Consider the following 55,175-nt stretch of genomic DNA (forward strand, 5'->3'; position numbering starts at 1 on the left):
TGCCGCGGTCCCGGTTCCGGAACGAGCCGCGCGACCCGGGCCCGCGAAAGAAGGTTCCCCGATGTTCGGCTACGCCCTGTCCGCCGCGCCCGCGCCACCAGGCCGCGCACCGAGTGGTCGCTCGGCTCCGGCAGGCGGTCGTAGTCGAACCAGCGCAGGTCCAGCGACTCCTCGCTGATCAGCTCCTGCGCGCCGGCCGGGGCCAGTGCGACGTACTGGACGTCCAGGTGGGTGTTCTCCGGCCGGTCCTTGCCGGCGCAGCGGACCTGGTGGCGGTCGAGCCTGACCGGCACCGGGGCGCCGTCGACCCGCAGCAGCACCAGGTCGGGGATGCCGGACTCCTCGACGGCCTCGCGCAGCGCGGCCGACGCGAGGTCGCCGTCGCCCGGCTCGCAGTGCCCGCCCATCTGCAGCCACCGGCCGACCTTGGGGTGCAGGGTCAGCAGCACCCGCCCGGCCGTCGGGTCGACGACGGCCGCGCTGGCCGTGACGTGCGCGGGCAGGCAGGAGCGGTAGAGGCCCTCGGGCTGCGCGGCGAGGTGCGCCAGGTAGTCCAGCCGCAGCTGCTCCTGGTCCGCGTCGGCGGGCCGCCAGCCGTTCAGGGTGCGGACGGCGTCCGCGTGCAGCGAGGCCGTCCCCGGTTCGGTGACCGTCACGCGGTGGGCCCGCCCTTCCCGTCGGTGCCGCCCTCGTCCTGCGTCGGCTCGTCGCCCTTGGTCAGGTCCGGCCTGGCGGCGGAGCCGCCCGCGGCGGCCTCGCCCAGCAGCTTGTCGATGGCGTCGAAGTCCAGGCCGCCCTCCAGCCCGGCGTCCCGGTGCACGAAGGCGTCCGGGTCGTCGAGGTCGGCGGCGGTGGGGAGCATGTCCGGGTGCTGCCACAGGGCGTCGCGGCCCTCGACGCCGCGCGCATCGGCGAGCAGCGCCCAGAGCCGGGCGGCGTCGCGCAGCCGGCGCGGGCGCAGCTCCAGGCCGACCAGGGTGGCGAAGGTCTGCTCGGCGGGGCCGCCGGCCGCACGGCGGCGGCGGACGGTCTCGCGCAGGGCGCCGGCCTGCGGCAGGTGCGGTTCGGCGGCGGCGTGGACGACGGCGTCGACCCAGCCCTCGAGCAGCGCGAGCGCGGTCTCCAGGCGGGCGAGCGCGGCCTTCTGCTCGGGGGTGTCCTCGGGCTGGAGCAGACCGCCGGCCAGTGCCTCCTGGAGTGCCTCCGGGTTGCTCGGGTCGAGCTGACCGACCAGCTCCTCCATGCGGGAGGTGTCGACCTTGATGCCGCGGGCGTAGGCCTCGACGGCGCCGAGCAGGTGGGCCCGCAGCCACGGCACGTGGGCGAAGAGCCGCTGGTGGGCGGCCTCGCGCAGGGCCAGGTAGAGCCGGACCTCGTCGGCGGGGACGTTGAGGCCCTCGCCGAACTCGGCGACGTTCTGCGGCAGCAGCGCGGCCTTGCCGGCCGGGGCCAGCGGCAGTCCGACGTCGGTGGAGCCGACCACCTCGGCGGCGAGGGCGCCGAGCGCCTGGCCGATCTGGGTGCCGAACATGGCGCCGCCCATGGAGCGCATCATGCCCATCAGCGGGCCGGCCATGGCCTGCATCTCCTCGGGCAGCACGCCGCCCATGGCGTTGCCGACCCGCTCGGCGACCGGGTCGACGAGGTCCTTCCAGACCGGGAGGGTGGCCTCGATCCACTCGGCGCGGCTCCAGGCGACGGCGGTGCCGGCGCCGGAGGGGAACTCGGTGACGCCGTCGAGCCAGAGGTCGGCCAGCCGGACGGCCTCGGCGACGGCCGAGCGCTCCGCGGCGCTGACCGAGCGGTCCTTGCTCTTGCCCTCGGCGGGCTCCGCGACGACGGTCTGCCGGGCGATGTTCTTGGCGAGGTCCCAGTTCACCGGGCCGCCCTCGAACGAGAGCATCTGCCCGAGCTGCTGGAACGCGGCGCCGAGGTCGTTGGGGTCGAGCCCGCCGAACATCGCGGCGAACGGGTTGTCGGCGCCGCCCGGTGCACCCGGCGCGCCGGGTGCACCGCCGGGCATGCCGAAGAGCGCGCCGAACGGGTTGCCGGCGCCGAAGCCGAAGGACTGCGGGCCGCTCTGGCCGGAGCCGCCGGCGCCCTGCTCCTTCTTCTTCTGCTCGTCGTCGGGCTTGGCCTTGCCGTCCTCGGGCTCCTCGGGCGGAACGCCGAATCCGAAGGGAAGGTCGCTCACGGGGTCCTCGATCCGGTCGGCCGTCATACGGGTGGGGCGGGATGTGCTGCCCGCCCGGGGCACCGGCGCAGTGGGGGTCGCGCGGGCGGCTCCGGGCGGTAGGCCCGCGCCGGGTGCACCGCGGGGCCTTCGCCTCGGGCAGGATGGACGTACGTGACACACGTCCGTACGCACATAAGCTAACCGTGGAGGATGGCCGGTGAGTTCCCCGCCTTCGGACGTTCGCTCTGGGCTGACCGGAGGAGAGGACGCCCCGGACACCACGGCGTCGCCGCCTCCAGCCTACGGCGGACGGCCGCTCACCGTGGCCGTCACGGGCGCCGCGGGCGTGCTCGGCGAGCGGGTCGCGGCCCGGCTGGTCGCCTCGCCGCACGTGCGCAGGGTCCTCGCGGTGGACGACCGCAGGGGCGAGGTCGCGGGCGTGCAGTGGCGGGTGCTGGACGTGCGGGACCCGGCGGTGGCCGAACGGCTGGCCGGGGTCGACGTCGTGGTGCACCTGGCGATGGACTTCGGCATGGAGTCGGACCCGCGCGCCCGCAGCGCCTACAACGTGCGCGGCGCGCAGACCGTGCTGACCGCCGCCGCGGCCGCCGGGGTGCACCGGGTGGTGCTCTGCACCTCCGCGATGGTCTACGGAGCGCTGGCCGACAACGAGGTGCCGCTGGCCGAGGACTCCGAGCTGCGGGCGACCGAGGAGGCCTCGCTGGTCGGGGACCTGCTGGAGATCGAGCGCCTGGCCCGCCGCGCGCCGCGGGCCCACCCGGGCCTGCAGGTGACGGTGCTGCGGCCGGCCGTGGTGGTGGGCCCCGGGGTGGACACCGTGCTGACCCGGCACTTCGAGGCGCCGCGGCTGCTGGTGGTGGCCGGTTCCCGCCCGTGCTGGCAGTTCTGCCACGTGGACGACCTGGCGGCGGCGCTGGAGTACGCGGCGCTGGGCCTGGTCGAGGGCGAGGTGACGGTCGGCTGCGACGGCTGGCTGGAGCAGGAGGACGTGGAGCAGCTGTCGGGGATCCGGCGGATGGAGCTGCCGGCCGCGCTGGCGCTCGGCACCGCGGCCCGGCTGCACCGGCTCGGCCTGACCCCGGCGCCGGCGGGCGACCTGGCCTACACGATGTACCCGTGGGTGGTGTCGGGCAGCCGGCTGCACGAGGCGGGCTGGCGCCCGCGGCACACCAACGAGCAGGTGCTGGCGGAGCTGCTGGAGCAGGTGTCGGGCAAGCACGCGGTGGCCGGCCGGCGGCTGGGCGGCAAGGAGGCGGCGACCAGTCTGGGCGCGGCCGGGGCGACGGTGGCGCTGGTCGGTACGGCGGCGCTGGTGCGCCGGGCCCGCAAGCGGCGCCGGTTCTGAGGCCGCCCGCGGGCCGACCGCGCCGGGCCGGGAGGGCCGGCCCGGCGGTGTGACGGCCGGCGGGCGAGGCAGTGGCGGGGCCCGAACTTCTCACGATGCGAAATCTCGGAATCGTGATGCGGAAGCCACTTGCCCAGGACCACCCGGAATGGGGAATCATGGGGTCATGTCCGAGAACCACGACCCCATCCGCCTGCTCGCCGTCCGCGACACCCCGCTCTCGCTCGACGAGGTGTACGAGGCGGTCGGCGACGACGCTGCCGGCGGCACGACCGTCTTCGTCGGGACGGTCCGTGACCACGACGGCGGCAAGTCCGTCACCGCGCTGGACTACAGCTGCCACCCCACCGCCGAGCAGGAGATGCGCCGCATCGCCGAGAAGGTCGTCGCCGACTTCCCGGTCAAGGCGCTCGTCGCGGTGCACCGGATCGGCCGGCTGGAGATCACCGACAAGGCGGTGATCGTCGCGGTGTCCTGCGCCCACCGGGGCGAGGCCTTCGCGGCGGCCCGCCGACTGATCGACGACCTGAAGCACGAGGTGCCGATCTGGAAGCACCAGGTCTTCGCCGACGGCGAGGAGGAGTGGGTGGGCGCGGGCGGCTGCTGACCCGGTCGTCGGCGGTGCGGCCGGAACCGGCCGCACACGCAGGACGTCCTCGGTGTCAGGCGCGCCGGGTCCTCACTCGAACGGGTCCGCGACGGCGTGTCGAATACTCCCTGGCAGTGAGCCGATCGGCCCTCCCGTAACCCGGACGGCGGTGATCGCGTTGTCCGCCGGAGTGGTTAATCTGCTCATAGACACGACGAGCTGGGAGTACTGACATGGGTGCGCTCGCCTGGCTGATCATTCCTGTTGTCGCCGTCCTGCTCGCCGCGGTCTGGGCGGGCTGGGCCCAGCGGGCCCCGCGGGCCACCGGGGACCCCGCCTCACTCGCCGAACACCGGCGCTTCATGGCCGCGATGGAACGCACCACCGCGGGCAGCGGCGCCCCCGGGGACGGCTCGGGCCGGTAGCCCGGGGGGCGCCCGCTCGCGCGCGTCCCGTACTGTCGAGGCATGCCACGCCGCTCCGCGACGATGCTCGCTGCCACCCTGCTGCTCATAGCGCTGCTCTGCGTCTCGGTGCTGATGAAGGTGCCGTACACGGAGATGAGCCCGGGGCCGACGTACAACACGCTCGGCAACCAGGGCGGCAAGCCGGTGATCACCATCACCGGGCGCGACTCGTACCCGACGACCGGGCACCTGAACATGACGACCGTTCAGGTCACCGGGGCCAAGTACGAGCCCAGCCTGGTCAACGCGGTGGTCGGCTGGCTGCGGGGCGACGTGATGGTGGTGCCGCACGACAACGTCTACCCGAAGGGGCAGACGGACGCCGACGCCAAGAAGCAGAACGCGGAGGAGTTCGCCTCCTCCGAGGACAGCGCCCGCACCGCGGCGCTCAACCAGCTGGGCATCCCGGTCGGCAACGAGCTGATCGTCAAGTCGGTCACCGCCGGCGCCCCGGCCGAGGGCAAGCTGCACGCGGGCGACCAGATCGTGTCCGTCGACGGTGCGCCGGTGACGGCCGTCGACCAGGTGGTGGCGGCGGTCACCAAGCACAAGCCCGGCGAGTCGGTGGTCTTCACCGTCGTGCCGCGGGTCAAGGACGCCGCGGGGGCCGGCGCCGCCGCCAGGGCGGACGTCGCCGTCCCCACCGTGAAGGCCAAGGACCTCGACCCGAAGGCGCCGGCCGAGCGGGCCGAGCTCGCGGTGGTCGGCATCGGCACCGGGATCCGGCACACCTACCCGTTCCAGATCGACATCGGCCTGCAGGACGTCGGCGGTCCCAGCGCCGGGCTGATGTTCTCGCTCGGCATCATCGACAAGCTCACCCCGGGCGGCGACCTCACCGGCGGCAAGTTCGTGGCCGGCACCGGCACCATCGACGACGACGGCAAGGTCGGCCCGATCGGCGGCATATCGATGAAGCTGATCGCCGCCCGGGAGGCCGGCGCCGAGTACTTCTTCACCCCGTCCTCGAACTGCGCCGAGGCGACCAAGGACATCCCGTCCGGGCTGACCCTGATCAAGACGGACACGCTGGACGGCGCGCTGAAGTCGCTGGAGCAGATCCGCTCCGGGCAGACCTCCGCGCTGCCGTCCTGCGCCGCCGGGTAACGGGCCGCCGGGCGGCCGGGGGCCGGGGCCTCAGGCGAAGGTCGCCAGCAGCGCCTTGGTCAGACCGGGCACCAGGTCCGGGCCGGTGAGCACCTCGCGCGCGCTGTCCTTGGAGCGCAGCCGCAGCGCGATCTCCTTCTTGCCGTCGCGCAGGACGGCGGCGGTGATCCGGACCTCCTCGCGCTTGGGGTGGTTGGCCACCCACTCGGCGAGCTGGGCGTCGCTGGCGTTGCGCGGGCGGGACTGCTCGGCGCCGGGCGGCAGCATCATCCGCTCGACGACCAGGGCGCAGCCGGCCACCGCGTCGGGCCAGGCGATGGTGCCGAGGAACTTGTCCAGCTCCATGCCGGCCGGCAGTTCGTCCTGCTCGACCGGGGTGAGGCCGGCCGCGTCGTCGTCGCCGAGGCCGAGCTGGGCGGCGATCTTCGGGTCGGCCCTGCGCAGGGCGGTGCTGTCCACCAGGGCGAACAGCCGGGCCGGGAGGTCCCAGCCGAGGGTGGCGGCGTACTCGTCGATCTCCAGCGCGGCCCGGGTGAGCGGGGTCGCGGCGGGGAGCTTGGAGACGTCGTCGGGGGAGTTGAGTGCATCGGGCGCGTCGGACATGCCCCAATCCTCACACGTCGGGGGCGCCGGCGGTGCCGGGAGCGGCCGGGCCGGGGGAGGCCGGAGTAACCGTCTGCTAACGGTGGGAACTCGACCAAAGCCTGGTTAAGTTTCCCTGAAGACCGATCGACTCCAGACCACACAGCCGAGGTGCCACCGTGGTATTCCAGATGCCGGAACGCTCAGGGCCGGGATTCCGGCGCAGGGTAGGCCCTCCCTCGCGGCGCGCGCGGGTCGCCCTGCTGACGCTGGGCGTGCTCGCGGTGCTGTTCCTGCTGTTCGTCATGTTCGCCGGCTTCTGGACGGACTGGCTCTGGTTCAAGTCGGTCGGCTACTCCTCGGTGTTCACCACCCAGCTGTGGACGAAGGCCGGCCTGTTCGCGGTGTTCGGCCTGCTGATGGCGGTGATCGTCGGCTTCAACGTCTGGCTGGCGCACCGGCTGCGGCCGCCGCTGTCGGCGATGTCGGTCGAGCAGCAGAGCCTGGACCGCTACCGCTCCGGCCTGGCGCCGTTCAAGCGCTGGGCGCTGATCGGCGTCTCGCTGGTGATCGGCCTGGTGGCGGGCGCCGCGGCGTCCGGCCAGTGGCGGACCTGGCTGATGTGGACGAACGCGACGTCCTTCGGCGAGAAGGACGCGCAGTTCGGCATGGACGTCTCGTTCTACGCCTTCTCCCTGCCGTTCTACGAGTTCCTGCTGGGCTTCGCGTTCAGCGCCGTGATCGTCTCGCTGCTGACCTCGGCGCTGGTGCACTACCTCTACGGCGGGCTGCGGCTGCAGGGCCCGGGCCGGCGCGCGAGCGCGGGCGCGCAGGGGCACCTGGCGGTGCTGCTCGGCGTGTTCGTGCTGCTGAAGGCGGCGGCGTACTGGCTGGACCGGTACGCGCTGGCGGTGAAGACCGGCTCCTACAAGGGGGTCTCCGGCTGGACCGGCCTGCGCTACGTGGACGCCAACGCCTTCCTGCCGGCCAAGACCATCCTCTTCTTCGTCGCGATCATCTGCGCGGTGCTGTTCTTCCTGACCCCGGTGCGCCGCACCTGGGCGCCGGCCCTGATCGGGCTCGGGCTCATGGTGCTGTCGGCGGTGCTGATCGGCGGGCTGTACCCGGCGATCGTGCAGCAGTTCCAGGTCAAGCCGAACGAGCAGGCCAAGGAGACGCCGTACATCCAGAAGAACATCGACGCCACGCGGCAGGCGTACGGGATCGCGGACGCGCAGACCTCCCAGTACAGCCCGCAGGGGTCGACCACCGCGGAGGCGCTCAAGCCGGACGCGCAGACCATCGCGGACATCCGCCTGCTGGACCCGAACATCGTCTCGCCGACCTTCCAGTCGATCGAGCAGCAGCGCAGCTACTACGCGTTCCCGAACACCCTGGACGTGGACCGCTACGGCGCCGGCACCGGCAAGCAGGACACCGTGATCGGCCTGCGCGAGCTCGACCTCAACGGCGTGCAGCGCAACTGGATCAACGACCACTTCAAGTACACCCACGGCTACGGCGCGGTCGTCGCCAAGGGCAACCAGGTCAACGACAAGGGCCAGCCGGTGTTCACCGAGTCCGGCCTGCCGGCCACCGGTGCGCTGGGCGACTACCAGCAGCGGATCTACTACGGCGAGAAGACCACCTCGTACTCGATCGTCGGCGGCTCGAACCAGGAGATCGACTACACCACCGAGACCGGCGAGAACAAGCAGTACCAGTACACCGGTGACAGCGGGGTCTCGCTGGACAACCCGATCACCCGGGCCGCGTACGCGGTGCGCTTCGCCGAGCCGCAGATCCTCTACGCGGGGGCGATCACCGACGGCGCGAAGGTGATCTACAACCGGACGCCGAAGGAGCGGGTCGAGAAGGTCGCCCCGTGGCTGTCGATCGACGCCGACCCGTACCCGGTGGTGCAGGACGGCAAGGTGGTCTGGGTGCTGGACGGCTACACCACCTCGGACGGCTACCCGTTCTCCTCGAAGACGACGCTGGGCACCGCCACCAAGGACTCGCTGACCAACCAGCGCGGTGAGCTGCTGACCGTCGCCAACCAGGTCAACTACATCCGCAACTCGGTCAAGGCCACGGTGGACGCCTACACCGGCGAGGTGAAGCTCTACCAGTGGGACGAGCAGGACCCGGTGCTGAGGACCTGGATGAAGGCCTTCCCGGGCAGCGTCGAGCCGAAGGCCGACATCCCGGCGGACCTGCTGCCGCACCTGCGCTACCCGCAGGACATGTTCAAGGTCCAGCGCGACCTGCTCGGCCAGTACCACGTGACCGACTCCAACTCCTTCTTCAACGGCAGCGACATCTGGCAGGTCCCGGTGGACCCGACCAGCGACACCAAGCAGGTCCAGCCGCCGTACTACCTGACGGTGCGGATGCCCGACCCGGCGGTCACCTCGGCGAGCTTCTCGCTGACCTCCACCTTCGTGCCCAACGGCCGGGACAACCTGGCGGCCTTCATGGCGGTCAACGCAGACCCGGGCCCGGACTACGGGAAGATCCGGATCCTCAAGATCCCCGGCGACAGCAAGACGCTCGGCCCCAACCTGGTGCAGTCGCAGTTCAACTCCCGGCAGGAGGTGGCGCAGCAGATCACCCTGCTGAAGAGCGGCGGGGACTCCGACCTGGAGTACGGCAACCTGCTCACCCTCCCGGTCGGCGGCGGACTGCTCAACGTCGAGCCGGTCTACGTGCGCGGACGCGGCGCCAAGTACCCGACGCTGCAGAAGGTCCTGGCGGTGTACGGGAACGACAACGTGGCGTTCGAGAACACCCTGGAGGACGCCCTCAAGAAGGTGTTCGCCGGATCGGCCCCGCCGACCACCCCGACCGCGCCGTCCACCCCGGGCACCCCGACCGGCCCGTCGACGCCGACGCCCACCGCCCCGGCCACCCCGGCCCCGGGCGGGACGATCTCGCCCGAGCTGCAGAAGGCGCTCTCGGACGCGGAGAAGGCGTACAACGACAGCCAGACCGCGTTCAAGAACGGCGACTGGGTGGCGTACGGCAACGCCCAGAAGGCGCTCGGCGACGCCCTGAAGGCGGCCGAGGCCGCCCGCGGCACCGGCTCGCCGGCGGCCCCGTCCGCGGCGGCGACCCCCGGCGGATCGGCGAGCCCGCACCCGTAGCCCGCTGAGCTGCGACAACCGATTCCGACTCCACCCCGTGCCCGTGCTATGGTTTAACCACCGACGCGGGGTGGAGCAGCTCGGTAGCTCGCTGGGCTCATAACCCAGAGGTCGCAGGTTCAAATCCTGTCCCCGCTACTCAGTGCCAGAGGCCCGGAGGATCCTTCCTCCGGGCCTCTGGTGTTTCCGCTCCCAAGCGGTGGGAACCGCTCCGGTACTATCGACCGTCGCCAACGAGGACGGCTCAGGGGTTTGTGGGGTTGAAGTGTCGGGAAATCGACAAAGCGCCGAAGCAATTTCGTCGGCTTCGAGTCGACCCCGCCCGAATTCGGCCGGGGCAGGTGTACGCGGTTAGCGGGTGATGCGACGATGGGACACACGGGGGACGGTACGCGGCTGCTGATCAGCCGTCGGGTCCGGCGCCTCCCCTGGGGGTCCCCCCGGCCGCGGGCCGGGGCACGATGCCGCGACACTCTGGGGGAGCGGGAGTCGGCATGAGGCTGATCGGCAAGAACGGGTCAGGCACCAAGTCCGCCGCGGCCACCGAGGCGGACACCGACGCCTGGGCGGAGAGCCCCGAGAGCCGCCCCGGAGCCCTCCCCGCCCAGCGCACCAGCGGTCTGACCGAACGTCCGCCGGTCGGCGGCTCCGGCCCCGACAGCCTCGTCCACGTGTCCGCCCGTCAGTTCGCCGCCGCCGTCGGTCCCTACGGCCCGGACGCCGACACCGACGGCTCCGGCGCCGCCGCGCTCGACCCGGCCGGCCTGGACACCACCAGCTTCGAGTCCGCCCTGGCCGCCCGAGAGAGCGCCGCGCTGGAGGCCCGGCACCGCCAGGCCGCCGACGACGGCGACCCGGACGCCGCCTGCCGGCTCGGGACCCTGCTGCTGCGCCGCGGCGACCTCGAGGACGCCGAGTCCTACCTGCGCGCCGCCGCGGCCGCCGGCCTGCGCGCCGCCGCCAACAACCTCGGCGTGCTGCTCCACCAGCAGGGCCACCGGGCCGAGGCCGCCCAGTGGTGGCGCCAGGCCGCGGTGGCCGGCAGCGCGCCCGCCGCGCACGCGCTCGGGCTCCAGCTGCGCGACCAGGGCGAGGAGGAGGCCGCCGAGTACTGGCTGCACTTCGCCGCCGACCACGGCCACCCGCTCGGCGCCTACGCCCTGGGCGACCTGATGGAGCACCGGCGCGACGTGCGCGCCGAACGCTGGTTCAAGGTCTCCGCGGACGCCGGGCACCGCGAGGCCGCCTACCGGCTCGCCCGGATGCGCGAGGCGGCCGGGGACAAGGAGACCGCCGAGACCTGGTACCGCACCGCGGCCGCCCGCAGCCACGCCCGGGCCGCACTGCGCCTGGGCGTGCTGCTGGAGGAGCGCTCCGGCGACGACCAGGCCCTGCTGGAGGAGGCCGCCCGCTGGTACCGGCAGTCCGCGCAGAACGGCGAGCCGCGGGCGGCCTGCGCCCTGGGCTTCCTGCTGCGCGACTCCGGGGACACCGGCGCGGCCGCCGAGTGGTGGCAGGAGGCCGCCGAGGCCGGCGACGGCAACGCCGCCAACGCGCTCGGCGCCCTGCACGCGGGGCGCGGCGAGGCCAAGAAGGCCGAGCACTGGTACCGCACCGCCCTGGACGCGGGCGACCAGAACGGCGCGTTCAACCTCGGCCTGCTCTGCGCCGGCACCGGCCGCGACCAGCAGGCCGAGCAGTGGTACCGCCGGGCCGCGTACGCCGGTCACCGGGAGGCCTGCAACGCGCTGGCCGTCGTGCTGCTGCAGCGCGGTGACGAGTCGGGCGCCGAACCGTGGTTCTCCAAGGCCGCCGAGGCCGGCAGCGTGGACGGCGCCTTCAACCTCGGCGTGCTGCACGCCGGGCGCGGCGAGCAGCGGCAGGCCCAGGAGTGGTACGCGCGCGCCGCCGCGGAGGGGCACGGCGAGGCCGCGCTCCAGCTGGCCGTCGTCCAGGAGCAGCGCGGCAACCTGGCCGGCGCCCTGGAGCGCTACCGGCAGGCCGCGGCCGGGGGATCGGCGGAGGGTGCCTTCCGGCTGGCCTCGGTGCTGGACCGCCGCGGCGACGCCGACACCGAGGCCGAGCACTGGTACGCCGTCGCGGCGGACGCCGGGCACCGGCGGGCGCAGGTGCGGATGGGCGTGCGGGCGGCCGAGCGCGGCGCGCTGGAGATCGCCGAGAGCTGGTACCGGCGGGCCGCCGAGGCCGGCAGCCGCAGTGCGGCGTTCAACCTGGGGCTGCTGCTGGCCCGGCAGGACCGCGAGGCGCAGGCGATGCTCTGGTACACCCGGGCCGCCGACGCCGGGCACGGCCGGGCGGCGCTGCGGCTGGCCCTGCTGGCGCTGCGCCGGGGCGAGCCGGTGCAGGCGGAGAACTGGTGCCGCCGGGCGGCCGACTACGGGCCGGCCGAGGTGGCCGAGCGGGCCGGGCGCCTGCTGGGCGCGCTGCACGCGGAGCTGAGCGCGTAGGGCGGGTCGGGCGTGCCCCGGGGTCACCGGGGTCTCACCGGGGTGGGTCCGTCCGGGATTCTTCGTCGAGGTCTCGCCTTGCCCGCGGGGGTCGCCGGGCCGTGTTACGGGCCGGCGGTGCAGTCAGGGCAGAGGCCGCGGTAGGTGATCTCGGCGGCCGTGACGGTGAAGCCGAAGCGCTCCCCGGCGGGCAGCGCCTCCAGCGGGTCGCCGTGCGGGTGGACGTCGCGGATCGCGCCGCAGCCGGAGCAGAGCAGGTGCTGGTGGGCGCGGTGGGCGTTGGGGTCGTAGCGCTTGGCGCGGCCGTCGGTGGCGACCTCCAGGACCTCGCCGAGGCAGACCAGTTCACCGAGGGTGTTGTAGACGGTCGCGCGGCTGATCTCGGGCAGCCGGGCCACCGCGCGCGCGTGCACCTCGTCCGCGGTGAGGTGCACGTGGTCGCCGTCGAGGACCTCGGCCACGACCCGGCGCTGTGAGGTCAGCCGCCAGCCGCGTCCGCGAAGTCGTTCCAGCAGGTCGCTCATGGGCCCAGAGTAAGTCACGATCCGAGATTGGTTCCAGTGTTGACTTGGACAAAGTCCAAGTTAGGATCGAGTCGTCACGACCGGACACCGCGGAGGCACCCCCATGACGACCCAGGACGAGCTGCGCCCCACCCTCACCACGGAGGCGGGTGCCCCCGTCGCCGACAACCAGAACACCGAGACCGCCGGCATCGGCGGCCCGGCACTCATCCAGGACCAGCTGCTCTTCGAGAAGCTCGCGCACTTCAACCGCGAGCGGATCCCGGAGCGCGTCGTGCACGCCCGCGGTGCGGCGGCCTACGGCACCTTCACCGTCACCGCCGACGTGACGGCCCACACCCGGGCCGCGTTCCTCTCCGAGATCGGCAAGCAGACCGAGGTCTTCCTGCGCTTCTCCACCGTCGCCGGCAACCTCGGCTCCGCCGACGCCGTCCGCGACCCGCGCGGCTTCGCGCTGAAGTTCTACACCGAGGAGGGCAACTACGACCTCGTCGGCAACAACACCCCGGTGTTCTTCATCAAGGACGCCGTGAAGTTCCCGGACTTCATCCACACCCAGAAGCGCGACCCGTACACCGGCTCCCAGGAGGCGGACAACGTCTGGGACTTCTGGGGCCTGTCGCCCGAGTCCACCCACCAGGTGACCTGGCTGTTCGGCGACCGCGGCATCCCCGCCACCTACCGCCACCTCAACGGCTACGGCTCGCACACCTACCAGTGGCAGAACGAGGCCGGCGAGCACTTCTGGGTCAAGTACCACTTCAAGACCGACCAGGGCATCCGCAACCTCACCCAGGACGAGGCCAACCGCCTCGCCGGCGAGGACCCGGACAGCCACCAGCGCGACCTGCGCGAGTCCATCGAGCGCGGCGAGTACCCGACCTGGACCGTCCAGGTGCAGATCATGCCGGCGGCCGACGCGGCGAACTACCGCTTCAACCCCTTCGACCTCACCAAGGTCTGGCCGCACGCCGACTACCCGCCGATCGAGATCGGCAAGCTGGAGCTCAACCGCAACCCCGAGAACGTCTTCGCCGAGGTCGAGCAGTCGATCTTCTCCCCGGCGCACTTCGTGCCCGGCATCGGCCCGTCCCCGGACAAGATGCTCCAGGGCCGCCTGTTCGCCTACGCGGACGCCCACCGCTACCGCGTCGGCATCAACGCCGACCACCTGCCGGTGAACCGCCCGCACGCCACCGAGGCGCGCACCAACGGCCGCGACGGCCACCTCTACGACGGCCGCCACGGCCGGCAGAAGAACTACGAGCCGAACAGCTTCGGCGGCCCGGTCCAGACCGGCCGCCCGCTGTGGGCCGCCACCGCCGTCACCGGCGCCACCGGCAACCACGTCGCGCCCTCGCACGCCGAGGACGACGACTTCGTGCAGGCCGGGAACCTGTACCGGCTGTTCTCGGAGGACGAGAAGCAGCGGCTGATCGCCAACCTGGCCGGCTTCATCGCCAAGGTCTCCGCCGACCGCGAGGACATCGTCGAGCGGGCGGTCGACAACTTCCGCAAGGCCGACGCCGACTACGGGCAGCGGCTGGAGGCGGCCGTCCGGGAGCTGCGCAAGCAGTAGCCCGGCGCGCGCCCCGATGAGCAGCGGGCCCCGTGACCAGATGACTGGTCACGGGGCCCGCACCAGTTCCGGGGCCGCCCGCTCGCCGGAGAACGGGGCCCGGGGCGGCCGGGGTCAGACGCTCAGGCGGCGCAGGGTCTCGTCGTGGAGGATGCCGTTGCTGGCGACGGCGTCCGCGCCGCCGGGGCCGGGGACGCCGTCCAGACCGGTGAAGCGGCCGCCGGCCTCCTCGACGATGATGCAGTTGGCGGCCATGTCCCAGAGCGAGAGCTCGGGCTCGGCGGCGATGTCGACCGCCCCCTCGGCCACCATCATGTAGGACCAGAAGTCGCCGTAGGCGCGGGTGCGCCAGCAGGCGCGGGTGAGGTCCAGGAAGGGGTCGAGGCGTCCGCGCTCCTCCCAGCCGGTGAGCGAGGAGTAGGAGAAGGAGGCGTCCTCGATCCGGGAGACGCCGGAGACGTGGATCCGGGAGGCCTTGGTCAGGCTGCGGCCGGCGAAGGCGCCGAGGTCCTTGGCCGCCCACCAGCGGCGCTGCAGCGCGGGGGCGGACACGATGCCGACGACCGGGCGCTCGACGCCGTCCGGGCCGTCCTCCAGCAGGGCGATCAGGGTGGCCCAGACCGGGACGCCGCGGATGTAGTTCTTGGTGCCGTCGATCGGGTCGATCACCCAGCGGCGGGGGCCGGAGCCCTGCAGGCCGAACTCCTCGCCGAGCACCGCGTCGCGCGGGCGGGCGCGCTGCAGCACGCCGCGGACGAGTTCCTCGGCGGCCTTGTCGGCGTCGCTGACGGGGGTGAGGTCCGGCTTGGTCTCGACGGTGAGGTCGAGGGCGCGGAAGCGCTCCAGGGTGACCGAGTCGGCCGAGTCGGCGAGGACGTGGGCGAGTCGGAGATCGTCGTGGTAGTCGGCCATGTCCGAAACCCTAGCGAGCCCGCCGGGATCGGCACAGCCGGGCTCGCGGAGCGGGACGGGGCGGTCCACGGGCCCGTCGGGGCGTGCCCCGCGGACCTCAGTGCGCGGTGCCGCTGAGCTGGAGGCCGATGACGCCGGCGATCACCAGGGAGATCGAGACCAGCTTCAGCACCGAGGTGGTCTCGTCCAGGAAGACCATGCCGTAGACGGCGGTGCCGGCCGCGCCGATGCCGGTCCACACGGCGTAGGCGGGTCCGACCGGCAGGCTCTTCAGGGAGAGGGTGAGCAGGCCGAAGCTGCTCAGGGCGAACACGCAGAAGCTGATGGTGGGCCAGAGCTTGGTGAATCCCTCGCTGAGCTTGAGGTTGATCGCGAAGCCGGTCTCCAGCAGGCCGGCCAGGATCACCAGGGCCCATGCCATCGCGTGCCCTCCCTGTCGATCGACGGGTCGGACCGCACTGTGGCCCGACTTTCCTATGATCACCAGGCTGGCGCGGTCCGACACCTCGAACGGTGGGGAAACCCGGGGGCGGCGGGGCCGCCGGCCGGGTCAGTCGCCCTCGCGGGCCTCCTTGCTGGAGAGCAGCCGGCGCAGCGAGTAGAGCCGGGCGCCCTCGGCGTGGCCGTCGGCGACCCAGGCGTCGAGCGCGCAGTCCGGCTCGTCGTGGCTGCAGGCACGGGGGCACTCGACGGTGCCGGGCTCCAGGTCGGGGAACGCGTGGATGACCCGGGACGGGGCGATGTGCGAGAGGCCGAAGGACCGGAACCCCGGGGTGTCGATCACCCAGCCCGGGTCCAGCGCCTTCCGGGACCCGGGCTTGGCGCCGGGCGGCGGGGGCAGCCGCAGGGCCAGGGCCGAGGTGGTGGTGTGCCGGCCGCGGCCGGTGACGGCGTTGACGTGGCCGGTCTGCCGCTGGCGGTCCGGGACGAGGGCGTTGACCAGGGTGGTCTTGCCGACGCCGGAGTGCCCGATGAACACCGTGGAACGCCCGCGCAGGTGCTCGCGGACGGCCTCGGCGCCGGTGGTCCCCAGCTCGTCCCGGCGGGTGACCACGTAGTCGATGCCGAGCGGCGCGTAGGCCTCCAGCAGCGGCTCGGCCGGGGCCAGGTCGGACTTGGTGAGCACCAGCAGCGGGTCCATGCCCGCGTCGTAGGCGGCCACCAGGCAGCGGTCGATCAGCCGGGGCCGCGGCTCCGGGTCGGCGAGCGCGGTGACGATGGCCAGCTGCCCGGCGTTGGCGACGACGATCCGCTCGTACGGGTCGTCGTCGTCCGCGGTGCGCCGCAGGACGGAACTGCGGTCCTCGACCCGGACGATCCGGGCGAGCGTGTCGGCGTCCCCGGAGAGGTCGCCGACCAGGTTGACGACGTCGCCGACGACGACGCCCTTGCGGCCCAGCTCGCGGGCCTTCATGGCGACGACCTCGCGCTCCTGCTTGGTGCCCGGGTCGACCAGGCAGGTCAGCCGGCCGCGGTCGACGGTCAGCACCATCGCCTCGGCGGCGTCGTCGTGCTTGGGCCGGATCCGGGTCCGCGGCCGGGAACCGCGGCGTGCGGGGCGGTTGCGGATGTCGTCCTCGTCGGCGTCCTTGCCGTAGCGGCGCATGTGCTCAGTCTCCGATCAGGCGTCCGCCACCGCTTCGCCGAGCAGTTCCGCCCACATCCGCGGGAAGTCGGGCAGGGTCTTGGCGGTGGTGGCCACGTTCTCCACCTCGACGCCGGGCACGGCGAGGCCGACCACCGCGGCGGCGGTGGCCAGGCGGTGGTCCTCGTAGGTGTGGAAGATCCCGCCGTGCAGTGCGCGGGGGCGGATCCGCAGGCCGTCCTCGGTCTCGGTGACGTCGCCGCCGAGGTCGTTGATCTCCTTGGCCAGGGCGGCCAGCCGGTCCGTCTCGTGCAGCCGCAGGTGGGCGATGCCGTAGAGGTGCGACTCGGAGTCGGCCAGCGCGGCGACGGCGGCGATCACCGGGGTGAGCTCGCCGACGTCGTGCAGGTCCGCCTCGATGCCGTGGATCCGGCCGGTTCCGGTGAACTGCAGGCCCTCGTCGGTGAACTCGCAGGCGCCACCCATCCGGGTGTAGATCTCGCGCAGCTGGTCGCCGGGCTGGGTGGTGTGCTTCGGCCAGTCGCGCACGGTGACGCGGCCGCCGGTGACCAGGGCGGCGGCGAAGAACGGCGCGGCGTTGGAGAGGTCCGGCTCGACCACCAGGTCGCGGCCGATCAGGGCGCCGGGGGTGACCCGCCAGACGTCCTTCTCACCGCCGTCCTCGGGGGCGTCGACCTGCACGCCGGCCAGGCGCAGCATCTCGACGGTCATCCGGATGTGCGGCAGCGACGGCACCGGGCCGCCGACGTGCCGGACCTCGACGCCCTGGTTGTAGCGGGCGCCGGACAGCAGCAGGGCCGAGACGAACTGCGAGGACGAGGAGGCGTCCAGCTCGACCGGGCCGCCGTCCAGCGCGCCGGTGCCGTGCACGGTGAGCGGGAAGGCGCCGCGGCCGCCGTCGTCGATCCGGGCGCCGAGCGCGCGCAGGGCGTTGATCACGCCGTGCTGGGGGCGCTCGTAGCTGCGCGGGTCGCCGTCGAAGTGCACCGGGCCGTCGGCGAGGACGGCGAGCGGGGGCAGGAAGCGCATCACGGTGCCGGCGTTGCCGACGTCGATCGAGGCGGGGCCGCGCAGCGCCGGGGTCGGGATGACCCGCCAGGCCTCGCCGCCGCCGGTGCCGCCGGAGTCGTTGTTGACCCGCTCCTCGATGCCGACGCCGAGGGCCCGCAGGCCGTCGGCCATCAGCTGGGAGTCGCGGCTGCGCAGCGGGCGGCGCACCCAGCCGGGCTCGTCGGCGAGCGCCGCCAGCACCAGGGCTCGGTTGGTGACCGACTTGGAGCCGGGGATGGTGACGGTGGCGTCAACGGGGGTGGTCGCGACGGGGGCGGGCCACAGGGTCTCGGTCATGGGGGCCAGTTTAGGGGCCGTACCGGAACGGCCCCCGTGACGGCCGGATGCTGAGAGCCGCCGCCGGGCGCGTCCGGGCCCCGTCCGCGGCTACAGCGGAGCCAGCAGCCAGCTGGCGCCGAGGGCGAGGCTGGCGAGGGCGGTGAGCAGGAAGACGGTGATCCACGCCAGCCCGGGGACGTGGGTGAGGCGGGCGAGCTGGTCGGCGTCGGAGTCGCGGGCCCAGCCGGTGCGGCGCTGGTGCTGGAGTTCGAGGACCGGGCGGACGGCGCCGAACAGCAGGAACCAGCAGCCGAGGTAGGCGAAGCCGGCCTGCACCTCGGCGCTGCCGAACCAGGACACCAGGAAGAAGGCGCCGCCGGCGACCAGCACGGTGAACAGGCCGAAGGCGTTGCGGATGCGCACCAGCAGGGCGAGCAGCAGGACGACGGCCAGCCAGAGCAGCAGGGTGGTCCGCCCGGCGGAGAGCAGGGCGGCGCAGCCGAGGCCGAGCAGGGCGGGGGCGGTGTAGCCGGCGGCGGCGGTGAGGATCATGCCGGGGCCGGTGGGGCGGCCGTAGGAGAGGGTGAGGCCGGAGGTGTCGGAGTGCAGCCGGATGCCGGCCAGCCGGCGGCCGGTGAGCAGGGCGGCGAGGCCGTGGCCGCCCTCGTGGGCGATGGTCACGGCGTTGCGGGTGACGTGCCAGAGCGGGCGGGCGAGGACGGCGAGCAGGGCGGCGCCGGCCGTGGCGAGGACCAGCCAGCCGGGCGGGCCGGGCTGGGTGCCGGTGACCTGGTCCCACAGTTCGCCGAGGTTCCGGTCGGTCGGGTGAGGGCTCATCGTTCTTCTCCGCCTCCGTTCGCTGCGTTGGGCCGTTCGGGGCAGCCTCCCATGCGGGGACGGTCGGGCGGGAGCGGGTGGTTCTGTCCGTGGGATGAGGAAGTGGTGAGCGTGGCGGGCATGGCAAGCTGACCGGCATGTGCGGTCGCTTCGCAGCCAGCAGCAAGCCCGAGGACGTCGTCGAGATCTTCGGTGTCGAGCAGTGGGACCCGGCGGAGACGCTGGCGGCCAACTGGAACGTGGCGCCGACGAACAGCGCCTTCGTGGTCCTGGAGCGGGTGCCGAAGGGCCGGGAGCGGCCGGTGCGGCAGCTGCGGGTGCTGCGCTGGGGGCTGGTGCCGCAGTGGTCGAGGTCGGCCGAGACGGCGGTGAAGATGATCAACGCTCGTTCGGACACGGTGCACGAGAAGCCCTCGTACCGGCAGGCCTTCGCCTCCCGCCGGTGCATCGTGCCGGTGGACGGCTACTACGAGTGGCAGACGGTGCCGGGCGAGCGCGGCAAGGCGCGCAAGAAGCCGTACTTCGTCTCCCGGGCGGACGGCACCCCGCTGGCGCTGGCCGGGCTGTACGAGTTCTGGCGCGACCGGACGGTGCCGCCGGACCACCCGGCGGCCTGGCTGGTGACCTTCACCATCGTCACCACCGACGCCGAGGAGTCGCTGGCGCCGATCCACGAGCGGATGCCGCTCTTCCTCGACCCGGCGTCCCACGGCGAGTGGCTGGACCCGGGGCTGACCGACCCGGACGCGCTGCAGCGGCTGCTGATACCCCCGCCGCCCGGCGAGCTGCTGGCCACGCCGGTCTCCCCGGCGGTCGGCAGCATCCGCAACAACGGCCCGGAGCTCAAGGAGCCGTGGGCCGAGGCCGAGTACGAGACCACCCTGTTCTGAACCGGCTGGAGTGCCCGAGGATGACCCGCGAACCCGCCCCCACCGAACCCGTTCCCACCGGGACCGACCCCACCGAACCCGTTCCCACCGGATCCGTCCCGACCGAGCTGGTCGCGACCGGGGCCGGCGACGCCCGGATCCGCTACCACCGGGCCGCCGCGCCGCGGGCGCTGCTGGCGCTCGGGCACGGCGCGGGCGGCGGGGTCGAGGCCCGGGACCTGGTCGCGCTGGCCGAGGCACTGCCGCCGCGCGGGATCACCGTGGCGCTGGTCGAGCAGCCCTGGCGGGTGGCAGGGAAGCGGCTCGGCCCGGCACCGCGCACGCTGGACCTCGGCTGGACGCCGGTCGCCGAGCGGCTGGCCGGTCAGGGCCTGCCGCTGGTGGTCGGGGGGCGCAGCGCCGGGGCGCGGGTGGCCTGCCGGACGGGCGCGGCCACCGGGGCGGTGGGGGTGGTGGCGCTGGCGTTCCCGCTGCACCCGCCGGGCCGGCCGGAGAAGAGCCGGGCGGAGGAGCTGCTGGAGTCGGGGCTGCCCACGCTGGTGGTGCAGAGCGCGGCGGACCCGTTCGGTGGTCCGGTGGAGTTCCCGGAGCTGCCGGCGGGGCACGAGCTGGTGGCGGTGCCGTACGGCAGCCACGGCTTCGAGGTGCCGAAGCGGGCGCCGGTCGGGCAGGACGAGGTGCTGGAGCTGATCTGCCGGGCGGTCGGGGACTGGGTGCTGGCGCTGCTCTGAGGCAGGGGGCACCGGGGGCGGCCGGGCGGCCGGAGCCGACCGGGCGGCGGTGACCAGGGGTTTCCGGCCGATCGCCCGTGCGAGTGATGAGGCGGCCGCGGCGGGAATGCGGGCGCCGTCCGGGTGGTTGACACCCTCGTCAGCACGATTCCCGGTGAGAGGCAGGGCAGATGGGTTCGATCGCGTGCCCCGAGCGGCCAGAGGAGCGCGAGGCCGCTGCGGCGTTCGCCCCCGCCTGGTCCGACTGGATTGTCGCGGGCGAGAAGCCCGTCAGCCCGATATCCTCCATTTCGGGGCGGCCCGCCGGGGGTCGTGCCCGCCATGCCGAGGAGGTGGGTCCGGTCGTCGGGACCGAGCACGAGGCCGAGCCGGGCCGGGGCCCGGAGGAGGGCCAGCCCGTGGGCGAGGCGCTCACCGGTGAGGAGCTGGCCGAGGCGATCGGTGAGGACACCTTCCGGGTGTCCGCGGAGGAGAGCGAGGAGGCCCGGCGGGAGCGCTTCGAGCGCGACGCCCTGGGCTACCTGGACCCGATGTACTCCGCGGCGCTGCGCATGACGCGCAACCCCGCGGACGCGGAGGACCTGCTCCAGGAGGCGTTCGCCAAGGCGTACGCGTCCTTCCACCAGTTCCGCGAGGGCACGAACCTCAAGGCCTGGCTGTACCGCATCCTCACCAACACGTTCATCAACTCGTACCGCAAGAAGCAGCGGGAGCCCCAGCGCACCGCGGCGGAGGAGATCGAGGACTGGCAGCTGGCCCGCGCCGAGTCGCACATGTCGACCGGTCTGCGCTCGGCCGAGACCCAGGCGCTCGACCACCTCCCCGACAGCGACGTGAAGGACGCGCTCCAGGCCATCCCGGAGGAGTTCCGGATCGCCGTCTATCTCGCGGACGTAGAGGGCTTTGCGTACAAGGAGATCGCGGACATCATGGGTACTCCCATCGGTACGGTGATGTCCCGGCTGCACCGCGGCCGCCGTCAGCTGCGCGGCATGCTGGAGGACTACGCCCGTGAGCGCGGGCTCGTCCCGGCCGGCAGCGGGGCAGGGCAGGAAGCGAAGGGCTCGGGCTCATGAGCTGCGGCGATCCGCACGACACGGAGTGTGGCGAGGTCCTCGACCACCTCTACGAATTCCTCGACAACGAGATGGCCGAGGGGGACTGCGCCAAGCTGCGGGAGCACTTCGAGGAGTGCTCGCCGTGCCTGAAGCAGTACGGGCTGGAGCAGGCGATCAAGGCGCTGATCAAGCGTTCCTGCGGCTGCGACGACACCCCGGCCGACCTGCGCAGCAAGGTGCTCGCCAGGATCGACTCGATCCGGGCCGGCCAGCGCTCGGGTGAGCAGGTGGTGGTCGCCGTCGAGACCGCGGTCGAGATCCACGTCGAGGCCGCCCGACCGGCCCCGACCCCCGGCCAGGGCGGCCAGGCGCCGTCCGCGCGGCCGGGCGCCCCCGTCGAGGCGGGTGCTCCGGCGGAGTAGCCGGCGCCTCCGCGCGGCCGGACGGCCGACCGGAGCAACCACCGGGCCCGTCGGCGAGGACGGGCCCGGTGGTCAGGACACGGAGTTCAGCGGCCCCGGGAGCGTGCGCTCCCGGGGCCGCTCCCGTCGTGCTCGCATGCGCCCTCACTCGTTCGAGTGAGTTGACGGTGTGCCAGCTGCGCCATTGCGCGATCATGCGTCCCCGCGCCCGGACGGCGGCCTATCCTCCTGACGGACGCTCATCGCCGGTCCGCCCGGCGTGCTGAGGCAACGCGGGCCCGGACGGCGGGGGAGGTCGAGATCGCTACCGACAGTGGAGGCGCGGCCCTGCCGCAGGGAGCGACGCGCTACCTGGTGGCCGTTCCGGTGGCGGCGCTCTGCTGCCTGCTGCCGCTGCTGCCCGCCGAGGCCGTCCCCGGGGTGCCGCGCTGGCTCGGAGCGCCGGTCGACTGGCCCAAGGTCGGGCTGCTGGCCCTCCTGCACGGGTGCTGGGAGTCGCTGGCCCAGGGCCTGCCGACGCCCTGCCTGCGGCTGACCCGCCTTCTGCTGCGCCGCCCGCCGCCGTCCGAACGGGCGCCCAACCGGCCCGGCGTCAACGCCTTCTTCCCGGTGCTGTTCGCCGGTGTGCTGATGCTCCCGCCGGCCGCCGCGGCCCTGGTCGCGGTGCCCGCCGCGCTGCTCGGCGGCCCCACCCGGCGCACCTGCCGGGCCCGTCAGCTGTGGAACGGCTCCCAGCTCGCCCTGTGCGCCTTCGCCTCCTCGGCCGCCTTTCAGCTGCTGCGCGGACCACAACTGCTGCTGGGCTCCCGGTTCCCCGCCGCACTGCTGCCCGGCTTCGCCGCCGTCGCCACGTTCTGCCTGGTCAACGGGGTGCTGGTGGGCGCCATGCTGATGCTCACCGAGGACCGCCGGCCGGTGGTGCTGCTGCGCGGGGCCGTCGCGGTCTGCGGACTGCCGGTGCTGGTGCACGCCGCCGGCGGCCTGATGGTGACGGTGCTCTGGCAGGGCCCTTACGGGGCGTTCGCGGCGCTGCTGGCGCTGCTGCCGCTGTCGATCTCGGCCTGGGTGTTCGCCCAGGGCCAGCGTGAGCGGGACGCCCACCAGGCCACCGTGCAGTCGCTGGTGCAGGCCGTGGAGATCAAGGACGCGTACACCCGCGGGCACAGCGAACGGGTCGGCCGGGCCTCGGTGCTGATCGCCACCCAGCTCGGCATGGAGGCCGAACGGCTGCGCACCCTGCGCTTCGCCGGGATCCTGCACGACGTCGGCAAACTGGGCGTGGCCACCGAGCTGCTGCGCAGAAACGGTCCCCTCAGCGAGGCCGAGCGGCGGGCCGTCGAGATCCACCCGGTGTACGGGTTCGAGCTGGTGCGCGGCATCGCCTTCCTCGGCGAGGCGCACGCCGGGATCCTGCACCACCACGAGCGGATGGACGGCCGCGGCTACCCCAGCGGGCTCAGCGGCGAGCAGATCCCCGAGTTCGCCCGGATCATCTCCGTCGCCGACGCCTTCGACTCGATGACCTCCACCCGTTCCTACCGGCGTGGCCGGCCCGTCACCGAGGCGGTCGCGGAGCTGCAGCGCTGCTCGGGCAGCCAGTTCGACCCGGCGATGGTGCGGGCGCTGATCGACGCGCTGGTCGTGCACGACTGGCAGCCGGTGCTGCCGCCGCCCGACGGCAGCATCCGGGCCGTCCCGGACATCCCGCTCGGGGTGCCCGAACCGGTCCGGGCCGCGCCGCGCCGGGTGCCCGCCCAGGGCGGGAGCGTCCCCACGGCCGGGCAGCCGTGACGGCGGCCGGCCGGCAGGCCCGCGCCGTGCACGCGGCGGCGGCCGCGCTGCTGTTCCTCGCGTGGGCCGCGGTCGCGCTGCGAGGGGTGGCCGAGCCGCGGGTCGCGCTGGCGTTCACCACGCTCATCGCACTCGGCGAGTGCGTCCGGATCACCCTTCCGGGGGACCGCGAGCAGGCACCCATCGGCGCGGCCGGCGCACTGGCGTACGCGCTGCTCGGCCCGCTGCGCGGGGTGCCCACCGCGCACGGCACGCTCCAGGTGGTCGCGGTGACCGGGGTCGGCCTGCTGCTCGCCTGGCTGCCCGGGCTCGCCCTGCCCTGGCTCAAGGCGCACTGCAGGGGCGGCGACGGGGCCGGCCTGATCCACCGGGCCCGGCCGGACCGGCCGCACCGGCGCCCGCCCTGGGCCGACCCGGCCCGCCGGGACAGCGCGGCCCGCCGCCTGCTCGGCGTCGGCTTCGCGGCCGCCGTCTTCCAGCCGCTCTACAACGGCGGTCTGGTCGACCGCTTCTCGCCCGAGGGCCCGGCGTACGGGGCCTTCCTGACCGCCGTCGCCGCCCTGGCCGCCCTCTGCGACGCGACCCTGGCCGCCCTGCTGCGCCGCTCGGCGGCCGGCCCGGACACCGGGCTGCGGTTCCCGGCGGCGCTGGAGGACGAGCTCCGCTCGCTGTTCGGCATCGGCTCGGCCATCGTCGCCACCGGGATGCTGGTCAGCCTCGCGGCCGGCGAGGTCGGGCTGTGGGCGCTGCCGCTGTTCTGCACCCCGCTGCTGCTCGCCCAGGTGTCCTTCCGGCGCGCCGCGGCCGTGCGGGCCACCACCGGGCAGACCATCGCCAGCCTGGCCAGGGCCACCGAGGTGGCCGGCTACACCCCGCACGGGCACGCGCGCCGGGTCGCGGACACGGCGTGCGCGCTGGGGCGCGAGCTCGGACTCGGGACCCGGGAACTCGCCCTGCTGGAGTACGCGGCCCTGATGCACGACGTCGGCCAGCTCTCGCTGGTCGAACCGGTGCCGGACGGCGCCACCGCCCTGCTGTCCTGCGCCGAGCAGCAGCGGATCGCCCGGCTGGGCAGCGAGGTGATCCGCCGCACCGGGGTGCCCCGGCAGGTCGCCGAGCAGGTCGCCCGGCTGGCCGATCCGGTGCTCGGCCCGGCCGGCGCGGACGGCTCGGTGCCGCTGGCCGCCCGGATCATCCGGGTGGCCAACGCCCACGACGACCTGCTGACGGCCGCCCGCGGCCGCGGGGTGGGCGAGGCGGTGGGGCGGCTGGAGGCCCTGGAGGTGCTGCGGCTGGGCCGCGGCCGGGTGTACGACGCCCGGGTGGTGGACGCGCTGGCCCGGGTGGGCGGGCAGGCCCGGGGGTGAGGGGCCCCGGGAGCGCGCCGCGGGGCCGAGGTCCGAGGACTCGGGCAGCCGCCGGCCCGGCCGTCCCGGGCAGCAGGGGTGACCGCCGGCCCGCCCGTCCCGGGCAGCAGGGGTGACCGCCGGCCCGGCCGGGGGTTCACCGAGGTCGACGGGGGTACCCGGCGTCCGTACGGGCGCCGGTGGGGGCCCGCACCCGGCGGGCCCGGGTCGGGTCCGGCCCGAGGCGGACTGGAGGCGCGGCCCAGGCACGGGCGCGCGACCACCCGCCGGGGTTGAGGCCGGGCGGCCGGGCGGGCAGGCTGGGTAGGGCGGGCGCCCAACCTCAGCGGTGGGGAGCGCGGGCGGGGGCGGGCGTGGTTGGATGCGGTCGTAGCGTGGAACACCGACCCGGGACACCGGGCCCGAACCCCGCGAAGCGTCCGGCCCCGAGGAGTTGGGGTGGGCGCGGTGGTACGGGACTCGAGCGGACGACGACGGCAGGGACGAACGTGAGGATCTTCCACCGGGCACGGCACCGGCCGTCCGCCACCTGGCGGCAGACGACCGACCGTGCCTTCACGCTGATCGGCGACGGCCGCTACGAGGACGCCGGCGCGCTGCTGGTGATGGCCGCCGACCTGGAGCCCTGGCTGTCCGACTCCTGGTTCAACCTCGCCCTGCTGCACAAGTTCCGCCGCGACTGGGAGCAGGCCCGCTCGGCCGGCCTGCGCGCCGTCGCCCTGCTCGACCGCGAGCACGGCGCCCCCGACTGGTGGAACCTCGGCATCACCGCGACCGCCCTGCAGGACTGGCCGCTCGCCCGGCGCGCCTGGCAGGCCTACGGGCTGAAGCTGCCCGGCGGCCCCGGCGGGCAGCCCGACGGCCCGGTCAGCCTGGACCTCGGCACCACGCCGGTGCGGCTCTCCCCGGACGGCGAGTCCGAGGTGGTGTGGGGCCGCCGGCTCGACCCGGCCCGGATCGAGGTGCTGTCCATCCCGCTGCCCTCCTCCGGCCGCCGCTGGGGCGAGGTGGTGCTCCACGACGGCGCCCCGCACGGGGAACGGGTCACCGACGGCGTCGCCTACCCGGTGTTCGACGAGATCGAGCTGTGGGCGCCCTCCCCGGTGCCGACCTACGTGGTGCTGCTGCAGGCCGCCACGGCCGGGGACCGGGACGCCCTGGAACGCCTGGTCGCGGACGCCGGCTACGCGGCCGAGGACTGGACGTCCTCGGTGCGGCTGCTCTGCCGGGCCTGTTCGGAGAGCCGGATGGCCGCCGACGACGGCCACACCGCCCACCACGACCCGCACGACGACGGCGACGCCGCGCACCCCGGGCACCTGAGCCACCTCAGCCAGGGCGGCGCGGCCGGGATGTCCTGGCTGGTCGAGCGGGAGTGCGGGATCGCCGCACCCGCACTGCTGGTCCGCTCGCTCCTCGACCGCTGGGTCGCGGCCGCGCCCGCTGCACGGGCGTACCGGGATCTGGAGGAAGTCTGCTGAGCGGGCCGCTTACCCTTGAGCGGTATACCTGGCCCATTCTCGGAAGCGGAAGCGGAAAAGTAGCGATGGCGGAGCAGCACGACCACCAGCACGACCACGACCACGAGCCCGCAGGGGACGCGGCCCAGCCGGTGAAGGTGGTCGGTGAGGAGCCGGACCTCTCCAAGGGCACCGCGCGTCCGATCACCGTCGTGGGCAACCCGGTCCTGCACCGCGAGGTCAAGGACGTCACCGCGTTCGACGGCGAGCTCTCCGCGCTGATCGACGACATGTTCCAGTCGATGTACGCGGCCGAGGGCGTCGGCCTGGCGGCCAACCAGATCGGCGTCGACCTCAAGGTCTTCGTCTACGACTGCCCCGACGACGAGGGCGTGCGCCACATCGGCCACGTCATCAACCCGAAGCTGGAGGAGTACCCGGCGGACCGCAAGCGCGTCCTGGACGACGGCAACGAGGGCTGCCTGTCCGTCCCGACCGCCTACGCCGAGCTGGCCCGCCCGGACTTCGCCGCGGTGACCGGCGTCGACAAGGACGGCAACCCGATCCGCGTCGAGGGCACCGGCTTCTTCGCCCGCTGCCTGCAGCACGAGACGGACCACCTCTTCGGGTTCCTCTACATCGACAAGCTCTCCAAGCGCGACCGCAAGGACGCCCTGCGGCAGATGGCCGAGGGCACCCCGCGCTACGCGACCGTGCCGAACGCGTAGTCGCCGCCCGCGTCGAACACCGCTGCCCCGTACGGGAGTTCCGTACGGGGCAGCGGTGCGTCCCCCCGTTCGGGGCGGGCGCCGGTTCGGGCGCGGTTGTCGTTCAGTGGTGCATCCGGGCCCCCTTGAGGACCTTGTCCACCGCGTTGCGCGGCCCGTGGACGGCCAGCCCCACCAGATCGAGCAGATCCCCGGGCACCGCCCGCACGGCCGCCCGGTTGTCCCGGTCGTTGCCCGTGGCGAACAGGGCCGAGGTGAAGACGGCCGTCGGCAGCGACCGGCCGAGCGCGCGGCCGTGCGCGGCCGTCAGTACCTCCTTCGTCCCCTGGAACACCAGGACGGGCTGGCGGAACATCGGCAGGTACGCGGTGCCGTCGGCGTCCGCGTACGGCTCCCCGACCAGCTCGGGGCGGACCGTGCCGAGGCCGCTGACCAGGAAGGCGGTGACGTTCAGCCGCTGCCAGGGCTCCAGGTCCTCGCGCAGCAGGACGGCGATCTTCGTGTCGAAGCGCACGGGCGCGCCCGCGGTCCCCGCGTCGGTCCCGGTGTCGGTCCCTGTGTCGGCTGCCGTGTCGGCCCCGGCCCCGGGTTCCGTGCGGGCGCCGGTCTCATCGATCGTTCTCATGCGTCGAGACTGCGGGGCGCCCGCCCCCGCCGTCTTGTACGTTCTTTGCATGGCATCCGGGCAGGAGATCTCTGCTTGGCGTCCGACCGTCCCGGGCGTCACCGAGGTCTTCCACGCCCACTTCACCGAGCACGCCTACCCCATGCACGTCCACGACAGCTGGACGCTGCTGATCGTCGACGACGGCGCGGTCCGCTACGACCTGGACCGCCACCAGCGCGGCACCCCCGGCGACACCGTCAGCCTGCTGCCCCCGCTGGTCCCGCACAACGGCTCGCCCGCCACCGCCCACGGGTTCCGCAAACGCGTCCTCTACCTCGACATGACCCAGCTGGACGCCAGCTACATCGGGCCCGCCGTCGACGGCCCCGACCTCGCCGACCCGCTGCTGCGCACCCGCATCGGGCAACTGCACACCGCCCTCGCCGACCCGGGGGACGAGCTGGAGGCGGAGAGCCGCCTGGCCCTCATCGGCCAACGCCTGCGCGCACACCTGCGGCCACGGCCGGCCGGCAGCGATCCGTCGCCCCGCCCGGGCGTCGCCCAGGACCTGCGGGACCTCCTCGACGAGCGGCTGCTCGACGGCACCACCCTGCAGGAGGCCGGGGGAGTGCTGCACGCCCACCCCGCGCACCTCGTCCGCGCCTTCAGCGCCGCGTTCGGCCTCGCACCGCACCAGTACGTCACGTCCCGCCGCGTCGACCTCGCCCGCCGGCTGCTCCTCGACGGACGGCCGCCCGGCGAGGTGGCGACCGCGGCGGGCTTCTACGACCAGTCGCACCTGACCAGGCACTTCAAGCGGGTCTGCGGCGTCACCCCGGGCCGGTACGCCCGGACGGCGCGGGGCGGCTGAGCGGCACCGCGGGGGCGGCGGCGGGCTTCGTTGCCGGCGCGGGCCGGCCGGCCGGGCAGGGGAGGTCCGTCCAGAGCCGGTGCGGGCAGACGATCACGTAGTGGCCCGACCAGCGGGTGTCGGAGATCCAGCGGGACCACAGCACGTCGCAGGCGCCGGCCAGTTGGGCCAGGGCGTACCGGCGTCGGGCGTCGAGCGGCAGCCAGGGGTCGCCGTCGGGGGTGTGGCCGGTGTAGCGAGCGGTGAGCCAGAGCACGGCGGCTTCCGGGGTGTCCCACGTGCCCCGGACCTGGGAGGCCGGGCGGCGCAGCCACCAGCCGGTCATCATCGGCGGGAGGTCCGAGGCGCCGAAGCGGATGATGTCGACCGGCCGCCGCTCGGCCTCTCTGGTCAACAGTCGGCCGTCACCGGCCCACTCGTAGCCGTGGAAGTGCAACGGTGCTTCTCCTCTGGGGCGTTGATCCCCTCCCGCCCGCGCGGGACCGCGGGCGGGAGGGGCTTTCAGGAGGCTCAGACGGACAGGCCGAACCGAGCCGGGTCGATCCCGGCGCTGGTGAGCTCCTCGGCGGTGAAGAGGAGGGGCGCACGGTCGGGCCGCTTGCTGTCGCCGAGGGCGTAGACGCCGTGCTCGACCAGGCCGAGGGTCACGCACGACTCGCCGTCGTCACCCCCGCCCTGGTTGCCGCCGCACGCGCGGTTGAGCGTGAGCTGCGAGAGGTCGAGTTCGTAGAGGTTGCGATCGGTCATCGCCGACACCACCTTCCGGTGTGGTCCCGGGGCGCGACGAAACGGCCCCGCCCCGCCCAGGAGTTGGGCGGAAGATTCGAGGGCGGTCAGCCCCAGAGGCTGATGCGCGTGGTGAGCTGGTCGACGGGCACCTGCCGCGGTGGGGCGTCCGGCGCGAACAGCGGCCGGACCAGGGCCCGGCCGTCCTGGGCGCCGACGATCTCGACCAGGCCCCCGGTGGTGAGGTCCTTCCGGACCGGGTTGTCGTCGACCCGCGCCATGAACTCGGCATGCGTCCGGCGGCGGGCACTGGTCGGCTGCGCGGAATTCTCAGCGGGCATCGCGGACTCCCCGTGGCTTGGCTTCCCGGCTTAACTAAACGGTAGGCGCGGCCCTCAGGTAATTCCACATCTATGCGCGCGGTTGCATAAATTCCTAGGTCGAAGTTCGGAAGTCGTCGGACCACTGTTCTAGGAGGTTTCTCATTTCTGCGCCGAACATGGCGCATCCCTCCATGGTGGAGAAGGTATCCACGTGTATTGCGACGTCCTTCGGGTCCCTGAGTGCCAGGACTCCACTGGTAGTTTCGATGGTTACGAGGGACCTGTCGTAGACGGTAAAGGTGTCCATCGGTGCGACGGGCATCAGGCCGGTCAATGGGATTATGCCGATTTGGATGTTGGGGAGCCGTGAGAGTGAGATGAGTCGATCAATCTGCATGGCCATGGCCGGAGCTGGGATCAATGGCCACCTGGCAGCCATCTCCGAGAGCAGGAACGTGAATTTCTTGTCGGTGTCGTAAAGGATCTCCTGTCGGCTCAGCTTCCGCGCGATGAGCTGACTTTGGTCGCCTTGAAGATGGGACAGGCTAGCCTTAATGTATTCGGGTGTGGAGAGAAGCCCAGTGATCATCGACAGAAGGAAGAACCTGAACTCGGTGGACGACGACTCCAGGTTGGCGAGCTCCTGCTGCTTGCGGTGAAGCCCCTTCCTTCGCAGCGCACGGAGGCCTTGCCAGTCCGTGCTCGCCAGGCGCGCGAGCTCCGCGACCGAAGCCAGTATCTCTGGTGGGGCCTTCAAGGCTCGCAGGATCTGTTCCACGTCCATGGGAGTGGCCGGGCTTTTCCCGCTCTCAATCCTGGAAATTTTCGACTGAGACATGTTGCAGCGTGCAGCGAGCCGGGCTCCCGAGAGCCCGGCTCGCTTTCGCAGATCTTTCAGCGTCGCAGCTAGTTCCTGCTTGGACTGGCCCAGCTGCTCTGGGTGGAGCGTCACGATCCGAGGTACTCCGCGAATGGAACCGAAGCAAAAATGGCGATCCGCTGGTATTCGAGGTAAGGCGCGAGGTCGCCGTCGAAGAGCTCGCGACTGATCTGAGTTCCATCCGCTCTGTAGTTCATGAGGACGACCTTGGATTTGTCGAACATCCAGAAGTCCTGAGCGGATTGGAGGGGGTTCTCCTTGTCGGTGACGTCAAGGATTCGAATGTCTTCGCCGGCTCTGAGGTGATGCCGGTAGTAGTACTCGAATTCAAACCGAAGATAGTCGGAGAGTGGGCGTTTGACGATGTGGACGCGGCCGACGTGCTTACCTGCAGCCGTCCACTCTGCCACCTCATCCATCCACCCTGACTGGTAGTCGTCGGGAGAGTTTTCGCCGGACAGGAACCGGGAGAGTTTCTCGGCTTCCTGCGGCATGGTGTACGTGGGAAGCGTTTCGAGCCGCCACGCTTCCGACTGCATGGAATCGAAGCACTGGTTCCAGGTGTCACCAGCCAAGAGCACGAAATGCCTCCCTCAGGACACTCTCCGGAATCTCAACGAGGCCCTCCCCGTTGGGCGGGGTGAAGGCGAGAGAAAGGTCGCCCTGGATCACGAACGACCCCGTATCCGTCTGGTAGACGTTGGGGCAGTCCTTCTCTCCGCACTCGCCGCTTCCGTTGCCCGTGAGGCGGGTGAGAGCTGCGCGTCCAGACATGTCAAGCCTCCCTTTTTCGAGCCGGTTTGACTAACCGGTAGCCACGCTAGAGGCATGGAGGCGGGCCGTCCACGCATCGGCGTGACTATGCACGTCATTGACTAAGGATCTTGGTTTGGCATCTGTGGGACGTGCACGTTGCCGTGCGACTGTGTGCGGTCCCACGCGGGCAGGTCTGACCTCCCCGCCCAGCGTGAACGCTGGGCGGGGAGGGACTTCAAAGCAGGTGGGTGGTGACGCCAAGCTCCTCCCTCACTGGCTGCCGTGACGCTCCCACCAGTCGGCGAACGGCTCGGCTTGGCGCAGAGCTGTGTCTCGCCAGTGGATCCACTGCTTCACGTCAGGTTCCTCGTCTGCCCCGATGAACCTGCCCTCGCCGTCGTAGGCCATGGAAAATGCTGTCGACTCGTCGAACATCCAGAAGTCGGGGCAACCGTCGATGGGGTTCGACCTCCCTGTGACGTCCAGGATGAAGAACTCCTCGCCAGCGGCGGCGTTCGCTCGGTACCCCCAGCCCAGTTCGAACTGGAGGTACGGTGTGAGTGGCCGGGTCAGTGCGTGGACTCGGTACATCCGGCGGCCGGCGTCAGTGTTCCTCCTGACCTTCGCCAGCCATTCGCTGTTGTAGCCGGAGGGCTGAGGCTCCCCAGCGAGGAATGCCCGATAGGCATCGACGTTGCCGGAGTTGCCGTAGTCGTCCAGGGTCTCCAGTCGAAATGCCTCCTGTTGGAAGCTTTCGAAGAGTGCGCCGAAGGCGTCACGAGAGATGGTCATGATCAACCCTTCTTGGTGGCTCAGTGGGTCGCCGTGTAGTCCCCGAAGGGGACGGCGTGGGTGAGGGCGATGTCTCGATACCGCTGGTACTCGGGAAGGCAGTCGGCGGGGAGGAGTTCGGCGCCGATGAACGTGCCGGTGTCGGTGTAGTGCATCCGGTAGACCCGGGTGTCGTCGAACAGCCAGAAGTCGTGGTCGGGCAGACCAGTCACCTGCCGCAGAGCCGTGTCGATGATGCCGATCGACTCGCCGGCTTTGATGTTTCCGGGGTAGGCCGCCAGCTCGTACCGGAGGTAGTCCGACAGGGGAGACCGGAGGACGTGCACCCGGGCCACCTGCTTGCCCAGATCCGTCATCGAGCGGACCCACGGGTTGTCGGCACAGTCGGGCGGCAGCCCTTTGCCCGCGAGGAAGTCGGCGAACTCCTCGCGTTCTTCGTCCACGTCGTAGACGGCCAGTGTTTCGAGCCGGAAGGCCGTTCGTTCGAAGGTCTCGAAGAGGAGGCCGAAGTCTTGACCCTTGAGCACGGAAGTGAACCTCCAGAGGGGGCGACTCGTCGATGCGCAGCCTGTCCCGCTCGAAGCTGCGGGGTCAAGGACGCGGATTTGCGAGGGACGTAAGGCCGTTCGACCACCCCGGGCTGGTGTGAGCACCAGCCCGGGGCGGCCGAGTTCAGGGGTGGTGGGTGGTGATGGTGATGGGGTGGGCGGTCCAGCGGGTCAGCTCGCCGACGTAGAGGGTGGTGCTCCACCGGCCGCCGCGGGCGAGGCAGTAGGCGACGCCCTCGCCGCCGCCCGGGCCGATGCAGAGCCGGACGAAGTCCCGGTGGGCCTCGCGGACGGGCAGCTTGCGCACCCGCTCCCACAGCACGGGCAGTGCGTGGTCGAGGCTCGGGAAGACGGTGGGCAGCATGATGCCGACGATTCCGGCCCGGACAGCACTCATGCGGCGGCCTGCTCGGGGGAGATCTGGCACCAGACGACCTTGCCGATCCCGCCCCGGCGCGGGCAGCAGCCCCAGCTCTGCGCCAACTCGTGGACGAGGAGCAGGCCGCGGCCGGCCTCCTCGGAGTCGGCCGCCTCGCGGAGTTCCGGCTTCTCGCTGTCGGCGTCATGCACCTCAATGCGGAGGAGGCCGTCGGCAAGCGTGAAGCGGACCTGGATCAGGCGGTCGCGCGGCGTGCGGGCGTGCTGGACGGCGTTGGTGACCAGCTCGCTGACCAGCAACTCCCCGGTGGGGAGCAGGCGTTCGCCGCAGGGGTGGGGGAGCAGGAACTCGCGGAGCTCCTGCCGGGCGGCTCGGGGAGACGTGCGGTGCCGGGGCAGCCAGCAGGTCTGCTCGGCGGGGGAGAGGGGAGCGGCTTCAGGCATGGCGGGGCCACCTCTGGAGTGTGCAGGTGAGAGCGGCTGAAGGGGGCATGGGGATGCCCGGGATGAGTCCGCGGCGGTCACTCTGGGTGGCATGGCGGACTACAGCAAGTAGCATGCGGTGGAAATGAGTCAATGCGCAACTTGCCCGATGGAAATTTTCCAAGATCTTTTTCCGGGGCGTATGATCTGGGCCTAACCGGTGTGATGGAGCATCAGATGAGCCAAGCGCGACCCACAGTGCGCCGCAGGCGATTGGCGGCTGCTTTGGTCAGGCTGCGAGAGGAAGCCGGCAAGTCGCCCGAAGCGGCGGCGGAGCGTATCGGTTGTCACCGTTCGAAGATCAGCCGGATAGAGAACGCGCGGCTGGGCATCTCGCTCGGCGAGCTGCGAGATCTGCTGACCTTCTACGGTGTGGAAGACCACGGCCGTGTCGAGGAGTTGGTCGCTCTTGCTCGTCGGGGCCGAGAGCCCGGGTGGGTGCAGCGGGCGAGCTTGGCTCGGCCGTCCTACTCGGACTTCATCGATTACGAGGAGACGGCTGACTACATCAGGTCGTTCGAGAACATGCTGATCTCTGGCCTGCTGCAGACTCCCGACTACGCTCGCGCGGTGATGCAGGCCAAACCGTCCGGGCTGGCCGCCGAACAAGTGGATGCCTTGGTGACTGCTCGGATGGAGCGACAGGAGGTGCTCACCAGGCCGAACCCGCCGCGCTTGTGCGTGATCGAGGGCGAATCGGCGTTGCGCGTTCAGGTGGGTGGCGCGAAGGTGATGGCTGGGCAACTCGACAAGCTGGTCGAGATGGCTGGGCATCCCTATGTGGAGCTCCAGGTCTTGCCGGACCGCGCCGGTGCCCATGCTGGTTTGATGGGCTCATTCGTGATGTTCAGTTTCCCGTCTCCCGACTACTCGGACGTAGTCTGCGTCGAGCACCGGACAGGGACGCACTACATGGAGACGCCAGCCGAGATCGATGAGTACACATTGATCTTCGACTCGCTCCGCTCAATCGCCTTGAGTCCGGCTGACAGTCTCGACATGATCGCTCGGGTACGACAGGGGTTCTGAACTCCGGGCAAGAGATGGGTGAGTTATGACCGGCGAGTGGCACAAGAGCACCTACAGCGGGCAGGGCGGGAACTGCATCGAGGCACAGGCCAGGTCGATGACGACAGCGGTCCGGGACTCCAAGGACCCTGGCGGTCCCGTGCTGCTGTTTCCGGCTGAGGCCTGGGCCTCGTTCCTCGTGGGGGTCAAGTCCGGGGAGTTTTCGGCCGACTGATCCAACACGGAGGTGCCCCGCACGGGCTGTGGCCGTGCGGGGCACCTCTCCGTCCGTCTACCGGGCTACTTCCTAGAAGTCGTCGTCGAAGGAGACCGAGCCCTCGACGGCGACCTGGTACGCCGACACCCGGCGCTCGAAGAAGTTGGTCAGCTCCTGGACGTTCTGCAGCTCCATGAAGCCGAACGGGTTGCTGGACCCGTAGCGGATCGGGAGCCCGAGACGGGCGAGGCGCTGGTCCGCCACCGCCTGCAGGTACTCGCGCATCGAGGCGGTGTTCATGCCGGGCAGGCCGTCACCGCACAGGTCCTGGGCGAACTGGAGCTCGGCCTCGACGGCCTCCTCCAGCATCTCCGTGACCTGCTTCGCCATCTGCTCGTCGAAGAGGTCCGGCTCCTCCTCGCGCACGGTGTCCACCACCGAGAACGCGAAGTCCATGTGCATGGACTCGTCGCGGAACACCCAGTTGGTACCCGTCGCGAGACCGTGCAGCAGACCCCGGCTCCGGAACCAGTACACGTAGGCGAACGCGCCGTAGAAGAACAGCCCCTCGACACACGCCGCGAAGCAGATCAGGTTGAGCAGGAACGCCCGCCTGTCCTCCTTGCTCTGCAGCGAGTCGATGTGGTCGACCGCGTTCATGTACTTGAAGCAGAACTGGGCCTTCTGGTGGATGGAGGGGATGTTCTCCACCGCGGCGAAGGCCGCGTTGCGGTCCTCCGGGTCCGGAAGGTAGGTGTCCAGCAGCGTCAGGTAGAACTGGACGTGCACGGCCTCCTCGAACAGCTGACGGCTCAGGTAGAGCCGCGCCTCGGGGGAGTTGATGTGCTTGTACAGGCTCAGCACGACGTTGTTCGCGACGATCGAGTCACCGGTCGCGAAGAAGGCGACCAGTCGGCCGATCATGTGCCGCTCGCCCTCGCTCAGCTTGGCGAGGTCGGCGACGTCGGAGTGCAGGTCCACCTCCTCGACCGTCCAGGTGTTCTTGATCGCGTCCCGGTACCGGTCGTAGAACGACGGGTAGCGCATCGGGCGCAGGGTCAGCTCGAACCCGGGGTCGAGCAGCATCTTCTCGCGGTCGTCGGACATCACTGGCAGGCCTCGCAGGACTCGGGGTTCTCCAGGGAGCAGGCCAGCGCGGCCTCCTCCTCCGGCGTGAGGGTCGGCGTGTTCACCGGGACGGGCGCGGCGGCACGGGCGGTGCCGGAGGCGGCCTGGGCGATCCGGGTGGCCGGGCGCGAGCGCAGGTAGTAGGTGGTCTTCAGACCGACCTTCCACGCGTACGCGTACATCGAGCTGAGCTTGCCGATGGTCGGCGCGGCCATGAACAGGTTCAGCGACTGGCTCTGGTCGAGGTACGGCATGCGGGCCGCGGCCAGGTCGATCAGCGCGCGCTGCGGCAGCTCCCACGCGGTGCGGTACAGCGACCGCACCTCGGCGGGCAGCCAGCCGAGCTCCTGGACGGAGCCGTTGGCGTCGCGCAGGGCGTCGCGGGTCGTCTGGTCCCAGACGCCGAGCTCCTTGAGCTCGCGCACCAGGTACGGGTTGACCTGCAGGAACTCGCCGCTGAGCGTCTCGCGCTTGAACAGGTTGGACACCTGCGGCTCGATGCACTCGTACACGCCGGCGATCGAGGCGATGGTCGCGGTCGGGGCGATGGCCAGCAGCAGCGAGTTGCGCAGGCCGGTCTCGGCGATCCGGGCGCGCAGCGCGCTCCAGCGGTCGGCCCAGTGCGGCTGCACGTCGAAGTGGTCGATGTGCAGCTCGCCGCGGGCGGCGCGGGTCTCGCCGTACGCCTCGTGGCGGCCGAGCTGCTCGGCCAGGTCGGCGGAGCGCTCGTAGGCGGTGAGCATGATGCGCTCGGCGATCAGCGTGGACAGCCGCGCCGCCTCGGCCGAGTCGAAGTCGATCCGCAGCTTGAAGAAGACGTCCTGCAGGCCCATCACGCCGAGGCCGACCGGCCGCCAGCGGGAGTTGGAGGTGCCGGCCTCGACGGTCGGGTAGAAGTTGATGTCCACCACGCGGTCGAGGAAGGTGACGGCGGTGCGCACGGTGGCGTCCAGCCGCTCCCAGTCCATCGCGCCGAGCAGGTCCTCCGCCGACGCGCCCTCGGCGACGTGCGCGCCGAGGTTGACCGAGCCGAGGTTGCAGACGGCGGTCTCGGAGTCGTCCGTGACCTCCAGGATCTCCGTGCACAGGTTGGAGGAGTGCACCGTGCGGCCGGGCAGCGCGGTCTGGTTGGCGGCGCGGTTGGAGGCGTCCTTGAAGGTCATCCAGCCGTTGCCGGTCTGCGCCAGGGTGCGCATCATCCGGGCGTACAGGGTCTGCGCGGGGATGGTGCGCACGGCCTTGCCGGCCTGCTCGGCCTTGCGGTAGGCCTCGTCGAAGTCGGAGCCCCACAGGTCGACCAGCTCGGGGACGTCGGCGGGGGAGAACAGCGACCAGTCCTGGTTGGCGTTCACGCGGCGCATGAACTCGTCCGGGATCCAGTGCGCCAGGTTGAGGTTGTGGGTGCGGCGCGCCTCCTCGCCGGTGTTGTCGCGCAGCTCGAGGAACTCCTCGATGTCGGCGTGCCAGGTCTCCAGGTAGACGCAGGCGGCGCCCTTGCGACGGCCGCCCTGGTTGACCGCGGCGACGGAGGAGTCGAGGGTGCGCAGGAACGGGACGATGCCGTTGGACTTGCCGTTGGTGCCGCGGATCAGGCTGCCGCGGGAGCGGATGCGCGAGTACGACAGGCCGATGCCGCCGGCGTGCTTGGAGAGGCGGGCGATCTGCGCGTAGCGGCTGTAGATCGAGTCCAGGTTGTCCAGCGGCGAGTCGAGCAGGTAGCAGCTCGACATCTGCGGGTGGCGGGTGCCGGAGTTGAACAGGGTCGGCGAGGAGGTCAGGTACTCCAGCCGGCTCATCAGGCGGTACAGCTCGGCCACCTCGCGCACGGACTGCTCGGTGTCGCCGACCGCCAGGCCACAGGCGACGCGGAGCAGGAAGTGCTGCGGGGTCTCGACGACCTTGCGGGTGATCGGGTGGCGCAGCAGGTAGCGGGACTGCACGGTGCGCAGGCCGAAGTACTCGAAGCGGTCGTCGCCCTGTCGGTCGATCAGCGCGTCGAGCGCGGCGGCGTGCTTGGCCACGAAGGCGGCGGTGGTGTCGCCGATCAGGCCCTCGGCGTGGCCGACGGCGATCGAGGCGGCGAACGAGGTCGCCCCCTGGCTGTCGGCCTCGTCGACGATCTCCAGCGCGAGCAGGCGGGCGGCCAGCTTCGAGTACTGGGGGTCCTCGGCGATCATCGACGCGGCGGCGTCCACGGCCAGCCCGCGCAGCTCGGCGAAGTCCGAGCCGGCGTGGCGGCCGCGCAGCGCGGCGGCGGCGACATGGCCGGGGTCCACCTGGGGGAGATCGACACTACGGTCGGTGAGCAGCCGCAGCAGCGCGCCGCCGGGGTCGGAGACCGTCGGGGCGGCGGGGGCGGAACCGGAGCCCTGGGTGGGCAGGGTGGCTGAGGCAGCGGTGGTCAAGGCGCTCTCTCCTGGCGGCGATCGGCGGCGGTGATCGGGTCCGGGCCGAACGGGGCAGGGGAGCACGGCGCGTACGCAGGAGTGCGTCGCGCGACGGTGGCGTCCCCGGCCCGCCCGCGAGGCCCGGAAGGTACTGCTCGTGCTGGCGCGGCCTCTGCGGGAGGGCCGTGGCGCACACCGTCGGCAGGTACTCGGACTCGCGGGCGCGGCTTGTCGAGCCGCCCGCACACCGCTGCGGGGCAGTCCCGGACTCGCACCGGGTTCCCCTGCTTTGACAGCAGGAGTGAGCATACATCTAGTGGCGGCTGACTGCGGCGGCACCATATGTTGTGGCCGACGTGTCGTGGGCCACGGTGGGCCCGGCGGCCGTTCAGTGCTTCAGATAGACCTTGTAGGTGCTCGAATCGCCCGTCGGAGAGGTGAACTGGGCGATCAACCGGTAGTGCCCGCCGCTCGCCAGCGCCGTCGCCAGGACGCGGTCCGTGGCGGCCGGGGCGGTGCTGTCCAGGACCACGACGGTGAAGTAGCCGTCCTTGATCGCGGCCGCGCTGCCCTCGTCGCCGTGATGCTCGACACCCGCCGCGTCCCGGTAGTCCGTCCCGGAGCGGGCCGACGTCCACTGCTCGGGCCGGCTGACGGCGCCGAGGTAGTACTCGGGCAGCCCGTCGACCTCGGTCAGGTAGTGGCCCTGCGGCGTGGCGTGCACCCGCAGGACGGCGAGCAGCCGGCCGGAGTCGGGCCCGTTCTGGTAACGCAGCGCTGACTGCTCCAGACCGAGCGCGAGCAGGGCGACCCAGACCAGGATGCCCAGCTGCGGGTGGCGGAAGTGCGCGCCGACCAGCCGGGTGAGGCCGACCCCGGCGAGCGGGGCGGCGAGCAGCATCCCGAAGCCCAGGTGCCGGAACAGCGCCCCCGAGGTGCCAAGCGCCAGGTGGACCGCCGGGACCAGCAGGGCGGTGCAGGTCAGGGCGGTGCCCAGCAGGGCGCGCTGGGCGCGGGTGGTGGTGACGCCGTCGTTCTCCGGCGACTCGAGCAGCTGCTCGCGGCGGGCGTACGCGATCGTGCCGGCCACCGCGAGGACGGTGAACAGGCCGCCCCACTGGACGGTGTTCAGCAGGATCTCGCCGCCCGGACGGGAACCCTGCCCGTGGGCCGGGGACCACCCGGCGACCTCGCCGAGCAGTCCGAACGGCAGCAGGGCGCCCACCGTGCCGGCGGCGAGCAGCAGGGACCGCAGGGCGGCCGGGCCGAGCCGTCGCCGCGGCCAGGCGGTGGCCGCCGCCAGCGCGACCAGCGCGGGCAGCGTGAACACCGCGGAGTACGCGACGGCGCAGGCCAGGGCGGCGACCGGCGCGGCGAGCAGGACGAGGGCCACCGGGCGGCGCGCGGTGAACACCGTGACCCAGGCCGCCAGGGCGACCAGCAGGACGGCGAGCGCCTCGGGCGCGGCGTAGAAGCCGACGACGACGGTCGACTGCACCACCGCGTAGCCGGCGATCGAGCAGATCGCCACCCGCTCGTTGAAGAGCCGGCGGGTCAGCGAGTACAGCAGCACCGTGGTGAGCAGGGCGAAGCAGAGGCTGAGCACCCGGGCGCCGAAGATGCCGTTGGCGTCGGCGGCGGCGCCGGCCAACGGCAGGTACAGCTGGGGCGTGCCGGGTATTCGCTCGGCCAGGTGGGTGGTCACGGGGGTGCCGTGCAGCAGGTGGTCGAGCTGCTGGCGGCCGGCCACCATGGCGGCGGCCTCGTCGGGGTGCGCGGCGGCGAGCAGGCGCAGCGAGAGCAGGGCCTGGATGACGAGGACGGCGGCGAGCACGCCGCGGGCGATCCAGCGGCGCCGGGGGCTGGGGGCCGGGTCCCAGCCGATCGCGGGGACCTGCGGGATGGTGTACGGCGCCAGCTCGACGGCCTGGTCGTCCACCGGGCCGGGGGCGCCGGTCGGGGCCACCTGCGGCGGCGCGTCGGACGCATCGGGTGCCGGAACGTCGGGCCCGGGAAGGTCGGGCCCGGGAACGGCCGGCCCGGACGGATCGGTCCCCGGGCCGCCGGTCCCGGAAACCCCGGACGCGGGAACCCCGGACGCAGGAACCCCGGACGCGGGAACGCCGGGCCCGGCACCGTCGCCCCCCGCCGCGCCCGGCCCGGGCGAGCGGTCGGCGCGGCGGAACAGGTCGGTCCCGGCCGCGGGCGCCGCGGGGGCGGCGTCCGCCGTGGTCAGCGGGTGCCCGCCGCCGTCACGGGTGTCCGTGTCGAGGGCGGCCCGGGCGGCCCGCAGGGCGTGGGCGGCCCGGGCGGCGCGCGCGGCCCGTGCGGCGGCCGGGGTGGGTACGGCCTCGTCCGGCACCGGCACGGGCAGGTGTGCGGGCACCGGCGCCTGTGCGGGCCCGGCGGCTGCGTCGTCCGGGGCGGGGGTGAACTCTGACTCTGCGCTCATCATGGGTTCCGGATGTCGAAGCCGAAGCGGGGGTCGGACACGCGCCGCCTGAAGGCCGCGAGGGTCTCCGGGACGGCCTCGACGCGCCAGTCGGCCCGTTTGACGATGTTGAACCAGACGAAGCCGAGGATGTCGTCGTGCGCCGCGACCCCGGAGAACAGCTGGTCGATGTCCGCGAGCTGGCGTTTGCCCTGTTCCGAGGCGGTCTCGCAGATGAAGAACGGCTTCTGGCTGAAGCCGCGGATCTCGGCCATGGTCGGCCCGTACAGGAGGTCGAAGTTCTTCGGCCCGGTGCGGGTGAAGTACCCGGTCATGCCGGCCCAGTCGACGTAGGCGTCGCCCGGGTAGTAGGGCGCGAGCCGGGTGTTGGGCGCCGGGTCGGTGATGTTCGGGTTCCAGACCCAGATGACGTTGGTCGCCCCGGCCCGGTCGAAGAGGTCGTGCACGTGCCGCCAGGCGGCCACGAACTCCTGGGCGCTGGCGGCCTGCCGGCCCCACGGGTACCAGTTGCCGTTCATCTCGTGCGCGATGCTGATCGCGATCGGCTGGTCGAGCTTGGCCACGGACTTGGCGACGCCCCGGACGTAGTCGTCGGTGTCGCCGGCGGCGATCGAGGCCAGCGAGTGGTTGTACGGCTCCCAGGCCATGTACGGCAGGGCCCCGGCCGCGTAGATGCGCTTGGCGCCCTGGGTGTCGAAGCCGCCCTCCCAGTGGGCGTAGAACTCCAGGACGTTGGGCTGCTTGCCGATCGTGGAGGTGTAGACGGGCAGCGCGTCCATCGTCTCGGGGACGCCGGGCAGTGCGGCGCCGAGGTACTTGTGGTCCGGCTTGAGCAGCGGTGTGACGTCGTACGGCACGCCGGCCGGGACGGCCTTCGGCTTGGCGGCGGCGCTCGGGGTGCCGGTGGCCGTGCCCGGGGCGCCCGTGGCGCCCGGGGTGGCGGGGGCGGCGGCCGCGGGCTGGTCGGGCTCGACGGCCTCCTGCATCGCGAAGCCGGGGTCCTCGGGGCCGCAGGCGGCGGTGGCGAGCAGCAGCGCGCCGGCGAGCAGGGCGAGTGCCGGCCGCCGGCGGTACCGGTCCGGCCGTCGGGGGTGGCCGGGCCGTCGGGGGTGGGCGGACATGGTGATCACACGGCTTCCGTCGGTCGCGGCTGGACGAGGACCCGGCCGACGATGGTGGCGTAGAACAGACCGGACGCGAGGACGAGCGTGAAGTTCAGCGGGCCCATCGTGAGCATCCGCCAGATGCCGAGGCCCACCCAGAGGACGGCCGTCCCACCGCTCCAGACGATCATGCCGATCCAGAAGCGGCGGGTCTTGTTCCGCTTGGCGCCGGTGGAGCCGGTCGGCTGCCAGGCCATCCGGTTGCGCCGCAGGATGTCCCAGATCGCGAAGACGTGCGCCCAGCCGTACATCATCCGGGCGGCCCAGGCCTCCAGCCGGTACGGGTTGCGGTGCCAGAGCGGGAAGACGACCGTCGCGTAGAGCAGGCCGGGCAGCACCAGCAGGGTGTTCTGCCAGCGGATCAGGTCGGGTCTCGCCAGCAGCAGCACGATCGGGATGAGCGGGGAGACCAGGGTGAACAGTGCCGTGTGGATGTAGTAGAAGAACCCGGACAGGTAGCAGGCCCGGGTGACCGGCCGCAGTCTGGTCGTCCAGAACTTGCGGCTGCCCAGCAGGCTCATCGACCCGGTGCACCAGCGGTACTGCTGGTTGAAGAAGCCGCCGACGTTGTCCGGGCAGACGCCGGTCGCCAGGGCGACGGGCACGTACTGCAGGTCCCAGCCGAGCCGGCGCAGGTCGAAGCCGGTGTGCACGTCCTCGGAGTGCCCGATCAGCGTGGTGCCGCCGTTCTCCTCCAGGGCGGCCCGCCGGTAGACGGCGCAACTGCCCACGCAGATGGCGCCGTCGTTGCGCTGCCGGGACACCTGCACGGTGCGGTAGAACAGCTCCTGGACGGCGCCGGCGCCGCGCTCGATCCAGTTCTGGCTGTCCAGGATGCGGAAGAACTGCGGGGACTGGATGATGCCGAGGCGCGGGTTGGCCGCCATGTACGGGAGCATCTCGGTCAGCAGGTCCGGCCTGGGCGCGAAGTCGGCGTCCAGGATGAGGATGTACTCGCTGTCGGAGTTGCGGAAGCCGAACTGCAGGTTCCCGGCCTTCTTGAACCAGCCCAGCTTGTTGCGGGTGCCGTACACGAACTCGAAGTCGACGGCCATCTGGGCGAGTTGCGGGCTGTTGCTGTCGTCGAGCACGTAGGGCGTGACCTCGCCCGGGTACTGGTCGCGCAGCCGGGCGACGTGGGTCCAGGTGTTGTGCAGGACCTCGATCGGCTCGCCGGCCACCGGCAGGAAGACGTCCACGGTCGGGTACCGCTCCGGGGACCAGTCCCGCACCAGCGCGCGGTGCGCCGCGAGGTCGAAGGTCTCGTTGAAGCCGTGCACCCAGCGGGATATCAGGTAGTAGACGATCGTGAAGGCCAGCGGCGGCACGAACAGGAAGAACCACGGCGTCGCGCCGAGCAGGCCGATCTCGCTGGCCACCATGCAGGCGAAACTGACCAGGGAGAAGCAGGTCAGGATCCACAGCCGGCTGCGGGCGTAGGAGTACTTCTCGGTGTTGTCCGGCGGCTGCGGCAGCAGGCCCCACTGGGTGCGGGCGGCCGGGTCCCGGCGCGCGCGGCGCCGCGATCCGGGTGCCTGGCGGCTGCCCGCGAGTCGGGTGCCCTCGGTGACAGTCACGTGGCTCTTCTCCCCCGGAGGCCGTAATCGATGTGAACCTGACCCGCCCGCCGGCCGTTGTCCGACGGGCCGAGCGGGGGACGGAGGGATCGTACGGGACCGGCCGCGCCGGGGCCGATCCCCCCTCGTCCGGCGGCCGTCCGGAACCGATTCCGGGCTCCGGTCGTGATCTGGACCGAGTGCGGGCGGAGCACATGTGTACGGTTTCCGCCCAGCGATCGAGGACGGTACGGGGAAGAGTGATGAGCATCGTGGACGGTATGGCCGGCCGGCCGGCGCGGGGGCTGCGGGCGGTCGTCGCGGTGTGCGCGGCCGCCGCACTCCTGGCCGGCTGCGGCGGCGGGGCCCGGGTGGCGGCGCAGCCGTCGGCCGGACCGCAGTCGTCCGCGCCCGCGCAGCCGGGTCTGTGCTCGACCGCGCAGCTCCCCTTCCCCAAGCTGCCGGTCGACGGCGGGACGAAGATCCTCGAACCCAACCCGTGGAACACCGCCGGGACGGTCTGTCTGGACGCCTCCGGGGACACCGGTTTCACGGTCACCCAGGTGCGCGACTTCGTCCCGCGCAACCCGCTGGCCCCGGGCGCCTACCCGAACATCTCCACCGCGCCCGGCGCGAGCGGACTGCCCGTCCCGGTCAGCGCGCTCGGCGACGCCACGGCCGACTGGGACGCCAACGGCCGGGTGAGCGGCTCCTTCAACCTGTCCTTCGACCTCTGGTACGGCTCCAGCCCGGACAACTGCCTGCCGGGGGAGAGCGCGGAGGTGATGGTCTGGCTGGACGCCACCGACAACGTCCGCCCGGCCGGCAGACAGGTGACGGACGCCCAGAGCATCGGCGACACCGCCTACAACGTGTTCGAGGCGCCGATCACCGGCCCGCACAGCGTCATCAGCTACGTACGCACCGCCCCCACGCACACCACCCGCGGCCTCAACCTGCGGCTGTTCACGGCCGACGCGATGGCGCGGGGGTACGTGCCGAAGGGCTCCTACCTGTGCCGGGTGCAGGCCGGCTTCGAGATCTGGACCGGCGGCACCGGCCTGCGCAGCGAGTCCTTCGCCTTCCACAACCGGGTCGGCCTGCCGGCCGGCGAGATCCCGGCGGGGGCTCCGGGGACCTGCCTGCGGCACGGCGGCGGCGGGCCGGCGGGCAGCCCGGTGACCGTCGGGGCCTGCGGGGACCAGGCGGTGTCGACCAACTGGACGGTCGGCAACGACGGTTCGGTGCGCGGCGGGGCGGCCTGCCTCGTGCCGGGCGACCGCGGCGGCGTGACGCTGGCCGAGTGCACCGGAGGGTCCGGGCAGCGCTGGGTGGCCGGGGCCGGCCAGCGCCTGCAGCACCAGGACTCGGGGCTGTGCCTGTCGACCGCCGGGGGCGTTCTCACGGACGGCACGGCCGCCGCCCTCAGGCCCTGCGCCGACGCGGTGTCACAGCGCTGGCGGCTGCCGTACAACGGGCAGGCCTAGCGATCGGCGCGGGGCCGGGTGCCGGGCCGGGCCCGCGCACCCCCCATGGGCGGGAAGGGGCCGATGCCCTAGCATTCCCCACCATGAGCGATCGACCGGTACCGAGTGGCGAGCCGGGGCAGCCCGCCGGAACGCCACCGCAGCAGGCACCGGCCGGAGGGGCCCAGGCCCCCGGTCTGCCGCCGCAGTCCCCGAGTGGTGCGTTCGGGCCCGCCGACGGGTTCGGGCCGCCGGATGGTGCGCCCCAGTACCAGCCGCAACCGCAGCCGCCGCAGGTGACGCCGCGTCCGGTCTCCCAGCCGGTGCCGCTGGTCCCGCAGCCGGGCCAGGCCGGCCCGCAGCCCGTGCAGCCGCAGCCGGTGCAGCCGGGGCCGGTCCAGCCCGGCCCGGTGGCGCCCGCCGCCGTCCAGCCGGGGCCGGCGGCCGCGCAGCCCGGCCCGCAGCCGGTGCAGCCGATACCCGTGCAGGCCGCTCCGCAGCCGGTTCAGCCGATACCCGGGCAGGCCGGCCCGCAGCCGGTTCAGCCGATACCCGTGCAGGCCGGCCCGGCCGGTCCGGCGTGGCCGCAGCAGACCGGCTTCCCGCCGGCGCAGCCGACCGTCGGCAGCACGCCGGACTGGGAGGCGCTGGCGGCGCGGAACGAGAAGGACGCCAAGCGCCGCCGCCGGGTCAAGCTGATCGGTGCGGTGACGGCCGTCGTGGTGGTGGCCGCGGCCGGCGCCGGCTACGTGCTGCTCACCAAGGGCTCCAAGGACGGCAACGGCCCGACGGCCTCCGGGCCGAGCACCGCCGCGGTGAGCACGTCGGCCTCCGCGTCGGCCTCCGGATCGGCCGCGCCGACCGCGTCGGCGAGCGGCCCGGTCAAGGGCATCGACAGCCCGCCGACCGTCGGCAGCCTCCCGGCGACCAAGGGCGCCGTCGCGCTGGGCCTGGGCTCCGACGCCAAGACGGGCTCGGCACCCGGCTACTCCGGGCAGGTCCTCAAGCTGCCCAGCGGCCAGAACTCCTTCGCCCAGAGCGCCTCCCAGGTCGTCGACGTCAGCAACAGCTTCACCGTCTCCGCCCGGGTCCTCGTCGACGTCCCGAACGGCAACCGCAGCGCGGTCAGCCAGGGTGACGGCCAGTACTACTCGTACTCGCTGGGCCGGGCCAACAACAACGGGCACGACCTCTGGTACTTCAAGGTCCAGGTGCCCGGCGGCGGTTCGGCGGTGGCCTGGTCCAAGGGCGACGCCACCGTCAACCAGTGGGTCGTGCTGACCGGGGTGTACGACGACCCCTCCGGCCAGATCACCCTGTACGTCAACGGCGCCCCGCAGGCCTCCGCGAAGTCCCCCGGCGTGCCGCCCAGCGGCGCCAACACCCTGCAGATCGGGCGCCTGAGCTCCAACTCGCAGTGGAGCGACCCGTGGCACGGCGCCGTCGCCGACGTCCAGACCTGGGGTCAGACGCTGCCCGAGGCCGACATCGTCAAGGTCGTCGCCGGCCCGAGCTCGCCGCCGGCCACCCCGCCGGCGGCGGCCTGGCTCACCGGCTGAGCCCCCGGCCGCCGACCGCCGGGCCGAGCGGGCCCGGCACCGCCCGGCAGCCGCCCGGAACCGCCCCCGCGGCGGCGCCGGCGGCGGCTGCCGCGCGCCCCGGAACCCGCCGCGCCCCGCGCGCGGACCGGGCACGACAGTCCCAGACCGAGGAGCAGTACTGATGAGCGCGGACGGCCGCTGGATCCGGCCCGAGTCCACCCGGCGGCCCGTCCTGGTGCCCGCGGGGGCCCGGCCGGCCCCGGGTGCCGGCCCGGCCGGGCGCGGGGCCGCCGCACCGGCGCAGCCGTCCCCGGCCGACCGCCGGCGCCGCAGGCCCGCCGCACCCCGGGTGCCGCACCCCCCGCGCCCCGCGCTGCGGGCGGACTGGCTGCCGTTGCTGGCCGTCCTGCTGGTCCAGGGCGCGCTGTCGTACCACCTGATCCTCAGCAACACCGCCTTCATCGACGAGGGCACCTACATCTACGCGGGCTACCAGGAGATCGCGAACCTGACGCACGGCACCCCGGTGGCGACGTACGAGACCTTCTTCTCCGGCTCCCCGCTGATCTACCCGGTCGTCGTCGCGCTGGCCGACATGGCCGGCGGGCTGACCGGCACCCGGCTGCTCAGCCTGGCCTTCATGCTCTCCGCCACCGTGGCCGTCCACCTGACCACCCGGCGGCTGCACGGCTCGCTCGCGGCCAGCGGCGCCGCGGCGGCCTTCGCCGCGCTCGGACCCACCCAGTTCCTGGGCGGGCTGGCCACCTACGACGCGATGGCCCTGGCGGTGCTCGCCTGGGCCGGCTACCTCGCGGTGCGCTCGGCCACCGGCGGCGGGTACCCGAGCCTGGTGGGCTCCGGCCTGCTGCTGGCGCTGGCCGGCTGCACCAAGTACGCGGCGCTGCTGTGGGTCCCGGTGGTGGTCGGGGCGGCGGTGCTGGCCGGCCCGGGCGGGTCGCTGCGCGCCTGGACGCGCTGGCGGCGGGGCGTGCTGGTCCTGTCCGCCTTCGTGGTGGCGGTCGCCGCGGCGGCCCTGCTGGCCGGTGAGCGCTACGTCGACGGCTTCAACCACACCACGCTGCAGCGAGCCCCGGGCCACGACGCCTACTCCTACGTGGCCGGGGAGGCCGCCCGGTGGGTCGGCCCGCTGCTGGTGGTCGCCCTGGTCGGAGTGGTGCTGCAGCTGGTGGTGGCGCGCCGGCGCGGCGGCGACGGCTGGCCGGCGTTCTGGCTGGCGGCGCTGCTGCTGGTGGCGGGGCTGCTCGCCCCGGTGAACCAGATCCGCATCCACACCTGGCTGTCGCTGCAGAAGCACGTCGACTTCGGCGCCTGGTTCGCCTGCATCGTGGTGGGCGCGGTGCTGGCCCGGGCGGTGCTCTGGCTGCGGCGGCGCCTCCACCTGGTGGCGGGGGTCGTGGCGGCCGCCCTGGTGGTCGGCCCGCTGGCCTGGGAGGGGTCGGCCCAGGGCCGGGAGATGTACGGCGAGTGGTCGAACTCGGAGTCCTTCGTCGCCGCGCTGGCGCCGTACATCGCCAAGGGCGACGCCCGGTACCTGGTGGAGAACTACAACGTCCCCGCGTACTACCTGCGCGAGCAGGCGGACTGGCAGCAGTGGCACGACCTGGTGGCGGTGTTCCGCCGGGACCCGGACACCGGCCAGCAGCAGTCCGGCGTGGCCGCCATCCAGGCCGGGATCACGGCGCACGAATGGCAGGTGGTGGTCCTGGACTTCACCCAGACCGGTGCCACCGACAAGGCGATCCAGCCCACCCTGAAGGCCGCCGGGTACCGGGTGGTCACCGTGGTGAAGAGCGGGGAGCACGGCCGGTACACGATCTACGTGGCGCCGGGGTACGACAAGCAGACCGGGGCGGACAAGAAGGCGGCGGACCCGAAGACCGCCGATCCGAAGACCGCGGACCCGAAGACCGCTGACCCGAAGCCGAGTTCGGACCCGAAGCCGACGCCGACGCCCGACAGGAAGGGGTGACCGGGCCGCCGGAGCCCCGCCGCGGCCGCGCCGCTCAGAACGCGATCGTGTAGACCATCAGGTCCATCCCCGGGTACGGGGCCCAGTCGCGTTCGGGGGTCCGGAGGAAGCCGGTGCGCTCGTAGACGCGGTGGGCGGCGGTCATCTCCGGACGGGTGGAGAACGCCATGCCCGCCAGGCCGAGTTCACGGCTGCGGGCGAGGGCGGCGCGGACCAGGGCCTCGCCGACGCCCCGGCCGCGGGCGGCCGCCGCGGTGGCGAGCATCCGGATCTCGCCCTCGCGCGGGGTGGCGATGTCCGCCCACTCGGTGCCGCCGACGGCGAAGGTCACGCAGCCGAGGACTCGCCCCCCGGCCACGTCGACCGCGACGAGGAGCTCGGCCTCCCGGGCGCGCCGGGGGGCGTCGCGCAGCAGGTCGACGTAGCCGCTCTCGGGCGAGGTGTAGCCGTCGCCGACGAAGGCCTCGACGGTGATGCGACCGGCGTCGTCGAGGTCCTCCGGGAGGGCCTGGCGGATGAGGATGTCCATCCGGCCAGTGTGCCGGAGCCGTGCGGGGTGGTGATCTCGGGGGTGGAACGGACCGGGAGGGTGGCGGGGTCCGCGGAGGGGCGCAGCGAGGCGGCCGGCATCGTGCCGTACAGCCGGTCCGCCCGGTGGTGGTCGGCCGGGTAGCCGCCCGGGCGGTGCCAGTTGTCGCGGCCGGTGGCGGCGCCGCGGGCGACGTCCCGGCCGATCAGCAGGCCGAGCAGGCCGAACCCGCCGACGGCCCCGGCCAGGCCCAGTGCGCTCGCGAGAGTGTCGGTGTCCATGGGGTCCACTCTGGTCGGGCCGTCCGGCGATCACGAGTGGCAGGAACGCCCGATTGCCTCGAAATCCTGCCACCGCCGCTTCCGCGTCCCTCCGGCGGTGCGCCCCTCCCCGGTGCGCCCGGCCCTGCGCGCACCGGCCGTCCGGGGCCGGACCCGGCCTTCCCCGGGCGGTGCCCGTCGGGGCATCCTGGTCGGCATGCTGAAGAACGTGGTCGCGGTGGTGCTGGAGGAGATCCACCCCTTCGAACTCGGCGTCGCCTGCGAGGTCTTCGGCCTCGACCGCACCGCCGAGGGCCTGCCCGGGTACGACTTCGCGATCGCCGGGGTCCGCCCCGGGCCGCACGCGACCCACGCCGGCTTCGCGGTGGACGTCCCGCACGGCCCGGAACGGCTGGCCGGCGCGGACCTGGTGGTGGTCACCGCGTCGGCGATCCGCCGGGAGTACCCGGAGCCGCTGCTGGAGGGGCTCCGCTCGGTGGTGGAGTCCGGCGGCCGGGTGCTGTCGATCTGCAGCGGCGCCTTCGTGCTGGGAGCCGCCGGGCTGCTGGACGGCCGCCGCTCCACCACCCACTGGCGGTACAGCGAGGACCTGGCCCGGCGCTTCCCGCGGACCACGGTCGAACCGGACGTGCTGTACGTGGACGACGACCCGGTGATCACCTCCGCCGGGACGGCGGCCGGCATCGACGCCTGCCTGCACCTGGTGCGCAAGGCGCAGGGCGCCGAGGTGGCCCGGGGGATCGCCCGCCGGATGGTGGTGGCACCGCACCGGGAGGGCGGCCAGGCCCAGTTCGTCTGCCGGCCGCTGCCCGGGGGCGACGGGGACTCGCTGGCCCCGCTGCTCGACTGGATGCGCCACCACCTGGAGCGGGACTGCACCGTCGAACAGCTGGCCGCCCGGGCCCACATGTCCCCGCGCACCTTCGCCCGCCGCTTCCAGCAGGAGACCGGCACCACCCCGCACCGCTGGCTGACCGGGCAGCGGGTGCTGCTCGCCCAGCGGCTGCTGGAGTCCACCACCGAGCCGGTGGACGCGATCGCCGTGCGCTGCGGCTTCGGCAACGCGGCCACCCTGCGGCACCACTTCGCGCGCCGGCTGGGCACCACGCCGCTCGCCTACCGGCGCTGCTTCGCCGGGCCGGGGGAGTGGGAGGACTGACCTCCCGGCCCCGGCCCCGGCCACAGCCCGCGACCCGGGCGGCCGGTCAGTCGGCCGCCAGGTGGTCGACGGTGTTCCAGCGGTCCGGGCGCAGCCGCCCGTCCTGGGCGCGCCAGAGGCTGGTGGAGCAGTTGTGCACCGGCCCGAGGGCGGTGAGCTGGTCCTCGGTGAGCCGGTCCACCGCGTAGCGCAGCATCAGCACCGTGCAGTCGTGCGCGACCAGCAGGACGGGCCGTCCGGCGTCCTCCTCGCAGACGTCCCGCAGCAGGCTGCGCACCCGCAGCGCGACGTCGGCCCAGGACTCGCCGCCGGGCGGGCGGTAGTACAGCTCGCCCATCTTGCGCCGGCGGGCGGCCTCCTCGGGGTGCTTGGCCTCGATCGCGGCCCGCGGCAGCATCTCCAGGACGCCGAGCTCGCGGTCGCGCAGCCGCTCGTCGTAGCGCACGGGGAGCGAGACCGGGACGGCGCCGAGGCCGGCGGCCTGGGCGAGCGCGATCCGGGCGGTCTCGGTGGTGCGCACGTAGGGCGAGCACCAGACGCTGCGCGGGCGGTCGGCGCTGGGCAGGGCGGCCCACCAGCGGCCGAGCGCCTGTGCCTGCTGCTGGCCGTGCAGCGACAGGGGGATGTCGGCGTCCCGGCAGCTGATCGGGACGCTGAGCGCTCCGGCGGCCTCGGCGAGCTGGAACTCGACGTTGGCGGTGGACTCGCCGTGCCGGGTGGCGATCAGCACGGACGGCAGCCGGGTGGCCGCCGCGGGGCGGTGGGCGGAGAGGTGGTGCGGGCTCTGGGCTGACTGGTGCTGGCCGTTGAGGGTGGTGCCGAGTTCTGCCATGGCGGCGTGCTCCCCGTGGGTCGATCAGTTGCCGGCCGGTTGCCGGTCCGGTCTGGTGGTGCCCTGCGAAGGCGGCTGTTCATACATATGATCGCGCCGCCTTCTCCAGTGTTCACGGAGAGGGCGGCGCGGTCACAGGGCGCGTGCGGCGCGAATCAGTGCGCCGCTACGGGCTCCGGCGCGTTCTTCAGCTCGTCGTCGCCGGCCTCGGCGCCGTAGTCCGAGGGACTGGTCTCGTCCGGGCCCACGGGCGCCTTGACGGCCCGCAGCACCAGGGTGAGCGCCACCGCGACGGCCAGGTTCAGCGCGAAGGCGGTCAGCCCGATGTAGCCGATCTCGCCGATGCCGGGGATCTCGGCCGCGTTGCCGCCGAAGTGCTTGGTGGCCGGGCTGGCGATCCCGTACGCCTTCCAGGTGCCGTAGGCCATGCCGGCCGCCCAGCCGGCGAACAGCGCCCAGTGGTGGAACCAGCGGGTGAAGAGGCCCCCGACGATGGCCACGAAGGTCTGCAGGATCCACAGGCCGCCGAGCAGCTGCAGGTTGATCGCCGCCTGCTTGTCCATGCCGAGGACGAACACCAGGGCGCCGACCTTCACCAGCAGCGAGACCAGCTTGGCGATCCGGGTCTCGTCCGCCGGGGTGGCGGTGGGCTTCAGCCACTCCTTGTAGACGTTGCGGGTGAACAGGTTGGCCGAGGCGATGGACATGATGGCGGCCGGCACCAGGGCGCCGATCCCGATCGCGGCGAAGGCCACGCCGGTGAACCAGTCCGGGAACATGTCCGCGAACAGCTGCGGCACCGAGAGCTGGGAGTTGAACTTCTTGTCGCCCTTGCCGACGCCCGCCGCGATCGCCATGAAGCCGAGCAGCGCCAGCAGGCCCAGCATCAGCGAGTACGCGGGCATGATCGCCATGTTGCGCCGCACGGTGTTGCGGGACTTGGACGCCAGTACGCCCGTCACCGAGTGCGGGTACATGAACAGCGCCATCGCCGAGCCCAGCGCCAGCGTCGCGTACGTCCACTGCTTGTTGTCCGGGACGGTCAGCGAGCCGGCCGCCTTGGGGGCGCTGAACTTCTGCGCCGCGGCGTCGAAGATGTGCCCGTAGCCGCCGAGCCGGATCGGGATGTAGATCACCGCGACGATGATCACGATGTAGATCAGGGCGTCCTTGACGAAGGCGATCAGCGCCGGGGCGCGCAGCCCGGACGAGTAGGTGTAGGCGGCCAGCACGCCGAAGGCGATGAACAGCGGCAGGTCCTTGACGAACCAGTTGGCGTTCTCGCCGCCGCCGACGCCCAGCACGTCGAGCACCGCCTGGATGCCGACGAGCTGCAGCGCGATGTACGGCATGGTGGCCAGGATGCCGGTCAGCGCGACGACCAGGGACAGCGGCCGGGAGCCGTACCGGCCGCGCACGAAGTCGGCCGGGGTGACGTACCCGTGCACCCGGGAGACCGACCAGAGCCGGGGCAGGAAGAGGAAGACCAGCGGGTAGGCGATGATCGTGTACGGCACCGCGAAGAAGCCCGCCGCGCCGGTCGCGTAGACCGCGGCGGGGACGGCGACGAAGGTGTAGGCGGTGTAGAGGTCCCCGCCGAGCAGGAACCAGGTGACCCAGGTCCCGAAGCTGCGGCCGCCCAGGCCCCACTCGTCCAGGTGCGCCGCGTCGTCGGCCCGGCGCCAGCGCGAGGCGAGGAAGCCCATCACGGTGACCAGGGCGAAGAACAGTACGAAGACCACGAGGGCCGTCACGTTGACGTCCTTCATCGCGCGCCACCCGCCTTCCGCACGGCCTTGCGGGCCTTCTCGTCCCGGTTGATCAGCAGGTACGCCGCGACGGTGAACACCGCCGAGACCGGCACCCAGAGCAGCTGGTACCAGTAGAAGAACGGCATCCCGCCGACGCCCGGGTCGGTCTTGTCGTAGGAGGACACCCAGAGCATCGCGACGATCGGCACGAGCAGGGCGAGCGCGGCCAGCACCCGTTCGGGCGTCACGGCCGGCACCGGGGCGCCGGGTGGCTCGGGCATGACAGGTTCGGTGGCATCGAGGTCAGACGGCATCTTCGGCTCCGCTCCGGAGGGTTCTCCCCGTCGGCGCCGCAGCCCCGGGGACGCCGCACACCCCCGTGAGCCCGCCGAGCAGCACCATCGGTGATCAGCAGTCAGTACGGCTGCGCAATCTAGAGCATGACGTGATCCATGTCACCGGGGTTGCCGGAACTTCCCGCCATCCGGACGGCGCGAACCCGCATTCGGCCGGAAACGGGCAGTCGGAAGCGCGAAAGGGCACCGGCGCGCGGGTCGCGCGCGCCGGTGCCCGTGGTGCGAAGGGGGAGCGCGGTTACTCCGGGCGCTTCAGGCGGGTGATGAACTTGTACCGGTCGCCGCGGTAGATCGAGCGGACCCACTCCACCGGGGCGCCGTCGGCGTCGAAGGAGTGCCGGGAGAGCTGGAGCATCGGCAGGCCGAGGTCGGAGCCGAGCAGGCCGGCCTCGCGCGGGTCGGCCAGGGTGGTCTCGATGGTCTCCTCGGCCTCGGCCACGGTGACCCCGTACACCTCGCGCAGCGCCGCGTACAGCGAGTTGTGCTTGGCGAGGTTGCGGCGCAGCGCGGGGAAGCGCTTGGCGGAGAGGTGGGCGACCTCGATGGCCATCGGGTCGCCGTTGGCCAGGCGCAGGCGCTCGATCCGCAGCACCCGGCCGCCGGGCTTGATGTCCAGCAGCGGGGCGAGCCGGTCGTCGGCGGTGATGTAGCCGATCTCGATCAGCCGCGAGGTGGGCTCCAGGCCCTGGGCCCGCATGTCCTCGGTGTAGGAGGTGAGCTGGAGGGCCTGGGCGACCTTGGGCTTGGCGACGAAGGTGCCCTTGCCCTGGATGCGCTCCAGGCGGCCCTCGACGACCAGCTCCTGCAGGGCCTGGCGGACGGTGGTGCGCGAGGTGTCGAACTGGGCGGCCAGCGCGCGCTCCGGCGGGACGGGGGTGCCGGCCGGCTGGGTCTCGGTGAGCTGGAGGAGGTGGCGCTTCAGTCCGTAGTACTTGGGGACGCGCGCGGTCGGGTCGGTGCCGGCGTGCGCCGGGAGGTTCTTCACCTCGGGGTCGTTGACCTGGGCGGTGGATCCCCCGTCGCTGCTCATCGGACCTGTTCTCCCGCTTCTCGCGGGGCCTTTGCGGGCCCCGCCACATAGTTAACGGGTCACATCGTTGCATGTATGGCTACGGAACGAATACCTCATCACGCGATGAACGATGTGCGGTGTCGGCTTGATAACGGGTGGTCCGGATCGGTCGGAAGGCCGTTGACAGGCCCATTGGTCTAGGCCAAGCTCCAGGCATCTGGTCTACACCACTAGGCCGGACACTACGAATCCCCCCACCCGTTCGAAGGGGTCCGCGGCACCTTTCCCCCCGCTTTGTGTGGGTCTGCCGCTGCCGCCCGACGGGGGTAACCCAGGCATCCCTCAGGAGGATGGCGTGAAGCGTCAGCTCATCGCGGCGGTCGGCGTCGCAGCAATGGTCGTCGGCCTGGCGGCTTGTGGCTCGGACGGCAAGAAGGGCGGCGACAGCGCCGGTTCGAGCTCGTCGGCCGCGGCGGGTGCCAAGAACTACAGCGGCAAGACGCTGAAGGTGTGGCTGATGACCGGCTCCGCCCCGAAGGGCTGGACCGACGCGGTCAAGACCGAGTTCGAGACCACCTACCCGGGCTCCAAGGTCGACTTCCAGATCCAGGAGTGGGACGGGATCGGCCAGAAGATCACCGCCGCGCTGTCCGAGGGCTCGGTCGACGTCCTCGAGCTCGGCAACACCCAGACCGCGGGCTACGCGGCCTCGGGCGGTCTGCTCGACCTCACCAAGGACAAGGCCGCCCTGGGCGGGGCCGACTGGGCCGCCAACCAGAACGAGGCCGCCGTCCTCGAGGGCAAGCAGTACGCCGCCCCGTGGTGGGTCTCCAACCGCGTGGTCGCCT

At 72.7% G+C, this 55,175-nt stretch carries 52 protein-coding genes, 1 tRNA gene, 1 pseudogene and 1 riboswitch (1 of these 55 running past the window's edge); of the genes and pseudogenes, 24 read left to right on the plus strand and 30 right to left on the minus strand.

Annotation, left to right across the window (positions count from 1 at the left end; all coding sequences use genetic code 11):
• Positions 1–83 precede the first annotated feature (83 nt).
• Positions 84–626 (minus strand): annotated as a pseudogene (locus AB0N04_RS06315) (NUDIX hydrolase); the annotation flags it as partial.
• Positions 627–652: 26 nt separating this feature from the next.
• Positions 653–2,194, minus strand: a complete 1,542-nt coding sequence (locus tag AB0N04_RS06320) for a zinc-dependent metalloprotease (RefSeq protein ID WP_360204285.1) — start codon at positions 2,192–2,194, stop codon at positions 653–655.
• A gap of 304 nt (positions 2,195–2,498) precedes the next feature.
• Between AB0N04_RS06320 and AB0N04_RS06325 the strand changes: the two genes are divergently transcribed.
• From AB0N04_RS06325 to AB0N04_RS06340, 4 genes are all read left to right on the plus strand, one after another.
• Positions 2,499–3,542: an NAD-dependent epimerase/dehydratase family protein gene (locus AB0N04_RS06325; RefSeq protein WP_360204288.1), complete on the plus strand. Its 1,044-nt coding sequence runs from the start codon at positions 2,499–2,501 to the stop codon at positions 3,540–3,542.
• Positions 3,543–3,708: 166 nt separating this feature from the next.
• Positions 3,709–4,149 (plus strand): molybdenum cofactor biosynthesis protein MoaE, encoded by a 441-nt coding sequence (locus AB0N04_RS06330; RefSeq protein ID WP_360204290.1) that lies wholly within the window; start codon positions 3,709–3,711, stop codon positions 4,147–4,149.
• A gap of 215 nt (positions 4,150–4,364) precedes the next feature.
• Complete coding sequence (locus tag AB0N04_RS06335) at positions 4,365–4,556, plus strand: hypothetical protein (RefSeq protein ID WP_360204293.1); 192 nt, start codon at positions 4,365–4,367, stop codon at positions 4,554–4,556.
• A gap of 42 nt (positions 4,557–4,598) precedes the next feature.
• Positions 4,599–5,705 (plus strand): PDZ domain-containing protein, encoded by a 1,107-nt coding sequence (locus AB0N04_RS06340; protein WP_360204296.1) that lies wholly within the window; start codon positions 4,599–4,601, stop codon positions 5,703–5,705.
• Between the two features lie 30 nt (positions 5,706–5,735).
• Here AB0N04_RS06340 and AB0N04_RS06345 read toward each other — a convergent pair whose 3' ends face one another.
• Complete coding sequence (locus tag AB0N04_RS06345) at positions 5,736–6,308, minus strand: PPA1309 family protein (protein WP_360204298.1); 573 nt, start codon at positions 6,306–6,308, stop codon at positions 5,736–5,738.
• 170 nt (positions 6,309–6,478) lie between these two features.
• Between AB0N04_RS06345 and AB0N04_RS06350 the strand changes: the two genes are divergently transcribed.
• The 3 genes from AB0N04_RS06350 to AB0N04_RS06360 all read left to right on the plus strand — a co-directional run bounded on the left by AB0N04_RS06350 (position 6,479) and on the right by AB0N04_RS06360 (position 11,901).
• Positions 6,479–9,433 carry a UPF0182 family protein gene (locus AB0N04_RS06350; protein WP_360204301.1) on the plus strand — a complete coding sequence of 985 codons (2,955 nt, stop codon included), beginning with the start codon at positions 6,479–6,481 and terminating at the stop codon, positions 9,431–9,433.
• 64 nt (positions 9,434–9,497) lie between these two features.
• Positions 9,498–9,571, plus strand: a tRNA-Met gene (locus tag AB0N04_RS06355).
• Between the two features lie 356 nt (positions 9,572–9,927).
• Entirely contained in the window at positions 9,928–11,901 is a 1,974-nt protein-coding gene (locus AB0N04_RS06360; RefSeq protein WP_360204303.1) for a tetratricopeptide repeat protein, read from the plus strand.
• Positions 11,902–12,005: 104 nt separating this feature from the next.
• Here the strand turns inward: AB0N04_RS06360 and AB0N04_RS06365 are convergent, their stop codons facing one another.
• The gene (locus AB0N04_RS06365) at positions 12,006–12,425 is read right to left on the minus strand and encodes a Fur family transcriptional regulator (RefSeq protein WP_360204306.1); all 420 of its coding nucleotides are present in this window, start codon (positions 12,423–12,425) and stop codon (positions 12,006–12,008) included.
• 103 nt (positions 12,426–12,528) lie between these two features.
• Here AB0N04_RS06365 and AB0N04_RS06370 point away from each other — a divergent pair, with 103 nt between their 5' ends.
• Complete coding sequence (locus AB0N04_RS06370; RefSeq protein WP_360204309.1) at positions 12,529–14,004, plus strand: catalase; 1,476 nt, start codon at positions 12,529–12,531, stop codon at positions 14,002–14,004.
• 114 nt (positions 14,005–14,118) lie between these two features.
• On the opposite strand, the gene hisN is transcribed toward AB0N04_RS06370, so the two are convergent.
• The 5 genes from hisN to AB0N04_RS06395 form a co-directional block, all read right to left on the minus strand.
• Positions 14,119–14,916: a histidinol-phosphatase gene (hisN, locus tag AB0N04_RS06375; RefSeq protein ID WP_360204312.1), complete on the minus strand. Its 798-nt coding sequence runs from the start codon at positions 14,914–14,916 to the stop codon at positions 14,119–14,121.
• Between the two features lie 97 nt (positions 14,917–15,013).
• On the minus strand, positions 15,014–15,337 hold the full coding sequence (locus AB0N04_RS06380) for a multidrug efflux SMR transporter (RefSeq protein ID WP_360204315.1): 324 nt from the start codon (positions 15,335–15,337) through the stop codon (positions 15,014–15,016).
• Positions 15,338–15,466: 129 nt separating this feature from the next.
• On the minus strand, positions 15,467–16,522 hold the full coding sequence (gene rsgA, locus AB0N04_RS06385; protein ID WP_360204318.1) for a ribosome small subunit-dependent GTPase A: 1,056 nt from the start codon (positions 16,520–16,522) through the stop codon (positions 15,467–15,469).
• A 15-nt stretch (positions 16,523–16,537) separates the two neighbouring features.
• The gene (gene aroA, locus AB0N04_RS06390) at positions 16,538–17,869 is read right to left on the minus strand and encodes a 3-phosphoshikimate 1-carboxyvinyltransferase (RefSeq protein ID WP_360204321.1); all 1,332 of its coding nucleotides are present in this window, start codon (positions 17,867–17,869) and stop codon (positions 16,538–16,540) included.
• 90 nt (positions 17,870–17,959) lie between these two features.
• Positions 17,960–18,688 carry a M50 family metallopeptidase gene (locus AB0N04_RS06395; RefSeq protein ID WP_360204323.1) on the minus strand — a complete coding sequence of 243 codons (729 nt, stop codon included), beginning with the start codon at positions 18,686–18,688 and terminating at the stop codon, positions 17,960–17,962.
• A gap of 137 nt (positions 18,689–18,825) precedes the next feature.
• On the opposite strand from AB0N04_RS06395, the gene AB0N04_RS06400 reads away from it, so the two are divergent.
• The 8 genes from AB0N04_RS06400 to def all read left to right on the plus strand — a co-directional run bounded on the left by AB0N04_RS06400 (position 18,826) and on the right by def (position 27,135).
• On the plus strand, positions 18,826–19,578 hold the full coding sequence (locus AB0N04_RS06400) for an SOS response-associated peptidase (RefSeq protein WP_360204326.1): 753 nt from the start codon (positions 18,826–18,828) through the stop codon (positions 19,576–19,578).
• 20 nt (positions 19,579–19,598) lie between these two features.
• Complete coding sequence (locus AB0N04_RS06405) at positions 19,599–20,309, plus strand: alpha/beta family hydrolase (RefSeq protein WP_360204329.1); 711 nt, start codon at positions 19,599–19,601, stop codon at positions 20,307–20,309.
• Positions 20,310–20,641: 332 nt separating this feature from the next.
• On the plus strand, positions 20,642–21,385 hold the full coding sequence (locus AB0N04_RS06410; protein WP_360204332.1) for a sigma-70 family RNA polymerase sigma factor: 744 nt from the start codon (positions 20,642–20,644) through the stop codon (positions 21,383–21,385).
• A complete protein-coding gene (rsrA, locus tag AB0N04_RS06415) occupies positions 21,382–21,789 on the plus strand; it encodes a mycothiol system anti-sigma-R factor (protein ID WP_360204334.1) in 408 nt (135 codons plus the stop codon). Before AB0N04_RS06410 ends, rsrA begins: the two co-directional genes overlap by 4 nt.
• Before the next feature lie 354 nt (positions 21,790–22,143).
• Positions 22,144–23,580, plus strand: coding sequence for an HD-GYP domain-containing protein (locus tag AB0N04_RS06420; protein WP_360204337.1), 1,437 nt, complete (start codon positions 22,144–22,146; stop codon positions 23,578–23,580).
• On the plus strand, positions 23,577–24,947 hold the full coding sequence (locus AB0N04_RS06425) for an HD domain-containing phosphohydrolase (protein WP_360204339.1): 1,371 nt from the start codon (positions 23,577–23,579) through the stop codon (positions 24,945–24,947). The genes AB0N04_RS06420 and AB0N04_RS06425 overlap by 4 nt, the downstream gene beginning before the upstream one ends.
• A gap of 488 nt (positions 24,948–25,435) precedes the next feature.
• Positions 25,436–26,428: a hypothetical protein gene (locus AB0N04_RS06430; protein ID WP_360204342.1), complete on the plus strand. Its 993-nt coding sequence runs from the start codon at positions 25,436–25,438 to the stop codon at positions 26,426–26,428.
• A 65-nt stretch (positions 26,429–26,493) separates the two neighbouring features.
• Positions 26,494–27,135: a peptide deformylase gene (gene def, locus AB0N04_RS06435; protein WP_360204344.1), complete on the plus strand. Its 642-nt coding sequence runs from the start codon at positions 26,494–26,496 to the stop codon at positions 27,133–27,135.
• Positions 27,136–27,238: 103 nt separating this feature from the next.
• Here def and AB0N04_RS06440 read toward each other — a convergent pair whose 3' ends face one another.
• Positions 27,239–27,760 (minus strand): DUF2000 domain-containing protein, encoded by a 522-nt coding sequence (locus AB0N04_RS06440; RefSeq protein WP_360204347.1) that lies wholly within the window; start codon positions 27,758–27,760, stop codon positions 27,239–27,241.
• A 49-nt stretch (positions 27,761–27,809) separates the two neighbouring features.
• Here AB0N04_RS06440 and AB0N04_RS06445 point away from each other — a divergent pair, with 49 nt between their 5' ends.
• Positions 27,810–28,613 carry an AraC family transcriptional regulator gene (locus AB0N04_RS06445; protein ID WP_360204350.1) on the plus strand — a complete coding sequence of 268 codons (804 nt, stop codon included), beginning with the start codon at positions 27,810–27,812 and terminating at the stop codon, positions 28,611–28,613.
• Here the strand turns inward: AB0N04_RS06445 and AB0N04_RS06450 are convergent.
• The 10 genes from AB0N04_RS06450 to AB0N04_RS06495 all read right to left on the minus strand — a co-directional run bounded on the left by AB0N04_RS06450 (position 28,573) and on the right by AB0N04_RS06495 (position 33,460).
• On the minus strand, positions 28,573–29,049 hold the full coding sequence (locus tag AB0N04_RS06450) for a hypothetical protein (RefSeq protein ID WP_360204353.1): 477 nt from the start codon (positions 29,047–29,049) through the stop codon (positions 28,573–28,575). The genes AB0N04_RS06445 and AB0N04_RS06450 overlap by 41 nt on opposite strands.
• 74 nt (positions 29,050–29,123) lie before the next feature.
• Entirely contained in the window at positions 29,124–29,360 is a 237-nt protein-coding gene (locus AB0N04_RS06455) for a DUF397 domain-containing protein (RefSeq protein WP_360204355.1), read from the minus strand.
• Between the two features lie 86 nt (positions 29,361–29,446).
• On the minus strand, positions 29,447–29,680 hold the full coding sequence (locus AB0N04_RS06460; protein ID WP_360204358.1) for a hypothetical protein: 234 nt from the start codon (positions 29,678–29,680) through the stop codon (positions 29,447–29,449).
• Between the two features lie 94 nt (positions 29,681–29,774).
• Positions 29,775–30,614, minus strand: a complete 840-nt coding sequence (locus tag AB0N04_RS06465) for a helix-turn-helix transcriptional regulator (RefSeq protein WP_360204360.1) — start codon at positions 30,612–30,614, stop codon at positions 29,775–29,777.
• Complete coding sequence (locus AB0N04_RS06470) at positions 30,611–31,123, minus strand: DUF6879 family protein (protein WP_360204363.1); 513 nt, start codon at positions 31,121–31,123, stop codon at positions 30,611–30,613. The genes AB0N04_RS06465 and AB0N04_RS06470 overlap by 4 nt, the downstream gene beginning before the upstream one ends.
• Positions 31,107–31,316, minus strand: coding sequence for a hypothetical protein (locus AB0N04_RS06475; protein WP_360204365.1), 210 nt, complete (start codon positions 31,314–31,316; stop codon positions 31,107–31,109). The genes AB0N04_RS06470 and AB0N04_RS06475 overlap by 17 nt, the downstream gene beginning before the upstream one ends.
• 252 nt (positions 31,317–31,568) lie before the next feature.
• On the minus strand, positions 31,569–32,090 hold the full coding sequence (locus AB0N04_RS06480) for a DUF6879 family protein (RefSeq protein WP_360204368.1): 522 nt from the start codon (positions 32,088–32,090) through the stop codon (positions 31,569–31,571).
• Positions 32,091–32,110: 20 nt separating this feature from the next.
• Positions 32,111–32,617, minus strand: coding sequence for a DUF6879 family protein (locus AB0N04_RS06485; RefSeq protein ID WP_360204370.1), 507 nt, complete (start codon positions 32,615–32,617; stop codon positions 32,111–32,113).
• A 145-nt stretch (positions 32,618–32,762) separates the two neighbouring features.
• A complete protein-coding gene (locus AB0N04_RS06490) occupies positions 32,763–33,035 on the minus strand; it encodes a hypothetical protein (RefSeq protein ID WP_360204373.1) in 273 nt (90 codons plus the stop codon).
• Entirely contained in the window at positions 33,032–33,460 is a 429-nt protein-coding gene (locus AB0N04_RS06495; protein ID WP_363363467.1) for an ATP-binding protein, read from the minus strand. The genes AB0N04_RS06490 and AB0N04_RS06495 overlap by 4 nt, the downstream gene beginning before the upstream one ends.
• 216 nt (positions 33,461–33,676) lie before the next feature.
• Here AB0N04_RS06495 and AB0N04_RS06500 point away from each other — a divergent pair, with 216 nt between their 5' ends.
• Complete coding sequence (locus AB0N04_RS06500) at positions 33,677–34,528, plus strand: helix-turn-helix transcriptional regulator (protein WP_360204378.1); 852 nt, start codon at positions 33,677–33,679, stop codon at positions 34,526–34,528.
• Between the two features lie 25 nt (positions 34,529–34,553).
• Positions 34,554–34,742 carry a DUF397 domain-containing protein gene (locus AB0N04_RS06505; RefSeq protein ID WP_360204381.1) on the plus strand — a complete coding sequence of 63 codons (189 nt, stop codon included), beginning with the start codon at positions 34,554–34,556 and terminating at the stop codon, positions 34,740–34,742.
• A 72-nt stretch (positions 34,743–34,814) separates the two neighbouring features.
• Here AB0N04_RS06505 and AB0N04_RS06510 read toward each other — a convergent pair whose 3' ends face one another.
• From AB0N04_RS06510 to AB0N04_RS06530, 5 genes are all read right to left on the minus strand, one after another.
• Positions 34,815–35,831: a ribonucleotide-diphosphate reductase subunit beta gene (locus tag AB0N04_RS06510; protein WP_360204383.1), complete on the minus strand. Its 1,017-nt coding sequence runs from the start codon at positions 35,829–35,831 to the stop codon at positions 34,815–34,817.
• Positions 35,831–38,233: a ribonucleoside-diphosphate reductase subunit alpha gene (locus tag AB0N04_RS06515; RefSeq protein ID WP_360204842.1), complete on the minus strand. Its 2,403-nt coding sequence runs from the start codon at positions 38,231–38,233 to the stop codon at positions 35,831–35,833. Before AB0N04_RS06515 ends, AB0N04_RS06510 begins: the two co-directional genes overlap by 1 nt.
• A 188-nt stretch (positions 38,234–38,421) precedes the next feature.
• A riboswitch (cobalamin riboswitch) is annotated at positions 38,422–38,586 on the minus strand.
• 41 nt (positions 38,587–38,627) lie between these two features.
• The gene (locus tag AB0N04_RS06520) at positions 38,628–40,691 is read right to left on the minus strand and encodes a glycosyltransferase family 39 protein (RefSeq protein WP_360204386.1); all 2,064 of its coding nucleotides are present in this window, start codon (positions 40,689–40,691) and stop codon (positions 38,628–38,630) included.
• Entirely contained in the window at positions 40,691–41,812 is a 1,122-nt protein-coding gene (locus tag AB0N04_RS06525) for a glycosyl hydrolase (protein ID WP_360204845.1), read from the minus strand. The genes AB0N04_RS06520 and AB0N04_RS06525 overlap by 1 nt, the downstream gene beginning before the upstream one ends.
• A gap of 5 nt (positions 41,813–41,817) precedes the next feature.
• On the minus strand, positions 41,818–43,236 hold the full coding sequence (locus AB0N04_RS06530) for a glycosyltransferase family 2 protein (protein WP_360204848.1): 1,419 nt from the start codon (positions 43,234–43,236) through the stop codon (positions 41,818–41,820).
• Between the two features lie 437 nt (positions 43,237–43,673).
• On the opposite strand from AB0N04_RS06530, the gene AB0N04_RS06535 reads away from it, so the two are divergent.
• The 3 genes from AB0N04_RS06535 (at position 43,674) to AB0N04_RS06545 (ending at position 48,407) form a co-directional block, all read left to right on the plus strand.
• Positions 43,674–44,897, plus strand: a complete 1,224-nt coding sequence (locus AB0N04_RS06535; RefSeq protein ID WP_360204388.1) for a ricin-type beta-trefoil lectin domain protein — start codon at positions 43,674–43,676, stop codon at positions 44,895–44,897.
• Positions 44,898–44,980: 83 nt separating this feature from the next.
• Positions 44,981–46,435, plus strand: a complete 1,455-nt coding sequence (locus AB0N04_RS06540) for a LamG-like jellyroll fold domain-containing protein (protein WP_360204391.1) — start codon at positions 44,981–44,983, stop codon at positions 46,433–46,435.
• 163 nt (positions 46,436–46,598) lie between these two features.
• A complete protein-coding gene (locus AB0N04_RS06545; protein ID WP_360204394.1) occupies positions 46,599–48,407 on the plus strand; it encodes a hypothetical protein in 1,809 nt (602 codons plus the stop codon).
• A gap of 34 nt (positions 48,408–48,441) precedes the next feature.
• Here AB0N04_RS06545 and AB0N04_RS06550 read toward each other — a convergent pair whose 3' ends face one another.
• Positions 48,442–48,936, minus strand: coding sequence for a GNAT family N-acetyltransferase (locus tag AB0N04_RS06550; protein ID WP_360204397.1), 495 nt, complete (start codon positions 48,934–48,936; stop codon positions 48,442–48,444).
• 477 nt (positions 48,937–49,413) lie between these two features.
• Here AB0N04_RS06550 and AB0N04_RS06555 point away from each other — a divergent pair, with 477 nt between their 5' ends.
• Complete coding sequence (locus tag AB0N04_RS06555) at positions 49,414–50,376, plus strand: helix-turn-helix domain-containing protein (protein WP_360204400.1); 963 nt, start codon at positions 49,414–49,416, stop codon at positions 50,374–50,376.
• A 46-nt stretch (positions 50,377–50,422) separates the two neighbouring features.
• Here the strand turns inward: AB0N04_RS06555 and AB0N04_RS06560 are convergent, their stop codons facing one another.
• The 4 genes from AB0N04_RS06560 to AB0N04_RS06575 all read right to left on the minus strand — a co-directional run bounded on the left by AB0N04_RS06560 (position 50,423) and on the right by AB0N04_RS06575 (position 54,345).
• Positions 50,423–51,208, minus strand: a complete 786-nt coding sequence (locus AB0N04_RS06560) for a histidine phosphatase family protein (protein ID WP_360204403.1) — start codon at positions 51,206–51,208, stop codon at positions 50,423–50,425.
• Positions 51,209–51,363: 155 nt separating this feature from the next.
• Entirely contained in the window at positions 51,364–52,977 is a 1,614-nt protein-coding gene (mctP, locus tag AB0N04_RS06565; protein ID WP_360204405.1) for a monocarboxylate uptake permease MctP, read from the minus strand.
• Complete coding sequence (locus tag AB0N04_RS06570) at positions 52,974–53,240, minus strand: DUF3311 domain-containing protein (protein ID WP_360204407.1); 267 nt, start codon at positions 53,238–53,240, stop codon at positions 52,974–52,976. Before AB0N04_RS06570 ends, mctP begins: the two co-directional genes overlap by 4 nt.
• 313 nt (positions 53,241–53,553) lie before the next feature.
• Positions 53,554–54,345 carry a GntR family transcriptional regulator gene (locus AB0N04_RS06575; RefSeq protein ID WP_360204409.1) on the minus strand — a complete coding sequence of 264 codons (792 nt, stop codon included), beginning with the start codon at positions 54,343–54,345 and terminating at the stop codon, positions 53,554–53,556.
• Between the two features lie 337 nt (positions 54,346–54,682).
• On the opposite strand from AB0N04_RS06575, the gene AB0N04_RS06580 reads away from it, so the two are divergent.
• A protein-coding gene (locus tag AB0N04_RS06580; RefSeq protein WP_360204412.1) for an extracellular solute-binding protein crosses the window boundary here: on the plus strand, positions 54,683–55,175 show its start. 803 nt of this gene lie beyond the right edge of the window; 493 of the gene's 1,296 nt are visible here — the first part of the coding sequence; the start codon lies at positions 54,683–54,685; its stop codon lies beyond the right edge, outside the window.

The sequence above is a fragment of the Kitasatospora sp. NPDC051702 genome (assembly GCF_040681575.1).
Taxonomy (GTDB): Bacteria; Actinomycetota; Actinomycetes; order Streptomycetales; family Streptomycetaceae; genus Kitasatospora.

Coding starts and splice junctions, on each gene's coding strand:
- AB0N04_RS06330 (WP_360204290.1), top strand. CDS start 3,709: ATGTCCGAGAACCACGACCCCATCCGCCTGCTCGCCGTCCGCGACACC.
- AB0N04_RS06335 (WP_360204293.1), top strand. CDS start 4,365: ATGGGTGCGCTCGCCTGGCTGATCATTCCTGTTGTCGCCGTCCTGCTC.
- AB0N04_RS06340 (WP_360204296.1), top strand. CDS start 4,599: ATGCCACGCCGCTCCGCGACGATGCTCGCTGCCACCCTGCTGCTCATA.
- AB0N04_RS06345 (WP_360204298.1), bottom strand. CDS start 6,308: ATGTCCGACGCGCCCGATGCACTCAACTCCCCCGACGACGTCTCCAAG.
- AB0N04_RS06350 (WP_360204301.1), top strand. CDS start 6,479: ATGCCGGAACGCTCAGGGCCGGGATTCCGGCGCAGGGTAGGCCCTCCC.
- AB0N04_RS06360 (WP_360204303.1), top strand. CDS start 9,928: ATGAGGCTGATCGGCAAGAACGGGTCAGGCACCAAGTCCGCCGCGGCC.
- AB0N04_RS06365 (WP_360204306.1), bottom strand. CDS start 12,425: ATGAGCGACCTGCTGGAACGACTTCGCGGACGCGGCTGGCGGCTGACC.
- AB0N04_RS06370 (WP_360204309.1), top strand. CDS start 12,529: ATGACGACCCAGGACGAGCTGCGCCCCACCCTCACCACGGAGGCGGGT.
- hisN (WP_360204312.1), bottom strand. CDS start 14,916: ATGGCCGACTACCACGACGATCTCCGACTCGCCCACGTCCTCGCCGAC.
- AB0N04_RS06380 (WP_360204315.1), bottom strand. CDS start 15,337: ATGGCATGGGCCCTGGTGATCCTGGCCGGCCTGCTGGAGACCGGCTTC.
- rsgA (WP_360204318.1), bottom strand. CDS start 16,522: ATGCGCCGCTACGGCAAGGACGCCGACGAGGACGACATCCGCAACCGC.
- aroA (WP_360204321.1), bottom strand. CDS start 17,869: ATGACCGAGACCCTGTGGCCCGCCCCCGTCGCGACCACCCCCGTTGAC.
- AB0N04_RS06395 (WP_360204323.1), bottom strand. CDS start 18,688: ATGAGCCCTCACCCGACCGACCGGAACCTCGGCGAACTGTGGGACCAG.
- AB0N04_RS06400 (WP_360204326.1), top strand. CDS start 18,826: ATGTGCGGTCGCTTCGCAGCCAGCAGCAAGCCCGAGGACGTCGTCGAG.
- AB0N04_RS06405 (WP_360204329.1), top strand. CDS start 19,599: ATGACCCGCGAACCCGCCCCCACCGAACCCGTTCCCACCGGGACCGAC.
- rsrA (WP_360204334.1), top strand. CDS start 21,382: ATGAGCTGCGGCGATCCGCACGACACGGAGTGTGGCGAGGTCCTCGAC.
- def (WP_360204344.1), top strand. CDS start 26,494: ATGGCGGAGCAGCACGACCACCAGCACGACCACGACCACGAGCCCGCA.
- AB0N04_RS06440 (WP_360204347.1), bottom strand. CDS start 27,760: ATGAGAACGATCGATGAGACCGGCGCCCGCACGGAACCCGGGGCCGGG.
- AB0N04_RS06445 (WP_360204350.1), top strand. CDS start 27,810: ATGGCATCCGGGCAGGAGATCTCTGCTTGGCGTCCGACCGTCCCGGGC.
- AB0N04_RS06455 (WP_360204355.1), bottom strand. CDS start 29,360: ATGACCGATCGCAACCTCTACGAACTCGACCTCTCGCAGCTCACGCTC.
- AB0N04_RS06460 (WP_360204358.1), bottom strand. CDS start 29,680: ATGCCCGCTGAGAATTCCGCGCAGCCGACCAGTGCCCGCCGCCGGACG.
- AB0N04_RS06475 (WP_360204365.1), bottom strand. CDS start 31,316: ATGTCTGGACGCGCAGCTCTCACCCGCCTCACGGGCAACGGAAGCGGC.
- AB0N04_RS06480 (WP_360204368.1), bottom strand. CDS start 32,090: ATGACCATCTCTCGTGACGCCTTCGGCGCACTCTTCGAAAGCTTCCAA.
- AB0N04_RS06490 (WP_360204373.1), bottom strand. CDS start 33,035: ATGAGTGCTGTCCGGGCCGGAATCGTCGGCATCATGCTGCCCACCGTC.
- AB0N04_RS06495 (WP_363363467.1), bottom strand. CDS start 33,460: ATGCCTGAAGCCGCTCCCCTCTCCCCCGCCGAGCAGACCTGCTGGCTG.
- AB0N04_RS06500 (WP_360204378.1), top strand. CDS start 33,677: ATGAGCCAAGCGCGACCCACAGTGCGCCGCAGGCGATTGGCGGCTGCT.
- AB0N04_RS06505 (WP_360204381.1), top strand. CDS start 34,554: ATGACCGGCGAGTGGCACAAGAGCACCTACAGCGGGCAGGGCGGGAAC.
- AB0N04_RS06510 (WP_360204383.1), bottom strand. CDS start 35,831: ATGTCCGACGACCGCGAGAAGATGCTGCTCGACCCCGGGTTCGAGCTG.
- AB0N04_RS06520 (WP_360204386.1), bottom strand. CDS start 40,691: ATGAGCGCAGAGTCAGAGTTCACCCCCGCCCCGGACGACGCAGCCGCC.
- AB0N04_RS06525 (WP_360204845.1), bottom strand. CDS start 41,812: ATGTCCGCCCACCCCCGACGGCCCGGCCACCCCCGACGGCCGGACCGG.
- AB0N04_RS06530 (WP_360204848.1), bottom strand. CDS start 43,236: ATGGTGGCCAGCGAGATCGGCCTGCTCGGCGCGACGCCGTGGTTCTTC.
- AB0N04_RS06535 (WP_360204388.1), top strand. CDS start 43,674: ATGAGCATCGTGGACGGTATGGCCGGCCGGCCGGCGCGGGGGCTGCGG.
- AB0N04_RS06540 (WP_360204391.1), top strand. CDS start 44,981: ATGAGCGATCGACCGGTACCGAGTGGCGAGCCGGGGCAGCCCGCCGGA.
- AB0N04_RS06545 (WP_360204394.1), top strand. CDS start 46,599: ATGAGCGCGGACGGCCGCTGGATCCGGCCCGAGTCCACCCGGCGGCCC.
- AB0N04_RS06550 (WP_360204397.1), bottom strand. CDS start 48,936: ATGGACATCCTCATCCGCCAGGCCCTCCCGGAGGACCTCGACGACGCC.
- AB0N04_RS06555 (WP_360204400.1), top strand. CDS start 49,414: ATGCTGAAGAACGTGGTCGCGGTGGTGCTGGAGGAGATCCACCCCTTC.
- AB0N04_RS06560 (WP_360204403.1), bottom strand. CDS start 51,208: ATGGCAGAACTCGGCACCACCCTCAACGGCCAGCACCAGTCAGCCCAG.
- mctP (WP_360204405.1), bottom strand. CDS start 52,977: ATGAAGGACGTCAACGTGACGGCCCTCGTGGTCTTCGTACTGTTCTTC.
- AB0N04_RS06570 (WP_360204407.1), bottom strand. CDS start 53,240: ATGCCCGAGCCACCCGGCGCCCCGGTGCCGGCCGTGACGCCCGAACGG.
- AB0N04_RS06575 (WP_360204409.1), bottom strand. CDS start 54,345: ATGAGCAGCGACGGGGGATCCACCGCCCAGGTCAACGACCCCGAGGTG.